This window comes from Delftia sp. CH05 (assembly GCF_009827015.1).
GTDB lineage: Bacteria > Pseudomonadota > Gammaproteobacteria > Burkholderiales > Burkholderiaceae_C > Comamonas > Comamonas tsuruhatensis.
On record NZ_WUMG01000015.1, the window covers coordinates 57,289 to 114,959 of the forward strand.

Annotated in this window: 44 protein-coding genes and 1 riboswitch (2 of these 45 only partly in view); of the genes, 21 read left to right on the forward strand and 23 right to left on the reverse strand. The window is 65.5% G+C overall.

Features of this window, described 5'->3' with window-relative positions:
- The 18 genes from GRX31_RS14255 to GRX31_RS14340 all read right to left on the reverse strand — a co-directional run.
- Positions 1–352: the 5' end (the start) of a TRAP transporter large permease gene (locus GRX31_RS14255; RefSeq protein ID WP_034363235.1), read on the reverse strand. The gene continues 935 nt to the left of window position 1, outside the view; 352 of the gene's 1,287 nt are visible here — the first part of the coding sequence; the start codon lies at positions 350–352; its stop codon lies off the left edge, out of view.
- Between the two features lie 149 nt (positions 353–501).
- A complete protein-coding gene (locus GRX31_RS14260; RefSeq protein ID WP_013800419.1) occupies positions 502–1,017 on the reverse strand; it encodes a TRAP transporter small permease in 516 nt (171 codons plus the stop codon).
- Between the two features lie 147 nt (positions 1,018–1,164).
- Positions 1,165–2,151 (reverse strand): TRAP transporter substrate-binding protein, encoded by a 987-nt coding sequence (locus GRX31_RS14265; RefSeq protein WP_016450058.1) that lies wholly within the window; start codon positions 2,149–2,151, stop codon positions 1,165–1,167.
- 296 nt (positions 2,152–2,447) lie between these two features.
- Complete coding sequence (putP, locus tag GRX31_RS14270) at positions 2,448–3,950, reverse strand: sodium/proline symporter PutP (RefSeq protein WP_046984091.1); 1,503 nt, start codon at positions 3,948–3,950, stop codon at positions 2,448–2,450.
- A 79-nt stretch (positions 3,951–4,029) separates the two neighbouring features.
- The gene (putA, locus tag GRX31_RS14275; protein ID WP_160853247.1) at positions 4,030–8,067 is read right to left on the reverse strand and encodes a trifunctional transcriptional regulator/proline dehydrogenase/L-glutamate gamma-semialdehyde dehydrogenase; all 4,038 of its coding nucleotides are present in this window, start codon (positions 8,065–8,067) and stop codon (positions 4,030–4,032) included.
- Between the two features lie 200 nt (positions 8,068–8,267).
- Entirely contained in the window at positions 8,268–9,290 is a 1,023-nt protein-coding gene (locus tag GRX31_RS14280; RefSeq protein ID WP_337193918.1) for a fimbrial protein, read from the reverse strand.
- 86 nt (positions 9,291–9,376) lie between these two features.
- The gene (locus GRX31_RS30800) at positions 9,377–9,976 is read right to left on the reverse strand and encodes a fimbrial protein (RefSeq protein ID WP_237426682.1); all 600 of its coding nucleotides are present in this window, start codon (positions 9,974–9,976) and stop codon (positions 9,377–9,379) included.
- A gap of 7 nt (positions 9,977–9,983) precedes the next feature.
- Complete coding sequence (locus tag GRX31_RS14290) at positions 9,984–13,076, reverse strand: fimbria/pilus outer membrane usher protein (RefSeq protein ID WP_160853249.1); 3,093 nt, start codon at positions 13,074–13,076, stop codon at positions 9,984–9,986.
- A gap of 274 nt (positions 13,077–13,350) precedes the next feature.
- Positions 13,351–14,112, reverse strand: a complete 762-nt coding sequence (locus GRX31_RS14295) for a fimbrial biogenesis chaperone (RefSeq protein WP_047218450.1) — start codon at positions 14,110–14,112, stop codon at positions 13,351–13,353.
- A 113-nt stretch (positions 14,113–14,225) separates the two neighbouring features.
- Positions 14,226–14,813 (reverse strand): fimbrial protein, encoded by a 588-nt coding sequence (locus tag GRX31_RS14300; protein ID WP_043790452.1) that lies wholly within the window; start codon positions 14,811–14,813, stop codon positions 14,226–14,228.
- 623 nt (positions 14,814–15,436) lie between these two features.
- Complete coding sequence (locus tag GRX31_RS14305) at positions 15,437–16,234, reverse strand: HAD-IIB family hydrolase (protein ID WP_034349002.1); 798 nt, start codon at positions 16,232–16,234, stop codon at positions 15,437–15,439.
- Between the two features lie 86 nt (positions 16,235–16,320).
- Positions 16,321–18,156: a hypothetical protein gene (locus tag GRX31_RS14310; RefSeq protein WP_160853251.1), complete on the reverse strand. Its 1,836-nt coding sequence runs from the start codon at positions 18,154–18,156 to the stop codon at positions 16,321–16,323.
- A 47-nt stretch (positions 18,157–18,203) separates the two neighbouring features.
- Complete coding sequence (locus GRX31_RS14315; RefSeq protein ID WP_202396586.1) at positions 18,204–19,160, reverse strand: glycosyltransferase family 2 protein; 957 nt, start codon at positions 19,158–19,160, stop codon at positions 18,204–18,206.
- Between the two features lie 133 nt (positions 19,161–19,293).
- Entirely contained in the window at positions 19,294–20,382 is a 1,089-nt protein-coding gene (locus GRX31_RS14320; RefSeq protein ID WP_160853255.1) for an acyltransferase family protein, read from the reverse strand.
- 150 nt (positions 20,383–20,532) lie between these two features.
- Positions 20,533–20,877, reverse strand: a complete 345-nt coding sequence (locus GRX31_RS14325; RefSeq protein WP_074922492.1) for an EamA family transporter — start codon at positions 20,875–20,877, stop codon at positions 20,533–20,535.
- Positions 20,870–22,228 (reverse strand): hypothetical protein, encoded by a 1,359-nt coding sequence (locus GRX31_RS14330; protein WP_143044602.1) that lies wholly within the window; start codon positions 22,226–22,228, stop codon positions 20,870–20,872. Before GRX31_RS14330 ends, GRX31_RS14325 begins: the two co-directional genes overlap by 8 nt.
- Entirely contained in the window at positions 22,225–23,238 is a 1,014-nt protein-coding gene (locus GRX31_RS14335; RefSeq protein ID WP_160853257.1) for an acyltransferase family protein, read from the reverse strand. The genes GRX31_RS14330 and GRX31_RS14335 overlap by 4 nt, the downstream gene beginning before the upstream one ends.
- A gap of 10 nt (positions 23,239–23,248) precedes the next feature.
- Positions 23,249–24,877 (reverse strand): peptide chain release factor 3, encoded by a 1,629-nt coding sequence (locus tag GRX31_RS14340; protein WP_074922487.1) that lies wholly within the window; start codon positions 24,875–24,877, stop codon positions 23,249–23,251.
- A 289-nt stretch (positions 24,878–25,166) separates the two neighbouring features.
- Between GRX31_RS14340 and GRX31_RS14345 the strand changes: the two genes are divergently transcribed.
- The 11 genes from GRX31_RS14345 (at position 25,167) to GRX31_RS14395 (ending at position 39,219) form a co-directional block, all read left to right on the forward strand.
- The gene (locus tag GRX31_RS14345; RefSeq protein WP_013800438.1) at positions 25,167–25,265 is read left to right on the forward strand and encodes a potassium-transporting ATPase subunit F; all 99 of its coding nucleotides are present in this window, start codon (positions 25,167–25,169) and stop codon (positions 25,263–25,265) included.
- Between the two features lie 114 nt (positions 25,266–25,379).
- A complete protein-coding gene (kdpA, locus tag GRX31_RS14350) occupies positions 25,380–27,086 on the forward strand; it encodes a potassium-transporting ATPase subunit KdpA (RefSeq protein WP_160853259.1) in 1,707 nt (568 codons plus the stop codon).
- A gap of 71 nt (positions 27,087–27,157) precedes the next feature.
- Positions 27,158–27,892, forward strand: coding sequence for a potassium-transporting ATPase subunit KdpC (kdpC, locus tag GRX31_RS14355; protein WP_016448468.1), 735 nt, complete (start codon positions 27,158–27,160; stop codon positions 27,890–27,892).
- A gap of 3 nt (positions 27,893–27,895) precedes the next feature.
- Positions 27,896–29,980 (forward strand): potassium-transporting ATPase subunit KdpB, encoded by a 2,085-nt coding sequence (gene kdpB, locus GRX31_RS14360; RefSeq protein ID WP_016452759.1) that lies wholly within the window; start codon positions 27,896–27,898, stop codon positions 29,978–29,980.
- Positions 29,981–30,062: 82 nt separating this feature from the next.
- Positions 30,063–30,938 carry a TorF family putative porin gene (locus GRX31_RS14365; protein WP_160853283.1) on the forward strand — a complete coding sequence of 292 codons (876 nt, stop codon included), beginning with the start codon at positions 30,063–30,065 and terminating at the stop codon, positions 30,936–30,938.
- 34 nt (positions 30,939–30,972) lie between these two features.
- Positions 30,973–33,678, forward strand: coding sequence for a sensor histidine kinase (locus GRX31_RS14370; RefSeq protein ID WP_160853261.1), 2,706 nt, complete (start codon positions 30,973–30,975; stop codon positions 33,676–33,678).
- Positions 33,679–33,689: 11 nt separating this feature from the next.
- Positions 33,690–34,424 carry a response regulator gene (locus GRX31_RS14375; protein ID WP_016448464.1) on the forward strand — a complete coding sequence of 245 codons (735 nt, stop codon included), beginning with the start codon at positions 33,690–33,692 and terminating at the stop codon, positions 34,422–34,424.
- Between the two features lie 7 nt (positions 34,425–34,431).
- Positions 34,432–34,516: riboswitch (S-adenosyl-L-homocysteine riboswitch) on the forward strand.
- 70 nt (positions 34,517–34,586) lie between these two features.
- Positions 34,587–36,017, forward strand: a complete 1,431-nt coding sequence (gene ahcY, locus GRX31_RS14380; protein ID WP_016448463.1) for an adenosylhomocysteinase — start codon at positions 34,587–34,589, stop codon at positions 36,015–36,017.
- A 174-nt stretch (positions 36,018–36,191) separates the two neighbouring features.
- A complete protein-coding gene (locus GRX31_RS14385) occupies positions 36,192–37,394 on the forward strand; it encodes a TlyA family RNA methyltransferase (protein WP_160853263.1) in 1,203 nt (400 codons plus the stop codon).
- 22 nt (positions 37,395–37,416) lie between these two features.
- Positions 37,417–38,244 carry a methylenetetrahydrofolate reductase [NAD(P)H] gene (metF, locus tag GRX31_RS14390; protein ID WP_016448461.1) on the forward strand — a complete coding sequence of 276 codons (828 nt, stop codon included), beginning with the start codon at positions 37,417–37,419 and terminating at the stop codon, positions 38,242–38,244.
- Positions 38,245–38,322: 78 nt separating this feature from the next.
- Positions 38,323–39,219, forward strand: a complete 897-nt coding sequence (locus GRX31_RS14395) for a septal ring lytic transglycosylase RlpA family protein (RefSeq protein ID WP_160853265.1) — start codon at positions 38,323–38,325, stop codon at positions 39,217–39,219.
- Positions 39,220–39,225: 6 nt separating this feature from the next.
- Here the strand turns inward: GRX31_RS14395 and GRX31_RS14400 are convergent, their stop codons facing one another.
- Entirely contained in the window at positions 39,226–40,098 is an 873-nt protein-coding gene (locus GRX31_RS14400) for a 23S rRNA (adenine(2030)-N(6))-methyltransferase RlmJ (RefSeq protein ID WP_017406717.1), read from the reverse strand.
- 267 nt (positions 40,099–40,365) lie between these two features.
- Here GRX31_RS14400 and rplM point away from each other — a divergent pair, with 267 nt between their 5' ends.
- The 7 genes from rplM (at position 40,366) to GRX31_RS14435 (ending at position 49,130) form a co-directional block, all read left to right on the forward strand.
- Positions 40,366–40,794: a 50S ribosomal protein L13 gene (rplM, locus tag GRX31_RS14405; protein ID WP_012207711.1), complete on the forward strand. Its 429-nt coding sequence runs from the start codon at positions 40,366–40,368 to the stop codon at positions 40,792–40,794.
- Positions 40,795–40,804: 10 nt separating this feature from the next.
- A complete protein-coding gene (rpsI, locus tag GRX31_RS14410; RefSeq protein ID WP_012207710.1) occupies positions 40,805–41,197 on the forward strand; it encodes a 30S ribosomal protein S9 in 393 nt (130 codons plus the stop codon).
- Between the two features lie 203 nt (positions 41,198–41,400).
- Complete coding sequence (gene erpA / locus GRX31_RS14415; protein WP_016448458.1) at positions 41,401–41,775, forward strand: iron-sulfur cluster insertion protein ErpA; 375 nt, start codon at positions 41,401–41,403, stop codon at positions 41,773–41,775.
- A gap of 116 nt (positions 41,776–41,891) precedes the next feature.
- Positions 41,892–43,334 carry a multidrug transporter subunit MdtD gene (gene mdtD / locus GRX31_RS14420; protein ID WP_016448457.1) on the forward strand — a complete coding sequence of 481 codons (1,443 nt, stop codon included), beginning with the start codon at positions 41,892–41,894 and terminating at the stop codon, positions 43,332–43,334.
- 279 nt (positions 43,335–43,613) lie between these two features.
- On the forward strand, positions 43,614–45,227 hold the full coding sequence (xdhA, locus tag GRX31_RS14425) for a xanthine dehydrogenase small subunit (RefSeq protein WP_017406715.1): 1,614 nt from the start codon (positions 43,614–43,616) through the stop codon (positions 45,225–45,227).
- Position 45,228: 1 nt separating this feature from the next.
- Complete coding sequence (xdhB, locus tag GRX31_RS14430; RefSeq protein WP_160853267.1) at positions 45,229–47,655, forward strand: xanthine dehydrogenase molybdopterin binding subunit; 2,427 nt, start codon at positions 45,229–45,231, stop codon at positions 47,653–47,655.
- A 176-nt stretch (positions 47,656–47,831) separates the two neighbouring features.
- A complete protein-coding gene (locus GRX31_RS14435; RefSeq protein WP_160853269.1) occupies positions 47,832–49,130 on the forward strand; it encodes an NCS2 family permease in 1,299 nt (432 codons plus the stop codon).
- A gap of 197 nt (positions 49,131–49,327) precedes the next feature.
- Here the strand turns inward: GRX31_RS14435 and GRX31_RS14440 are convergent, their stop codons facing one another.
- Positions 49,328–50,485, reverse strand: a complete 1,158-nt coding sequence (locus GRX31_RS14440; RefSeq protein ID WP_160853271.1) for an anhydro-N-acetylmuramic acid kinase — start codon at positions 50,483–50,485, stop codon at positions 49,328–49,330.
- A gap of 103 nt (positions 50,486–50,588) precedes the next feature.
- A complete protein-coding gene (locus GRX31_RS14445) occupies positions 50,589–51,983 on the reverse strand; it encodes a peptidoglycan DD-metalloendopeptidase family protein (protein ID WP_046241655.1) in 1,395 nt (464 codons plus the stop codon).
- A gap of 164 nt (positions 51,984–52,147) precedes the next feature.
- On the opposite strand from GRX31_RS14445, the gene tyrS reads away from it, so the two are divergent.
- Positions 52,148–53,380, forward strand: coding sequence for a tyrosine--tRNA ligase (gene tyrS, locus GRX31_RS14450; protein ID WP_160853273.1), 1,233 nt, complete (start codon positions 52,148–52,150; stop codon positions 53,378–53,380).
- A gap of 152 nt (positions 53,381–53,532) precedes the next feature.
- Here tyrS and GRX31_RS14455 read toward each other — a convergent pair whose 3' ends face one another.
- On the reverse strand, positions 53,533–54,507 hold the full coding sequence (locus GRX31_RS14455) for a LysR substrate-binding domain-containing protein (RefSeq protein WP_012207701.1): 975 nt from the start codon (positions 54,505–54,507) through the stop codon (positions 53,533–53,535).
- 104 nt (positions 54,508–54,611) lie between these two features.
- On the opposite strand from GRX31_RS14455, the gene glmU reads away from it, so the two are divergent.
- On the forward strand, positions 54,612–56,042 hold the full coding sequence (gene glmU, locus GRX31_RS14460) for a bifunctional UDP-N-acetylglucosamine diphosphorylase/glucosamine-1-phosphate N-acetyltransferase GlmU (protein WP_088165629.1): 1,431 nt from the start codon (positions 54,612–54,614) through the stop codon (positions 56,040–56,042).
- A gap of 93 nt (positions 56,043–56,135) precedes the next feature.
- Positions 56,136–56,993 (forward strand): sensor histidine kinase, encoded by an 858-nt coding sequence (locus tag GRX31_RS14465; protein WP_016448447.1) that lies wholly within the window; start codon positions 56,136–56,138, stop codon positions 56,991–56,993.
- A gap of 25 nt (positions 56,994–57,018) precedes the next feature.
- Here GRX31_RS14465 and GRX31_RS14470 read toward each other — a convergent pair whose 3' ends face one another.
- On the reverse strand, positions 57,019–57,671 hold the 3' portion of the coding sequence (locus GRX31_RS14470) for a GGDEF domain-containing protein (protein ID WP_016448446.1). Its footprint extends 472 nt past the window's final position; only the last 653 of its 1,125 coding nucleotides appear in the window; the start codon falls outside the window, past its right edge — the gene reads right to left on this strand; the stop codon is at positions 57,019–57,021.

The window sequence follows — 57,671 nt, forward strand, 5'->3', positions numbered from 1 at the left end:
CGGGGCCGGCCGCATCGGCCAGGGCCGAGCCCGAAATGCCCGAGAACAGCGTCAGCGACAGCACATTGGCATAGCCCAGGCCGCCGCGCAGATGGCCCACGAACTGCGCTGCAAAGCGCAGCAGCACATGCGTGAGCGCCCCGCCCGACATCAGCTCGGCCGCCAGGATGAAGAAGGGCACGGCCATCAGCGGAAAGCTGTCTATGCCCGTGAACATCTCCTTGAACACGATGAGCTGCGGATAGCGGCCCCCCACGAAGACGGCCAGTGCGGCGGAGATCGCCAGCGCGAAGGCCACCGGAAAGCCCAGCGTGAGCAGGACGATGATGGCGATGAAAAGCGTGATACCCATGATGTGCGTTCGAATCAGTTATTCATGGCAGAGCGATGGAACTGACACGCTCCAAGGCAGGAGACACCAAGCAAGGGCCTGGGCCGGCCGCGCCGCCCCGCAGCGAGGGTGTCGTCCCCTGGGGGAAGGCGCGCAGCGACTCAGGGGGGTCATATGGATGCGGCCGCGTCGGCATCCATCTCGTCCGACTCCGCGAACGAGCCGTCTGCGATATAGCCGCGCGCAATGAACAGCAGATGCACCAGCATCAGCACGAAGCCCACGGGCATGGCCGCGTAGACGAAGGAGATGGGAATGTCCGTGGCCGCCGTGGTCTGGAAGCGCGTGGCCCAGACGTACTGCGACGAGGCCACCGCCATCACCGCGCAGAACAGGCCCACGCCCAGCACCACGAGGCGGCGCAGCCACTGCGCCTTGCGCGTGCCCACCGAGCGGTGCAGGTTGTCGATGGCCACATGGCCACCGAAGCGCAGCACCAGGCCCGCGCCCAGGAAGGTGACCCAGATCATCATGTGCCGGGCCACTTCCTCGGCCCAGACAATGGAGTCGCCCGTGGTGTAGCGCAGCACCACATTGGCAAACACGATGCAGGCCATGGCCAGCAGCAGCACGATCAGCAGCCAGCGGTTGCAGGCCACAAGGGCGCGTTCGATTCGGTTGAGCATAGGAGTGGGCGAGGGCAGGAGGGGAGTGGCGCAAGGGCCGGGCTGCCGCCGGAGGTCAGATCATCGACGTGGGCGCCGTGCGGGGCCATGGGGCTTGCCCGCAGCGGCGGCCCGGTGCCACGGGCAGGCCGCCCATGGCAGGAAGGTTTACTTGGCGTTGGCGATGGTGTCCAGCGTCTTCTGGCCGAACTTCTTCGCGTATTCCTTGTAGGCCGGCTCCAGCGCGGTCCGGAAGGCGGCCTGGTCCACCTTCTCCACCACCTGCATGCCGTGGCTCTTGGCCTCTTCCACGCCCTTCTTCTCCACCGTGTCCACGAACACGCGCGAAGCGATGGCACCTGACTTGGCGCCCTGCGTGAAGGCCGCCTTCTGGCTGTCGTTCAGCGTGCCCCAGAACGAGGGCGACACCAGCAGGGCCATGGGCGCGTACACATGGGCGGTCAGCGTCAGGTGCTTTTGCACCTGCCACAGCTTGGCCGAGGCCAGCACCGAGATCGGGTTCTCCTGGCCGTCGATCGTGCCCTGCTGCAGCGCACCGATCACCTCGGGCCAGGACATGGGCGTGGGCGATGCGCCCAGCGTGCGGAAGGCCGTGATGTGCACGGGGTTCTCGGTCACGCGGATCTTCAGGCCCTTGAGATCGGCCACGCCGTTGACGGCGTGCTTGTTGTTGGACAGGTGGCGAAAGCCCTGCTCGCCCCAGGCCAGCGCAACCAGGCCGCGCTTGCTGAACTTGGCCAGCAGCTCCTGGCCGAAGGCGCCGTCCAGCACGGCGCGCGCATGCTGCGTGTCGCGGAACAGGAAGGGAATGTCCACCACGCCCACATCGGGCACGAAGTTGCTGATGGCGCCCGTGGAGACGATGGCCGCCTCCACCGTGCCCAGCTGCAGGCCCTCGATCAGCTCGCGCTCGCCGCCCAGGGCGGACGCGGGGAACTGCTTGAACTTGTAGGCGCCGTTCGTGCCCTTTTCCACCGCATCGGCCCAGGCCTGGGCGGCCGCGCCGTAGTGCGAATTCACGGCCAGTGCGTAGCCCACCTTGACCTCCTTGGTCTGGGCCAGTACGGCGCCAGCCGAGGCAGCCGCCATGGCGGCCACGCAGGTCGAAAGAAGGGTGCGGCGGATCATTTGCATAGCGGCAGTCTCACTTGTTGTGTGTTGAAAAATGGCCCCCACGCTCTCCTTGCAGTGCAAGGTCTGCGGTCCCCCGCAGGGGGCCGCTTTTCATCCTGGGGCGGCCCGGCGATGAAAAAAGAGCCCATGGATTGTAGTGACCACTCCCCTTGTGGCGACCACGTACAAAGCGCTCGTCATGTGCGTTGAGGTACATCTGATTTGGCGATGTCATAGGTGCTGAAATGACAAACGCCCGATGCGCGCAAGCGTCATCGGGCGTCGGGTTCAGGCGGAGCGGGTCAGCTCATTGCCACTCAGCGTGCCCCGATCCGCTCGAACTCGCTCTCCACCGCCGCATGCGCCTTCAGGATGCTTTGCGAAGGCGCAGGGCCCATGCGGCTGACGACCACCGTGGCCAGCCAGGCCAGGATGAAGCCGGGGATGATCTCGTACAGGCCCAGCCAGCCGAACTGCTTCCACACCAGCACCGTCACGGCGCCGGTGATGATGCCGGCCAGCGCGCCGCCGCGCGTCATGCGGCTCCAGAACAGCGACAGGATGATCACCGGGCCGAAGGCGGCGCCGAAGCCGGCCCAGGCGTAGCTGACCATGCCCAGCACCTTGGAGTCGGGGTTGCTGGCGATGGCGATGGCGATCAAGGCCACCAGCAGCACCATGGCACGGCCGATCCAGACCAGTTCGATCTGGCTGGCGTTCTTGCGCAGGAAGGTGCGGTAGATGTCTTCGGTCAGCGCGCTGGAGCACACCAGCAGCTGGCACGACAGCGTGCTCATCACGGCCGCCAGGATGGCCGCCAGCAGCGCGCCCGAGATCCAGGGGTTGAACAGCTGCTTGGTGATTTCCATGAACACCGTCTCGGCATTGGCGTTCACGGCGGCAGCGCCAGCGGGGTTGGCCGCGAAGTAGGGGATGCCGATGAAGCCCACGGCCACGGCGCCGGCCAGGCACAGGATCATCCAGGTCATGCTGATGCGGCGGGCCGAGGGAATGGTCTGCACCGACGATGCCGCCATGAAGCGCACCAGGATGTGCGGCTGGCCGAAGTAGCCCAGGCCCCAGGCCAGCAGCGAGACCACGCCCACGAAGCTGGCGCCACGGAACAGGTCGAACTTCTCTGCCGCCACGATGGCGTGCAGGTCCTGGCCCGGCTGCAGATGGCCCTGCACGGCCAGCCAGGCGATCACGGGCGCCAGGATCAGGGCCGTGATCATCAACGATGCCTGGATGGTGTCCGTCCAGCTCACAGCGAGGAAGCCGCCGATGAACACATAGGCGATGGTGCACAGCGCGCCCACCCACAGGGCCGTGCTGTAGGGCATGCCGAACATGTTCTCGAACAGGCGCGCGCCCGCCACCACGCCCGAGGCGCAGTACAGCGTGAAGAACACCAGGATCACCACGGCCGTCACGATGCGCAGCACGCTGGAGTGGTCCTCGAAACGGTTGGCCAGGTAGTCGGGCAGCGTCAGCGCATTGCCGGCACGCTCGGTGTACAGGCGCAGCCGCGCCGCCACCAGGCGCCAGTTCAGGTAGGCGCCCAGGATCAGGCCGATGGCGATCCAGGCTTCCGACAGGCCGGACAGGTAGATGGCGCCGGGCAGGCCCATCAGCAGCCAGCCGCTCATGTCCGAGGCACCGGCCGACAGCGCCGTCACGAAGCTGCCCAGGCTGCGGCCGCCCAGGATGTAGTCGGAAAGATTCTTGGTGCTGAAGTAGCCGATGGCGCCGATGCCGAGCATGGCGACCAGGTAGATGGCGAACATGATCGCCGTCGGGTCGTTCCAGTTGAATTGCATTGAAGTGTCCTGCGTTGGTCGTGTTTTTTCGGGTGGTGCGGGGCGCTTGCCAGGGGCCGGTTGTGCCGGCCCCGGCGGTTCAAGCCATGGTCATCAGTTGAGCGTTTCCGCCTGCGGCAGCGGTATTGGTGCTGATGGATTGCTCGTGGAACAGCGCGGCCAGGTCATAGCCGCGGCCGGCATGCAGCTCGTCGCTGTTGCGGCTTTCCACGCGCACCAGGGCACCGTCGCGCGCGGCGACCTGGGCGCAGACCTGCAGCAGGGCGTCGCCATCGCCCTCGAACAGCAAGGCCGCCATGGGCGCTGCCGAATCGCCCAGAGAGTCGGCGCTGGCGCTGTGCAGCCATGGCACACCGGCATCGCCCGCAGCGGCGCGCAGCGCCTGCCAGGTGGCGGCGCAGCCTCTGTCGGCGCCTGTTCCGTTGTCGGGCAGCACCGCATGGCAGGCATTGCCGCTGGCCAGGGCCGCTGCCACCTGGGCCACCAGGCCCAGCGGCGTGCGCGGCAGTGCCCAGACGGGTCCGCGCGGCAGCAGGCGGTAGCGGTTGGATTCGCCCGTGGGGCCGGGCAGCGGCATGGCCGCGTCCAGGCGCGATGCGGAGGCTGCCGCATCGCAGGCGGCCAGGGCCTGCACCTGCTCGTCGGCGGACATGGCATCCGGCGGCGCCTTGGACAGTGTCTCGCGCAGCAGGCCCAGCAGCTGCAGCGGCGCCTGGACGGGCGACTCCGCCCGTGCGAAGACCGACAGCGCCGCGCTGGCAGGCCCCTGCACCAAGCGGTGCAGATACAGCGGGCCGCCGGCCTTGGGGCCCGTGCCCGACAGGCCCATGCCGCCAAAGGGCTGCACGCCCACCATGGCGCCGATCACATTGCGGTTCACATAGATGTTGCCCGCATGCACGCGCTGGGTGAGGTGGGCAATGGTCTCGTCGATGCGGCTGTGCACGCCGAAGGTCAGGCCGTAGCCGGTGGCGTTGATGCCATCGACCAGCGCGTCCAGCTGCTCACGCCTGAAGCGGATCACGTGCAGCACGGGGCCGAAGACCTCGCGCTGCAGGCGCTCCGTGCTGTCGATCTCGATGAGGGCAGGTGCCACATAGTGGCCGTTGAGCACGCCGTCCTTGCGCTCCACGCGGGTGACCTTCTGGCCCGCTGCGGCCATCTGCTCTATGTGCTCCTCGATCTGGCGGCGTGCCGCGTCGTCGATCACGGGGCCCACATCGGTGCTCAGGCGGTCGGGGTTGCCCAGCGTCCACTCCTGCAGCGCATCGCGCAGCATGGTCAGCGTGCGGTCGGCCACCTCTTCCTGCAGGCACAGCAGACGCAGGGCAGAGCAGCGCTGGCCGGCCGAGTCGAAGGCCGAGGCCAGCACATCGGCCACCACCTGCTCGGCCAGGGCCGAGGAGTCCACCACCATGGCGTTCTGGCCGCCGGTCTCGGCAACCAGCGCAATGGGGCGGCCTGCGGGCGACAGGCGGCGCGACAGCTGGCGCGCAATCAGGCGTGACACCTCGGTGGAGCCCGTGAACATCACGCCGGCCACCAGCGGATGCGCCACCAGGGCGGCGCCCACGGTCTCGCCCGCACCGGGCACCAGCTGCAGTGCATCGCGCGGCACGCCGGCCTCGTGCAGCAGGGCCACCATGGCGGCGGCCGTCAGCGGGGTCTGCTCGGCGGGCTTGGCCAGCACGGTATTGCCGGCAGCCAGGGCTGCGGCCACCTGTCCGCAGAAGATGGCCAGCGGAAAATTCCAGGGGCTGATGGCCAGCACCACGCCCAGCGGGCGCTGCGTGGCGTTGTCGAAATGCGCAGCCACCTGGGCGCCGTAGTAGCGCAGGAAGTCCACCGCCTCGCGGATCTCGGCCACCGCGTTGGGCAGGGTCTTGCCGGCCTCTCGCATGATCAGGCCCATCAGCGGCTGGCTGCGCTGCTCCAGCAGGTCTGCGGCGCGGGCCAGCGCATCGGCGCGGGCGGCGGCAGGCGTGCCGGCCCAGATCGGCGCGGCCTGGGCGGCGCGGGTGGCGCAGGCCTCGGCCTCCGCAGCGGTGGCCTCGCGCACCCAGCCCACGATGTCGGACAGCTCGGCCGGATTGCGCATGGCCTGCCAGCCTTCGGCACGCGCCGGGTCGGCAGGCAGGTCGGCCTCTGCGGGCGCGGCCAGATAAGTCTGGCGCGTGCTGTGCAGCAGTGCGGCGGCCAATGAGGCCAGCTGCTGCTCGTGCGCCAGATTCAGCCCCTGGGAATTGGCGCGGGCCTGCGCGTCTTCCTCGCCCTGCCGTGCAAACAGGTCGGCCGGCAGTGCAATGCGCGGGTGCGGCGCACCCAGCCGGCCTTCAACACGGGCGATCTTCATCACCTCGTCCACCGGGTCGGCCACCAGCTCGGAGACCGGCACGGAGGCGTCGCCGATGCGGTTCACGAACGAGGTGTTGGCACCGTTTTCCAGCAGGCGGCGCACCAGATAGGCCAGCAGCGTCTCATGGCTGCCCACGGGCGCATAGATGCGGCAGGGGCGGGCCAGCTTGCCTTCGGAGGCCGGGCCCGTCACCTGTGCGTACAGCGGCTCGCCCATGCCGTGCAGGCACTGGAACTCGTACTGGCCGCTGTAGTAGCTGCCGCCCACAGCCTGGGCCATGTGGTAGATGCTGGCCAGCGTCTGCGCGTTGTGCGTGGCGAACTGGGGGTAGACGGCGTCGGGTGCGTCCAGCAGCTTGCGCGCGCAGGCCAGGTAGCTCACGTCCGTATAGACCTTGCGCGTATAGACGGGGTAACCGGCCTGGCCGCCTTCCTGGGCGCGCTTGATCTCGCTGTCCCAATAGGCGCCCTTGACCAGCCGCACCATCAGGCGGCGGCGGCTGCGGCGGGCCAGGTCCACCAGGTGGTCCAGCACCTGCGGGCAGCGCTTTTGATAGGCCTGCACCACGAAGCCTATGCCGTTCCAGCCCTTGAGCGAGGGCGCCGCGCACAGCGACTCCAGCAGGTCCAGCGACAGCTCCAGCCGGTCGGCCTCTTCGGCGTCGATGTTCATGCCGATGTCGTACTGCTTGGCCATCTCGGCCAGCCGCAGCACGCGCGGCAGCAGCTCGGCCATCACACGCTCGTACTGCGCTCGGCTGTAGCGCGGGTGCAGGGCCGACAGCTTGATGGAGATGCCCGGCCCCTCGAAGATGCCGCGCCCGTTGGACGCCGCGCCGATCGCGTGGATGGCCTGCTCGTAGGCCTGCAGGTAGCGCTGCGCATCCGCCGCGGTGGCGGCCGCCTCGCCCAGCATGTCGTAGCTGTAGCGAAAGCCCTGCTTTTCATAGGCGCGGCTGTTGGYCAGCGCCTCGGCAATGTCCTGGCCCGTCACGAACTGCTCGCCCATCAGCTTCATGGCGCGGTGCACGCCCTGGCGGATCAGGGGCTCGCCGCCCTTGCCGATCACGCGCGTCAGCGCCGAAGACAGGTTCTTCTCGCTGCTGGTGGATGTGAGCTTGCCCGTCAGCACCAGGCCCCAGGCCGCCGCGTTCACGAACAGCGAGGGCGAGCGGCCCACATGGGCACGCCAGTCGCCCTTGCTGATCTTGTCGCGGATCAGCGCATCGCGCGTGGCACGGTCGGGAATGCGCAGCAGCGCCTCGGCCAGGCACATCAGCGCCACGCCTTCCTGGCTGGACAGGGAAAACTCCTGCACCAGCGCCGCCACGCCGCTGCCGGCCGGCGCATCGCGCAGGCCCTGTACCAGCCGGGTCGCCAGCTCGCGCACCCTGTCGGCCTGCTGGGCATCCTGGGCGCGTGCCAGCGGCAGCAGCACGGGCAGGCACTCGGGCTCGGGCCGGTGCCAGGCGGCCGTGATCGCGGCGCGCAGCGGCGTCTGCGGCAGGATGGATTGGGCGAATTCCAGAAAGGGTTGCACCTCTTGGCTGGCGTTGGGTTGCGCCTCTTCGATCGCGACATCGCCAGGGCTGTCGCCTGCGCCTGCAAGCCGGATGGTGGTTGCGCCGCGCTCCAGCGCATCGACGTACTGGACGACGGCCTGTTTGATCAGCCAGTGCGGTGTGCGACCCATCTGCTGGGYTGCGACGCGGATGCGCTCGCGCAAGGCGTCGTCGACTTTGATGCCTACGGTGGTGGACATAATGGATTGGAAAGGGAAAGTGGTTTTTCGATGACTGGGGTGCAACCGGATTCGGCGTGATTTCACATGGGTTGCACCTTTTTTGATAGGGGGTAAACCCTTTGTGTTTGCCCAGGTAGGCTGGGTCCCATGGAACCCGTCCAGGCGGGCCGCTCTCACGGCCTCTCGGGTCTTCCCCCGGATGGCTCCAGCGCCTGCGCTTACTGATAGTGGATGGTGAACTCTGCGGAAGCATTGGCGCTGCCGGGTACAACCCGTTCTTCCGTTTGAACGTAGCGCCCCTGCAGCGGAATCGAGAACGCCGTCTGCCCTTGCGGAACGTCGCCAGCCAACCATCGGCTGGTGTCGTCCGCCTCTGAGCCGAACCGCACCGGCTTGCCGTTGCTGAGGATTTGCGCGGCAATGCCGCGTGCCGTGGAGGTCCTGTTCAGCGTGAGGTTGGAGGACGTGTTGTTGCGGTCGGTCACATCGGTCAGCGTCACGTACACCTGCGTTGCGGTCCCTGTATCGCCGCCCGAGCAGTCCAGCTGAATGTTCTGTTCCTCGCTGCTGGCGCTGGTGGCTCCCACGCCACCGGACGACCTCATGAGCACGGCGCCCATGTCGAACCTTATTTCTTTCATCCTGACCTTGCAGGTAGGAACGTGGGGACGAATGACGACCGGGGCCGCGAAACGAAAATCGACCAGCAATTGTCCGGCCGCATCATTGGCGCGGGATTGAGCGAATGAGCCAGATAATATGCCCCCACTGGAGATGGGGCCCGTTTTGATTAATTCGATATCATAATAAAAGCTAGCTTCATTCCAATTGCCGCTTGTCTTTGGAGCTGTTGAGTAGACCAAAAAAGGGAACGGAATTGTGAAGGCGCTTAATTTTAACTTGATGTTCTTGATGGTTCCAGGGGCTGCATAGAGACCATTTTCATGAGGGCCGATGCCTGTGAGGTAGTCTTCTATTCCAGGAACACATTCAAACTGTGGTTTCTTGGATTCTGGGATTTTATTGGTAAGTTTCAACGGACCGCTGTATTTGTAGATGGTGCTTCCAATGTTGTAGTCACCAGGCGCGAATTCGGGAACTGTCATGCCGGAGAGCTCGGCCGTAAAGTACGGCAAGCCGTCGCTGGTGTTCAATTTGCACAAGGCCCATGTTGAAGGGGTAGTCAAGGCCCAAGTCAATGGAATAAATGAACTTTTGAGGATGCGAAGTGCATTTTTCACGGAGTTTCCTTTCGAGCATCAGGTAAGGGCTGCCCAATGCACCCATGAACGTTGGTTCCCCAAAAGCTCAGAAGTACCAGACCGTGCTACTGATAGCTCATCGTGAATGTGGCAGCGCCATTGGCCTTGCCCGGCGTCACCTGGGCGGCGGTCTTCAGATAGCGAGCCTTCAAGGGAATATCCAGTTTGCCTTGCCCAAATACGGCGCTGCCTGCAAACCACTGGTTGGTATTGCCCGCGGCTGCGGAGTTCTGGCCGAATTTCAATGGAGTATCGAGCCTGGTGATCTGGATGGCTACGCCTGTTGCGTTGCATGCCTGGGACGCCGTTGCGCTGTTGCCCCCAGCGCGATTCAGCGAAATATTGAAGGCTTGTTCGTTGGCTGTGGTGCCCACGGGCGTGGAAGACGGAAAGAACACATTCCCCAAAGGAAGATTTATGGTGGAGGCGGATACGCGGCAGGCGGGCACCTGAGGGATGATTTGTACTGGTGTGATTGTTTGAAAATCGATCAAGAGTTGGCCAGAATTGCTGCCGGCACGGTATTGCAATATTGAACCGCTCAATTTTTCAATCTGCTGCGTGCCGCTGGCGCGTAAATGGGCGCTATCGAAAAGCTTGTCGGTTGCCGCACCATGTGGTGTTTCCTGGGCGAGCGCGAACCCTCTTTTGGGAAGAGGGCTCACCTCAGGTTCAGGTCTTGTCCGCCGCCTTCAAGGCGCTGATCTTCAGGCTGGGCTGCAGGATGGCCAGCGGACGGTCAGCCCGCAAGGTTTGCTGCGGCGGCTTGTGCTTGCCGGTGCCTGCGTCGTGCCCTGCCGCTACGGGAGTTCTGCCCGCGTTGCCGATGACTGGTGCAGTGGTGGGCAAGGCGCTGATCTTGACGCTCATGCGCAGGCCGTCCAGGTCGCGCTCCAGCTTCAGTGCCTGCTGGCTGCCGCTCGGCTGTGTGGCACGAGCGGGCAGCACTGCCGCCGCAGTGACTGCCGGGGCGCTGGCGACTGCCGTGGCCGGTGCCGTTGCTGCCATGCGTTCCTGGGTGATGCCGGCCAGAGCCACAGCCGACGCAGCGTTGGAGGCCGGGGCGCCTGCCACGGCTGTCTTGGCATTGGTGGTTGCGGTTGAGGTTGCCGCGGTCTTGCCCGGCTTGGCAGATGCCACGTCGGTGGCCGCAGGCAGCAGCTTGTTGCTGGCCACGCAGGGCAGTTCCAGGCTTTGCGGCGGCTGGTGGGTGGTGCTGCGCTTTCTTTCAGGCAGGGTATAGGAGAGGTTGCAGCCCACCATGCCGGTGTCGGTCTTCCACTGCACCTGCAGCTCGCCCTGGTCTGATAGCCCGCGCGCCAGCAGCTTGCCGGCCTGGCCGATCACGCCCAACTCCTTGCCGTCCATGTCCAGCACGCTGGCGCCAAAGGGCACAGGCATGTTGCCGGCCTGCCGCGCGCGGATCACGGCCGAGCGGCCGTAGGCCGTCTTGAAGACCAGCAGCGGCACGGCACCGGCCAGCGGCGCGACGTGCTGGCTGGTTTCCTTGAGCTCAACGTCGGTGGAAAGGCCCTTGGGATCAATGGAGACCTCGTTCATCGAGAACGGTGTGAGGTAGGGCACGACGGCATAGCCTCGGCTGTCCACCTTCACTCCGGGCGCGTTGTTGATGCGCGCGCCTTCCGCGTTCTTGGCCTCCACGATGGCAAAGGTGTCAGACACCGATTGCGACAGCGTCACGCCGCCCGGGTGGGCCACGATGGCGCCACGCGCGCCTACCGAGAGCTGCTGGTAGCCGCTGCTGGCGCTGACGCTGCCGCTGAGTTCGGTCTGCGATGCGCGGTAGGTGGCATTGGCGCTGGCACTGGTGCTGCTGCCATTCATTCCACCGGTGTTGTGGTTGGCGCTGAGGCCGTAGGAGATGGCGTTGTCGTCGCCCAGCAGACCGGACAGGTTGGCCTGGGCCTGCACGCGGCCGCGCGAGTCGCGGTTGGTATTGGTGGAGAGCATCATGCCGCGCTCCATGCTGAGCGGAATCGACAGGCCCACGTGCAGGAACGTGTTGGACTGTCCCCAGGCATCACGCTGGCGCGCCGCAGAGAGGTTGTAGGAGATGTTGCGGAACGAGTTGCTGTAGCCAATGGCGTAGTCGACGTTGGAGCCCTGTCGGTTCCAGTACTTGGCAGTGGACGCCGTGAGGCTGAGGTTGCCTCCCCCAGGCCCGAACTGCTGGCCCATGACCAGGGAGGCACGGTTGCGCGGCCGGTACAGGTCCGTGGAGGGCCGTAGCAGATTGGCCTGATCCCGTGCGCGCATGGCGTCGTTGAGGCCGAAGAATCCGTTGGTGGAGTAGCGATAGGCGGCAATGGCCACGTGGGTGCCGGTCTGGGCAAAGGATTTTGCGTAGCTGGCCCGCAGGCTCTGCCCGGAAAAGGAACCGTCGTGGGGGATGCTGGTGGAGGCGTGCGTGATGTCTGCACCGAAGGCGCCCCAGGGCGTGGTGAGCGCTGCGCCAATCATGGGCGAGATATGGCCCTTGGCCAGGGACACGCCGCCGTAGCCTGTCAGCATATTGGTGAAGCCGTGCTGCCACGTGGCCTGGGAGAACATGGGCGAGGTGTTGGGCAGGTGGCGCACCACGCCCGCAGTGAGGCTGTATCGGTTCTGCCCTTCACGCAGCGACAGCGGCACGGCCGCGTAGGGAACGGAGAAGCTGCGCACGGCGCCATTGGCCTCGGTAATGCTGACTTGCAGGTCGCCACCGTAGCCCGTGGGATAGAGGTCGTTGATGACGAAGGCGCCGGGCGCCACCGTGGTTTCGTAGAGCTTGATGCCGTTCTGCGTGATGGTGACTCGGGCATTGGTGTTGGCCACGCCGCGCACCACGGGCGCGTAGCCGCGCTGGGAGTCGGGCAGCATGCGGTCATCACTGTTCAAGCGTATGCCGCGAAACGAGGTGGAGTCCATCAGGTCGCCACCCGTGTAGGTGTCGCCCAGTATGAGCTGGGAAGACCAGTCGGCAATGTCGCGCTGTGCGTAGGTGGAGATGTTCTGGTAGTTGCCCCGTCCAGTGTCCGCCCAGCTGAAGGAGCCGTTGTGCCGGAAATGCCAGCGGTCGATGTTGACGCCGCCGTTCAGGCCCAGGTAGCTCTGCGTGGTGTTTTCTGCGTTGCTGGAGCGCCCGTGGTAGGTGTTGAACTGGTAGCCGAGCAGGCCGACAGGCACGCCGGCGCTCCATTGGTCGGGACTGACATAGCCGCGCACCGAACGGCGTAGCGAGGCCTGGGGCACGCTCAGGTCCAGTCGCTGCTTGCCGAAGTCGAAACTGGTCAAGGCGCCCGCAACGATCTGGTCCAGACGGTTGCAGCCACCGTCGGCCGCCAGCTTCAAGGCGGCCTCGGGCGGCAGGCGTGAGAGGTCGATGCCCACCTTCTCCAGCAGGGCCTTGTCCAGGCAGGGCAGCGCGTCCTGTGAGCCGGACTGGGCCTTGAACTGCACTTCGCGGCGGCCAACCCAGTTGCCGTTGATGTAGATGTCGGGGCTGTAGTTGCCGGGCGCGACCACGTTGGCGCGCGAGTAGCGCGAGACGTCAATGGTCTGCTTGCCGGTGTTCAGAAAGCTGGGGTCGAAGTCGACGGCAGCCGGCGTGGGCTGCCACTGGCCGGTGGACGTGGAGGTCGTGACTTCCTTGACCTGCTGCCCCTGCTGGGCCTCGGACTGCCAGCACACCAGCACGGAGAGCAGCAGCGCATGGCCGGGCTTCAGTTGGAAATATCCGGCAGGGCCTTGGCCTGGCCCCGGCATTGTTCCTTTTCCTTGCCTTGTATGCCGGCTTTTGATTCCCTTTTCTGAATCTGGAAAGACTGGCCTGATCATTTGCTTATCTCCTAATGCTGTGCGCCCGATGCAAAGCGAACGGCCAAGGCCGATGTGCCAGTCCCGGTAAAGAGACCGATGCCGTTTCGCCGGGTATTAACGCTGGGTATCGGTGTGCTGACCGGGCTGAAAATGCAGTGGCATTAGATAATCAGGCCGGAAAGGACGGGGGATTCGCGTGGCTTTGCTCGCATTGCCCTGTTTATTGGGCGGAATTTCCGATTCTGGCTTCGTGGTTGAGACTGGCGCCCCAATCATTGATGCTGCTGAACATCACCGTGGCACCTGCCGCGCCAGCCATATTGGCACCCGCAGGTTCCTTGATTGGGAAGGTGGCCACCTGGCCGGGAAGAACGGGCCCGACGCCTGCCTCGAAGGATTTGCCGCCGAGTTGCACTTCAACGCCAGCCACATTGACCACAAAGGCGCTGGGATTGCGTGCTTTCAACACAGGCTGGTTTTTGGCGTCAACGTCTACCGACCATTGAAGCTGGGCAGGAGCTTCCTGGGCATTGCCGGGCAGGTTGCTGGGCCGGTACATGAGCTTGACACGAGTTCGAAAGGCGAACTGGAGATTGTTGGAGTCGCCTTCCATTTCCGCCTTGGGCGGGACGTCCAGCACGTTGAGCCAGAACAGGGATTCCTTGTCGGCAGGCAGTGCTTCGCCCGAATAGATGATGCGCAACGTCTGGCTCTTGCCCGCCTCGATGCGCATGATGGTGGGCGTGATGACGAAGGGAACGTCGATGTTCTCAGGCGATTCCTGGTTGTTGCCCTTGTCCAGCCAGGTCTGCACCAGGGCAGGTTTGCTGCCTTCGTTGGTGAGCTGGATGGTGGCTTCCTTCTCGCCACTGGGGAAGATGATGCGCGTGCCCGTCAATGTCACGCTGGCCTGTGCCGCCGCTCCAAGAAGAAGGGACAACAGGATGGCAGCAAGCCCATATGAACGTTTGATCGTCAGCATCGGAGAACTCTCTGGGTTTTGAGCGAAAGAATGGGGTCGGGCCCATGTCACGAAAGCAGAAGACACGGCATATCGACCACCGCAAGGCGGCCGATATGCCTGAAAGTCAGTGATTACTGATAGACCAGCGAGTAGGTCACCGAGGTGTCGGTACGGCCTGCGGTCACGGGGCCGGTGGCCACGTATTCGGAGGCGAAACGCATGATGGCCCGGCCATTGCCACCGACCTTGTTGTCGATGTCCACAAAGCGCGATTGGGCGGAACCGATCTTCAGGCGCTCGTTGTTGCTGGGATCCACGATGGCGATCTGGACACCGGAGGCCACGGCGGGCGCACCAGTACCGCTGGCCGCTGCGGGCTTGAGCATGCCGGTGACCAGGTCCACGTTGGGGCCGGCTTCGAAGAACACGGCGACCTTGGAGACGGGCGCTGTGGAGGTGGCGGTGGCCAGCTCACAGCCGCTGAGTTCCAGCGAGAACGCCTGGCGGCCGACCGTGGCGCCCACGGTGGCCAGCTGGTTGTTCGCCACGTTGGGCAGCTTCACGCCGTCCTTGGCTGCGCCGGCGACCGTGGTGTCCACCTTGCAGGTGGTGGTGACCACCTCGCCCGTGAAGTTGATGGTGCCGTCTGCTGCTTGAGCGGTGTTCATGGCCATCATGACCAGGCTGGCGACCGATGTCAGCAATGCGATCTTTTTCATGGGTATTCCCTCGAGTTGAAGAGATAAATGAAATTCCAGCAGCGATGAATGCGCTGATGGAATAAGAGATTGTGTGAATGGTTGAGTGGTTAATAAATCATCAGTGTTCCATGTTCACCTCATCAATCCAATGGTTGGTAACTGTCAGCATGGTCAATGATTTGCAGGGGTTGCGCTCATGCTGGAATAGGTGGTGGCGCTGACATGGAGAAATTGTTCGGATGAGGGAGCGTTGGCGAGGGATGGGCGAGGTTTGTTTCTCTGGCATGTTTGAAATTGAATTGCTCAAAGACACCAGTGCCCAATGGCGCGGACGGGGTTCAGGAGAGAATATGTCAAAGAAAAAGGCGAAAAAACCTGTTCTTTGGGTATGTGATGGATTCTAGGTGTGCGCCGCCGTTATATGAAATAGGGCGCATTCTGATTATTTGAGCCTGAATCTAGGAATAGTCCTAGATTTGCTCTGTCGAATGGGGGAAAGAGGGTGCGCAGCCCGCCTGCGCCGGGCGGTTGCCTGTGCTGAGGGTGATGGTGTCTGCGGAGGGGGCGCGGGTCCCGCAGATCAGGAGGGGTGGTCGAGGGCGAAGGCCTGCAAGGGCAGCACCGGCCCTCGGCCCTGTGGATCAGGGGCGCTGGGACAGCAAATACTGCGCCATTTCGGCAAAGCCGTCGCCGCGCTCGGCCTGCGTGACATGGCGAGGCAGGTGCTTGAGCTGGGGCACGAAGCGCGCGATGTTGGCCACGCCCAGGCTGTGGGGCATGTGCTCGAACATCAGCTGGTCGTTGGTGGAGTCGCCGATGTAGATCCAGCGGTCCAGCGTGGCGTCGAGGTCGATGTCGAACAGGGTGCGCAGGATCCATCGCGCGCCTTCGAGCTTGTTGTGCGCGCCAAACCAGCCGTTGATGTGGATGGAGCTGACGGTGGCGTTCATGCCCGCCGCCTTCATGATGGCCACGCACCGGTCAATGTCCTGCTGGGGCATCTGCGCGAATTCGCTGTGGTCCACGGCAATGTCGCATTCGCGGCCCGCCGAGTCGGTGGCGCGCAGCGCGCCGGGCACGGTGGCCTCGATCTCGGCCAGCACCTGCTGCATGCGCGCGTAGTTGGCAGTGCGTGTGGCCTCGTCCTGCTGGTAGAGCTTGTCCAGCCCGCCCTGCGCATTGCGCCGCAGTGCCACGGCGCCGTTCTCGGCCACGATGGCATCCACGGGCCAGGCCTGGGCAAACGGCTCGCTCCAGCCTACGGGGCGGCCGGTGATCGGTACCACGCGCAGCCCGGACTGCTTGAGCTGGGCAATGGCATCAACGACATGGGCCGGCACCACGCCTTCCGTGGTCAGGGTGTCGTCGATGTCGGTGAGGATGCCGAGCGGCGATGCGGGAGGTGTCCAGAGGGACAGCGGCTGGAGGGTTGTAGGCACGGTCGTCAAAATGCAAAAAGCCGCCCGGGGCGGCTTGTAGAAGGGCAGCGTTTGCACGCACGGACCGTGCGCGCAAGGGCTCCATCCTACTGCCTGGCGAACTCGACGATGGCCTTGTAGAACTTGTCGGAGCCGTCCTTGGGGTTGTCTGGGGACAGCTCCATGCGGTTGACGCCGTGTTCGGCCGCGCCCAGGCGGGCGGGAATCAGCGAGAAGTAGTAGGGACTGATGAAGGTTGCGCCGTTGTCATAGTGCGACTGCATGGCTTTCAGGTGCGCTCCTTCGCGCTTCCACTGCTGCGGGTTGAACTCTGGGACGCCGTAACTGGTGATGCCAATTTGCCTCATGTAGTTGCGCATCCACTCGCTGTTGGTGGTGCCGCCATACATGTTCACGCCGGTTCGCCAGGGTGTATCGCCACCGATCGTCTTGTCGGAGGCAAGCAATTGCGGGTTCCAGGACGAGTTCACATTCGCCACGATCTGATGCGAGTAGATTTTTTCAGCCGGCAGCCCTGCATCTACGGCCTTTTGGTGGAAGGCTTTCAGAAGACCGTACACCTGCGATTCGCGGTATGTGTTCCAGTCGTGCGCCAACGGGTTGTAGTAGAGGTCTTGCGGTCCGGCCGGCATGTCCAGCCAGGTGCGCACTCCGCGCAGCGTTGAGATCCGCTGCATCCATCCCAGTCGCTTGGGCGGCTGTGCCGATACCTTGCTCTGGTCGCGCGGAACGACCATAAACTCCACATTGGCCAGCAGGTACCGTCGTTCATGGGTTGCGGCAACGACCTGTGCGATGTGCTTTCCTGGCGGCAGGTCTCGATAGTCCAAGTCATGCCGAAAGCCAGTGTTGGGATCGGTGATCGCATCCAAGGCACGGTAGACATCCAGCCTGCCCAGGCCGCGGGCAACAGGCGCGACGAATTTGCCATCCACGTACAGATCCAGCTTTTTCACGGCCTGCTCAGGGTCCCACAGCCAGCCTGCAATCGGCAGCGTGCCACCTGCGAAGGCGTCATAGTGCTCGCCAAAGGAGCTCAGGCGCTCCTTGCGAATGTCCTTGGATGGGGCTGGGACGGCATCAAACGAAGGATAGTCCAGTCCGGTCTGCTTTTTCAGCTGTCCCACATCCTTGTACTTGGACTGCAACCAGCGCCGAAAGCCTGCAACGGAATCCGGACTGTAGTCTGTGACCTGGATGGATTGGTAGGCGCCCATGCCGTTCTCGAAGTCAGGGAACATGTGGTGCAGTTCGCCCGGCAGCGTATAGGCGACGATGCGCTTTTGCACCGCCTCGGGCAGTTCCAGGATTTTCCTAGCAACGTACTCCAATGCCTTGAACCGGTACTGGTTGACAGGAATCGCGGGATCGTCCGACAGCGTGTACGGCATGATCCGGTAGCCGAAGTAGCCAAGCTCCAGCGGTTTGTCGTCGCGCAACCGCATGAGGTTGCGGGGATCTTGGGCAAGGTCGACGACGATGGGGCCCGTGGAGTCGAAGTGATCTGCCATGAGGTAGACCACAACCGGGCGCTCCACCTTGCGGATGACATTCAAAAAGCTTTCCACACGGGATGCGTCGATCTCCCAGCCTTGAGCGGTGTGCCGATACAGCGGCAGCAGGGGCAGGGTGATGGTATAGCCCACTTGGACGGAGCCTTGGGGCCCGCCCGGCTCCAGCTTGTCCAGCAATTGCTCGATGGCTGAAGCGCCATCAAGGCCTCTCGTGCGGCAGAAATTGAACAATTCCTCGAGCGTTCTCAACTTCGCATTGCCAGCAGCCTCATCGCAGATGAACCATCCTTCGATGCTGGGAGCGAGGATAAGCGGCGACCGAGAAGGTGAGGCCGCTTGCGATCCGCTGGCAGAGGCGGTACATGCAAGTGCAAGCACCGCCAAGGAAAGACGAAGATGTTTTTGCATTGGACTGTGCGACGGGGTGGCGTACTGGATACGTTGATCGTTACGTATCAATTGGCCGAGTCTTCCAGAGAAAGGCTGACAGGCTCGGAGGGAACACTGTCGACGTCATAGTGCAGAAAGGCGATCAGGCACTGGATACCGATGATGATGGGCAGGGCCGCAAGCATGACGGTGCCACTGGTCGCGGGATGGCTGCCGCTCCCAATCCAATGCCAGAGACCGAAGAGTGTGCCCAACAAGACAAGCAGCGTACCGCTCAGGCTGTATATCGTGCCTATATTGAAGTCGCGCACCAGATAGTTGTAGACGTAGCGCCGCCATAGGCGCGAAGCATGCTTGCGCAGGAACTCAGGCAGCACCTTGCCGATCTTGAGGTTGGATTCTTCATCCGCGTAGACAGAATCCATGGGCACATCCTTGACTACGGCGCGCACCGTGTTCAAGCGAAACAGCATGTCGGTCTCGAAGAAGTAGCGGTTCTCCAGCTTGTCCAGTGGCAACTCGGCCAGCACGCAGGTGCGCACGGCGGTGTAGCCGTTGGTGGGGTCCATCACGTTCCAGTAGCCGCAGCTGAGCTTGGTCATGAAGGACAGAACCGCATTGCCGAACAGGCGCACAGGCGGCATATCCTGCACGGACTCCGGCCGGTAGAAACGGTTGCCCTTGGTGTAGTCGGCCTGTTTGCGCAGCAGTGGCCGCACGAACAGCGGCAGCAATGAAGGGTCCATCTGGCCGTCGCCGTCAATCTTGACCACGATCTCCATGCCGTCGGCAATGGCTGCCTTGTAGGCTGTGACGATGGCTCCGCCGACGCCCCGGTTCTCTGGATTGTAGAGCACACGTACGCGCGGGTCGGTGTTGTGTTCCTCAATGAAGCGTCCGCTGCCGACGGGGCAGGCATCGTCCACGGCATAGATGGCCTCGACCTCGGGGCCGATGGCATGGATGACACCGAGCACATGCTGGGTGACCTTGTAGCAGGGGATGGCGACGGCTATGCGCATTGTCATTGGTAGTTGCTCTCTGTTGTCTCAGGGGGAAGGCTGCCGCTCCAGTCCGCGTGCTTCGGCAAGCTGAATATCTTTGAGTTGCCAAGCGGTATGTGTCGTTTGAGGGCCTCAAGGCCGGGCACTCATCTTATGTGTGGAGCCCGACAGGGCTGCTTGGTGCCCGGGTCTTATTTCCCGCCGGCAAAGCCCTTGCCATGATGGGTTTCTCCACCCAGCGGTACCAGCACATGCTGATCAGAACGATTACCACGGGCAGAGCAAGCATGAAAGTAAGCAACTCGGCGGGCGAGTTGATCTGGTATTTGAGGCGTAGCCTGCCGCTGACATCCAGCAAAAATGTATGTAGCAGATAAAGGCTGTAGGAGGCATCTCCCACGCGGACGAGCCACGAGGGCGGAGTCAAGCGTGTCTGCTCCAGCGACAGCGCCAGCACCACCACTGAGATGCCCATGACTCCGAAGCTGGTCGCGCGCATGATTTCCACGCGGTCGAAATAGGGCGAGGTCATGCCCAGTGCGAGGCTGGCACAGGCCAGGCTCACGCACATGGGAATCCATAGATGGCTGCGGCTGAAGCGCTGGCCTTGGCTGTAAATATGGGAGATCAGTGCACCGGCGAAAAATTCCAGGCCCAGTCCCGTCAGCAGATAACGCAGGGGCTGCTGGCCGACGAAAACGCTGGGGCGATCTGCAATCAGCCAACCGGCATTCCAAATAGTCAGCATCACCAAGGCGCAAACAATGCCCTTGAGCTGATGGTGCTGCGGCAGCAGCGCTATGAGTGCGATCCACAGATAAAAGTAGATCTCCATCGTCAGCGACCATGCGGGAAGAAGCCAGTTGTCCCAGATATTGGGATAAAGAAGCAGGATGCTGAACACCATCTTCTTCACATTGGGAAGACTCTCGTTATAGATGAAAATGGTTGTCAATGCGATTAGTATCAGGACTGGCCAATAACCAAGATAGATACGGAGAAGACGTTTTTTGACAAAAACCCAGAGCCCCTCTGATGCGGCTGTCCGACGTGATGATCGATAGACAACAAATCCACTGAGGGCAAAAAATATGTCTACGCCTGAGAATCCCCATTTCATGACTCCTGTCGCGGATGTAAGAGCGGGGGCAAGTTCCCAATGTGGACTCATGTGAAAAAATAGCACCATGAGTGCTGCAATTCCCCGTAATGCTTGTATCCAACTCAAGTCTTTTGTCATTTATCTTGCTGGTTCTTTGAGGTCAAAAGTCATTCAAATTTATGGAGAGCTTTTGGCGTAAGTATCAATAAATTTTTGGAAAGTAGTCGGATGTTTTTGTGGTGTGGATGCTGCTGTGGAATGGTTTTTGTATTTCGAATAGCTAGCAACTTAAAGAGAGGCAAGGGCAACGCCAGCTAGGATCAGCAGGCCGCCGGCAAACGTCTTCCAGTGCAAAGGCTCGCCTAATATGAGCCAGGCAAGCAAGGGAACAATCAGGAATGCCAATCCCATAAATGGATAGGCTAGGTGAAGTGGGACATTCTTGAGTATCCATACCCACCCTATGGTGGTCAGGCCGTAAAGAATCAGTGAAGCAATGAGCCAGCTGTTTAGCACCAAAGCTTGCCACGTCATGGGATCGGTAAAGGCTGCTGCAGCCTTCTTGAAGAGAATCTGGCCCAAGCTGATACACAGTACGCATAGCAAGGTGAGTGCAATGGTGAACTTAGACATTGTCCTGTGATGAGGTCTGTAGGAGAGGAAGCAGCACCAAGGGAGCTGTGAAGAAGGCTAAGAGATATCGATACTCTCCCGCAATGGAGAATATGAATACAGCTGCCAACTGTATTGTATAGGTGGCCGCAACTACGCCATCCCCCAGATTTCTGTTCTTGATGAAGCGATAGCTTGCCATGAAAATCAAGATTAACCCAACCCAGGGCGCCCAGAATATTCCACGGTGATTCATGGAGAATTCAAAATAATCGAGCAGAGGTTTGTCTGTGACCCATTGATGGATGTTGGGCTTGGAAATGGACTTTGTTTGTGGAAGTATGATCTTGTTGTAGGTGGGCCCAGGAAACCCGCCATTGGCAAGAGCCGAATAAAGGAAGATATTGACCCGACTTGCTGCAAAAGCAGGGAAGTTATGCCAGAGGTTGTATTTGAAGAACTCGCGAACAATGGTTCGCCGATCCTTTTTGGAGAGCGAGAGCAGGGCAGGGCCTTGTGGGAAAAATACCAGAGGATCCCAATAGTAGTGATCGTAGAATTCTTGAATGTGCTCGATGGAGCTGCCCAGCGAGGTCAGCGCCTCAAGGGTCTTGGGCGTGATGCGTGGTTGATTGTGTTCCCAGAGGCCCATAGGGCGGTGCTCAAGAAACCCAACGGTTTCGTAAAGTGCCACAGGAAAAATGGTTCCTATGCTGTAGTTGCTCTTGAAGCTGATATGCCCGTAAAGCATGACGGTGCACCATGGTATGACGATTGCTAAGAGCCGCAGACGCTGGGGGCGTGCTAGCACCCAGCCGAGCACGAGCAGAGGGATGAAGTTGATAATTCCATTGGGCCTGGAGAAGATGGCAAATGGAATCGTAAGAAGGAAAATGAAGGCCGACCAAGAATCGATCTGACGTCGTCGTATGCACCTCCAGGCTTCGAACAGCATGCCACTCAATGTGACCGCATAGACTCCATCTGAGTACATGCTACTGGCATAGAAGACGACGCTCGGGGCCAGAGCGACGAAGAAAAGGCAGTAGGCGAAGCTTTTGTACAGCTGCCGTTCCAGCATCCAGAAGAGGATGCGCGCGCAGATAATCGCGCATATGAGAAGCTGGACGCCTATGGGTACCTCAGTTCGTCCAGTGGTGCCATAGAAAAGAAGATTGTACATGTACCAGAAAACAGGTTTTCCGGATTCAAATTTCCGCTGTGTATCCACCTGCAGCATGATAGCCAGGCTATCTTGGCCAAGAATGCCTGGCCAACAGGCTACTAGCCACGCCAGATAAATGATTGCAATTAGCAGAAATATGCCTGAGAATCGCAAAAAAGAATGGCGTTGGGTAATCATTGTGTTCATGACTTGCGAGGCTTGAATTTTAGCGCTTGTTTCTCAATGATATGCCAACTGGCATATGCCATCGCGACTGTTATCGCCATGGATAAAGCCATTGTGCCCAGAAATCCCGAGGCAGGCCAGGTGTAAAGAATTACGGTCTGCTGTATGGGGAATGCGAAAAGGTATATGCCGTAGGATGGATCACCCCAGCGACCGGCTTGAGAGATGACGGGCGAGGCAAGATTGCCAATGAAGATGACGAGAAAAGGAAGGCCGAGAAGCATTGCCGTGTGCTTCCAGTCCACGTACCAAAAGGCGATGAATCCAGTTCCAATTATGGAAAACCAGAGCAGGGGATTCCGTTGCCAGTACGGCTGCAGCGCGCACAGTGCTACGCCGGCTAGAAAGAAAGCGCTGAGCTCCCTGCCATAGTTCAGGGCCCCAGTGATATCAGGGTTACTTTTTTTGAAATACCAGGCCATGAAGATAGCAATGGCCGCCAAGAGAATAGTTTTTCGCTTGAGCAAGCCCAGGGCTCCTGCGGTGCCTAGAACGATATAGCAGCGCACTTCATACGGAATAGTCCATAGGGATCCATTCACGCCCAGAGCATAGGGGTTGCGTTCGAAGACCCCCGGCAGCACGTAGTGAATTTTCATCCACAGGGTAGCAAGGTAGGCTGACGTGGCACCATGCTGCAGATACTCCCGGGCGGGAAGCGTCGTCACCCATGTACCAAGCCCATAGGCCACGAAAATTACCACGAAAGTCAGTGCTGGCCATATACGCAAGAAACGCCGCAGTCCAAAGCGGAACACATTGGGGTCTCTTTGCCAACTGGTCATGACCAGATAGCCGCTGATGATGAAAAAGATGGTGACCGCCAACCCGCCAAGGCTGTACAGGCCAAAAAACGACGGCTCCATCTGCCCGGTCAGCGCATAGTGGTGGCTGACCAGGACCATGGAGGCTGCAACGATACGGATGAAGTCGAAGTTGTTGCCCGGGGGCGTGGCGGATGTGGATGCCATGGTGTTGTCGTTATGTGTTGGCCTGCAGCGCCAACCCCGCATGCTCGCGCAGCGGATGGAAATGGATCTTCGGAAACCGCTCCTGCGCCAATCGCACGTCATAGGGTGACGTGCACAGATAGGCCAGCGTGTCGGCCGCATCGCGCGCCATGCGCAGCGGGTAGGCGTTCTCGAATTCGCGCAGTTCGCCCGGCGTGTCGGCCGTGATCCAGCGGGCGGCCGTGTACTGGCAGCCTTCCAGACGGATGTCGCAGTCGTATTCGGTGTTCAGGCGGTGCTGCACCACTTCGAACTGCAGCTGGCCCACGGCGCCCAGCAGCATGTTGCCGCCGGCTTCGGGTTTGAAGACCTGGATGGCGCCTTCCTCGCCCAGCTGCATCAGGCCCTGCTGCAGCTGTTTGGTGCGCAGCGGGTTCTTGAGCACCACGGTCATGAACATTTCAGGGGCGAAGAAGGGCAGGCCCGTGAATTGCAGGCTCGCGCCGTCGGTGATGGTGTCGCCCAACTGCACGCCACCATGCGTGGTGAAGCCGATGATGTCGCCCGCATAGGCTTCTTCGACGGCTTCGCGGCGCTGGCTCATGAAGGTCACGACCGAGGTGGGACGCAGTTCCTTGGCGGTGCGCTGCACCTTCATCTTCATGCCGGGCGTGTACTTGCCCGAGGCCACGCGCACGAAGGCGATGCGGTCACGGTGGTTGGCATCCATGTTGGCCTGGACCTTGAAGACCACGCCGGAGAAGCCTTCGTCCTCGGGGTGGATGATCTTTTCCACAGGCTGCTTGTTGACCAGCAGCGAGCTTTTGCGGGGGCCGGGCGGGGGCGACATGTCGACCACGGCATCCAGCACTTCCATGACACCGAAGTTGTTCACGCCCGAGCCGAAGAAGACCGGCGTGAGCTTGCCGGCCAGGAAGGCCTCATGGTCCCAGGGGGCCGAGGCGCCCTGGGCCAGTTCCATGCTGTCGAGCGCGTCGTCAAAGGCCTGCCCGAAGCGCGCGCGCAGCTTGTCGGCCTCGGCCAGGGGGATGGCCTCGAAGTCCTGGGGGCGGCGTTCGCTGCCGGGCTGGAACACCGTCATGGTCTGGGTGAGCAGGTTGATGATGCCGCCGAACTGCTTGCCCTGGCCCACGGGCCAGGTGACGGGGCAGCAGGGCATGCCCAGCTCGCGCTCCACTTCGTCAAGAATGTCCAGCGGATCGCGCACTTCGCGGTCCATCTTGTTGACGAAGGTGATGATGGGCGTGTCACGCTGGCGGCAGACCTCGATCAGGCGGCGGGTCTGCGATTCCACGCCGTTGGCGGCGTCGATCACCATCAGCGCCGAGTCCACGGCCGTGAGCACGCGGTAGGTGTCTTCCGAGAAGTCCTTGTGGCCCGGGGTGTCGAGCAGATTGACCACATGGTCGCGGTAGCTCATCTGCATGACCGAGCTGGCCACCGAGATGCCGCGCTGCTTTTCGATTTCCATCCAGTCGGAGGTGGCATGGCGGCTGGCCTTGCGGCCCTTGACGGCGCCCGCGATCTGGATCGCGCCCGAGAACAGCAGCAGCTTCTCGGTCAGCGTGGTCTTGCCCGCGTCGGGGTGGGAAATGATGGCAAAAGTCCGGCGGCGCCGGGTTTCAGAGGCGTATGACACAGTATTGAGAGCGCAGAGGCAGGGCGGTGCCTGCCAGGAAAGGGAGACGTAATGTCTGTCGCGGGCGGCCATTGGGGCATGGAGCCAAGCGAGGCCGCAAATGGCCGCCATTCTACTTTCGCACCGGGAATATCGGCGAACAGGGATGTAAGTCGTGTCCCTGGTTTCTTGATGCCGTCTTGATACGGCACGTCGCAATCTCAATCCGCTTTTGACAGCCCCGGCCCTAGAGTTTTCCCCATCGCAACAACAGGTGCCGCCATGCGGCGCCGATGCGGGAGAAATCCCTATGACCCTGACCGAAATCACCGGATGGCTGGGCGCCCTGGGCGCCCTGGCTGTGTTTGTCTACCTCGGATACGCATTGCTGCGGCCCGAACAGTTCTGAGGTGGCGCAGATGCAAGACCTGATCTTTATCGCCCTGAGCCTGGGCTGCTTCGGGGGCCTGCTGGCCTTCGTGGCGGCGCTGGGCCGGATTTGACTGCCTGAAAGGAGACCTCCATGTGGTTGACCTGGATGGAATATGCACTGGTGCTGCTGCTGATGACGGCGCTGGCCGTGCCCATGGGGCAGTGGCTGGCACGCTGCTTCACGAGTGAGCACCATGCCTGGATCGAGCGGCTGAGCTTTCGCGCCCTGGGCGTGAACCCGGCCGAGCGCATGGGCTGGCAGCGCTACGGGCTGGCGCTGCTGCTGTCCAACGGCGCCATGCTGCTGCTGGGCTATGCGCTGCTGCGTCTGCAGGGCTGGATGCCGCTCAATGCGCTGAGCAATGCGGCGCAGACACCGGACCTGGCCTTCAACACGGCCGTGTCCTTTGTGACCAATACCAACTGGCAGGCGTATTCGGGCGAGAGCAGCCTGTCCAACGCCACGCAGATGGTGGCCATCACCTTCATGATGTTCGCTGGCGCGACCACGGGCGTGGTCGCCGCGGCGGGTGTCATCCGCGGCCTGGCGCGCTCCAGTGCCTCGGACCTGGGCAACTACTGGGTGGACTATGTGCGCATGCTCTGGCGTGTGATGCTGCCGCTGAGCTTTGTGGTGGCCCTGGTCTATGTGTGGCAGGGTGTGCCTCAGACGCTGGATGGCCAGGTCTGGGCGACGACGCTGGAAGGCGCTCGCCAGCAGATTCTTCTCGGCCCCGTGGCCAGCCTGGAGAGCATCAAGCACATCGGCACCAACGGTGGCGGCTTCTTCGGCATGAATGCGGCCCATCCGTTCGAGAACCCCACGCCGCTGACCAACGCATTCCACATCCTGGGCATGCTGCTGATCCCGTCGGCGCTGACCTATGCGCTCGGCTCCATGCTGCTGCGCCGTCGCCAGGGCTGGGTGCTGTTCGGCGCCTGCCTGGTGATGTTCGTGGGCTTTCTGGCGCTGGTGTTCACGGCCGAGCAGGCCGGCAATCCGCTGCTCACGGCCGCAGGTGCCGACCAGCAGATCAGCGCCACCCAGCCGGGCGGCAACATGGAGGGCAAGGAGCTGCGCTTCGGCATCGCCGATACGGCGCTGTTCGTGACCACGACCACGGCCGCGACCTCGGGCTCGGTCAATGCCATGCATGACTCGCTGACGCCCCTGGGCGGGCTGGTGCCGCTGGCGCAGATGATGCTCAACTGTGTGTTCGGCGGCGACGGCGTGGGCCTGATCAACCTGCTGCAGTACGCCATCCTCACGGTTTTCCTGGCCGGCATGATGATCGGCCGCACGCCCGAGTTCCTGGGCAAGAAGATCGAGGCGCGCGAGATCAAGCTGGTGATGCTGGCCGTGATGGCGCACCCGATCTCCATCCTGGGCTTCACGGCGTTGGCTGCGGTCTGGCCCGACACCATGGCCAGTCTGACCAACCGGGGGCCGCACGGCTTCTCGGAGGTGCTCTATGCCTATGCCTCGGGCACGGCCAACAACGGTTCGGCCTTTGCGGGCCTGAATGCGAACACGCCGTTCTTCAACACCACCATCGGCCTGGCCATGCTGGCTGGCCGCTATCTGACACTGCTGCCCATGCTGGCCCTGGCCGGCAGCCTGGCGGCCAAGCCCACCGTGCCTGCGGGGCCGGGCACCTTCCCGACGGCCACGCCGCTGTTCATGGGCTTGCTGGTCTTCGTGGTGGTAGTGGTCGGTGGACTGACCTTCCTGCCTTCGCTGGCCCTGGGCCCTGTGGTCGAGCAACTGCAGATGCTGTCAGGACAGGTCTATCCCTGAACACCCCTGAGCCCGTTTTTTTCCTGGCCGCCTGCTGTGCCTGACACAGCAGCGCGGCGGAGGTTTCCGAAATGCAAGTTCAAACACACACTTCCGGCCCGTTGCCGGTGCTGCGCACCGATGCGCAGGTTCCATCCCAGACCGATGCCGGCGGGCTGCGCTCGCTGTTCGGCCCCAGCCTGCGGTCGGCGCTGTTCGTCGCCGTGGTCACGGGCCTGGCGTATCCGCTGGTCACCACGCTCGTGGCCCAGGCCGCGTTTCCCAAGGCCGCCAATGGCAGCCTGATCACGCGCCAGGGCTCGGTCGTGGGCTCGGCCCTGATCGGGCAGGAGTTCGCTTCGCCCCGTTATTTCCAGGGTCGGCCCAGCGCCACCACGGCGCCGGATCCCGACAAGGCCGATGCCACGGTGGCCGCGCCCTACAACGCCGCGCTGTCGGCTGCCACCAACCAGGGGTCGACCCACGCGGCGCTCAAGGAGTCCGTGGCGGCGCGCGTGGCGGCCTACCGCGAACTCAATGGTCTGGCGGCAGATGCCGCTGTGCCTGTGGATGCCGTGACGGCCTCGGCCTCCGGCCTGGATCCGCACATCTCTGTGGCCAATGCCGAGCTGCAGCTGCCGCGCGTGGCACGCGAGCGCCAGCTGCCTGTGGCCAAGGTCCAGGAACTGCTGCGCCAGCAGATGCAGCCGCGCGTTCTGGGCCTGCTGGGTGAGCCGCGCGTGAACGTGCTGCAGTTGAATCTGGCGCTGGACGATCTCTCGGCCGCGACGCTGCAGCCTGCGGCAGCCAATGCCGCCAAGGAGTAAGCCATGTCGCGCAAAACTGCTTTGTCCCTGTTCGATCCTTCGCTGGTGCGCCAGGCGCTGGGTGACTCCATCCGCAAGCTGGCACCGAGCGCGCAATGGCGCAACCCGGTGATGTTCGTGGTCTATCTGGGCGCCATCTTCACCAGCCTGCTCTGGGCCCAGGCCCTGGCGGGCGAGGGCGAGGCGCCTGCGGGCTTCATCCTGGCCATTGCGCTGTGGCTGTGGTTCACCGTGCTGTTCGCCAATTTTGCGGAGGCGCTGGCCGAGGGGCGCAGCCGCGCCCAGGCCGCGAGCCTGCGCAGCATGAAGCGCAGCACGGTCGCCAAGAAGCTGGAGCAGGCCAGCTACCAAAGCCGCTGGCATCCCGTGGGTGCGGAAGAACTGCGCTCGGGCATGTGGGTGCTGGTCGAGGCCGGCGACACCATACCGCTGGACGGCACGGTGATCGAGGGCGTGGCCTCGGTGGACGAGAGCGCCATCACCGGCGAATCGGCCCCCGTGATCCGCGAGGCCGGCGGCGACTTCTCTTCGGTCACCGGCGGCACGCGCGTGCTGTCGGACTGGCTGGTGGTGCAGATCACCGTGAACCCCGGCGAGTCCTTCCTGGACCGCATGATCTCCATGGTGGAGTCGGCCCGCCGCCACAAGACGCCCAACGAACTGGCGCTGACCATCTTGCTGGTCGGACTGACGCTGCTGTTCCTGCTGGTCATCGTCACGCTGCGGCCCTATTCGGCCTTTGCGGTGGAGCTGACGGGCAGCGGGCAGGTCGTGGGACTGACGGTGCTGGTCGCCCTGCTGGTGTGCCTGATCCCGACCACCATCGGCGGCCTGCTGTCGGCCATTGGCGTGGCAGGCATGAGCCGCATGATGCAGGCCAACGTGATCGCCACTTCGGGCCGCGCCGTGGAGGCGGCCGGCGACGTGGACGTGCTGCTGCTGGACAAGACCGGCACCATCACGCTGGGCAACCGCCAGGCCAGCGAATTCCTGCCCGCGCCCGGCGTGACGGCCGCGCAGCTGGTCGATGCGGCGCAGCTGGCATCACTGGCCGACGAGACACCCGAGGGCCGCAGCGTGGTCGTGCTGGCCAAGGAAATGCATGGCCTGCGCGAGCGTGACCTGGCAACCCTGCATGCCGTCTTCGTGCCCTTCACGGCCCAGACGCGCATGAGCGGCGTGGACATGCCGCAGCCCGACGGCGGCACGCGCAGCCTGCGCAAGGGCGCGGCCGACGCCGTGCGTCGCCACGTCGAAGCCATGGGCGGCAAGTTCCCGCCCGCCATGCTCAAGGTGGTGGAGGATGTCTCGCGGCGCGGCAGCACGCCGCTGGTGGTGGCCGATGGCGCCCGCGTGCTGGGCGTGATCGAGCTCAAGGACGTGGTCAAGCACGGCATACGCGAACGCTTTGCCGAGCTGCGCCGCATGGGCATCAAGACCGTGATGATCACGGGCGACAATCCGCTCACGGCCGCCGCCATTGCGGCCGAGGCCGGCGTGGACGACTACCTTGCCGAAGCCACGCCCGAGGACAAGCTGCGCCTGATCCGCGAACACCAGGCCGCCGGCCGGCTGGTGGCCATGACCGGCGACGGCACCAATGACGCACCCGCACTGGCCCAGGCCGACGTGGCCGTGGCCATGAACAGCGGCACCCAGGCGGCCAAGGAAGCCGGCAACATGGTGGACCTGGACAGCAACCCGACCAAGCTCATCGAGGTCGTGGAGACCGGCAAGCAGATGCTGATGACGCGCGGTGCGCTGACGACCTTCAGCGTGGCCAACGACGTGGCCAAGTACTTCGCCATCATCCCGGCCGCCTTCGTGGGCACGTATCCGCAGCTGTCGGCGCTCAATGTCATGGGACTGGCCAGCCCGGGCTCGGCCATCCTGAGCGCCGTGATCTTCAACGCGCTGATCATCATCGTCCTGATACCGCTGGCCTTGCGTGGCGTGCCCTACCACGCCATCGGCGCCTCGGCCCTGCTGCGGCGCAACCTGCTGGTCTACGGGCTGGGGGGGCTGGTCGTCCCCTTCATCGGCATCAAGCTGATCGACATGCTGCTGGTGGCTTTCGGCCTGGCCTGATCTTTGGCGGCAAGCCTGCCCGTCCGGGCAGGCACCGCCTTGCTTTCTCTGTACAAAAACCAAGATGAAATCCGTTTCTTCCATGACGGCCGCTTGTGCCGTCCCCCGCTTCTTCCCCCGTGCCTCACTGGCTGCACTGCTGTCGCTGGCGGCTGCGTCCTGCCATGCCCAGGCCGAAACCTCCCCAGTCAACGCTGCCAGTGCCGATGCCCAGCCATCGCCCACACCCGCCTACGCGCTCACCGGCAGCGTGGCGCTGCTCAGCGACTACCGTTTCCGTGGCATCTCGCAAAGCTGGATGGGGCCGGCGCTGCAGGGCGGGCTGGAGCTGTCGCTGCCGCGCGGCGCCTACCTGGGCGTGTCCGGCTCCAGCGTGTCGCGCCACAGCTATCTGGACGGCCGCGCGCTGGAGCTGGACCTGTACGGCGGCTGGCGCACCGAGCTGCTGCCGGGCTGGACGGGCGACATCGGCCTGCTGCACTACAACTACCCCGGCGCGCGCGTGCCCCGCGGGGATGGCAGCGGCGGCGTGCGCTACGACACCACCGAGGCCTATCTGGGCGTCACCCACGGCGGCTTCAGCGCCAAATGGTCGCTGGCGCTGACGCCTTACTTCGGCCTGCGCGACAGCACGGCGGCCACGGCCTTTGCCGAGGCACTTCCCGGCAGCGGCAGCTCACGCGGCAGCAGCTATCTGGACCTGAACTACCAGCATCCGCTGGGTGACTGGGCGGTGCTGGGCCTGCATGCCGGCCACACGCAGGTGCGCAACTACAGCGAACTGTCGTACGCCGACTGGCGCGTCTCGCTGGCCCGCAGCTGGGGGCCATGGACGGCCACGCTGGCCTGGGCCGGCACCTCGGCCGACACGCGCTACTACCGCGCGGCCAATGCGGCAGGCCAGATGCAAAGCCTGGGCCGCAGCGGCTGGGTGCTGTCGCTGTCGGCGGCGTTCTAGTGTGGGGGCACGCTCTGGTGCTAGGCTGAGAACCATGCCCATTTCGTCCTCTGCCGAGCCGGCGCCGCCCGGTCTGCCGCGCCCCGATCCCGACGCCCTGGTCGCGCGCCTGCGCCATGAGCGGGCGCAGGAGGGGCGGGGCAAGCTGCGCATCTACTTCGGATCGAATGCAGGCGTGGGCAAGACCTACGCCATGCTGGCCGCCGCCCAGCGCGAACGCCAGGGGGGCCGCGAGGTTCTGGTGGGACTCGTGGAAACCCATGGCCGCAAGGAAACGGCGCAGCAGCTGCATGGCCTGGAGCAACTGCCGCTGCGCGAGCTGCCGCACCAGGGACGGACGCTGCGCGAGTTCGACCTGGATGCGGCGCTCGCGCGGCGTCCGCGCGTGCTGCTGCTCGATGAACTGGCGCACAGCAATGCGCCAGGCTCACGCCATCCCAAGCGCTGGCAGGACGTGCAGGAGCTGCTGGACGCAGGCATCGATGTCTGGACCACGATCAACGTGCAGCACCTGGAAAGCCTGAACGACGTGGTGGGCGGCATCGTCGGCATCACGGTGCGCGAGACCGTGCCCGACCAGATCTTCGACGATGCCGACGAGGTCATCGTCGTCGACATCTCGCCCGACGAGCTGCTGCGCCGCTTGAAGGACGGCAAGGTCTACATGATGGAGCAGGCCGAGCGGGCCTCGCGCAACTTCTTCAGGCGCGGCAACCTGCTGGCGCTGCGCGAGCTGGCACTGCGCCGCACGGCCGACCGCGTGGACGAGGACATGCGCGACTACCGGCGCGAGCGCTCCATAGGCACGGTCTGGCCTGCGCGTGAGCGCCTGCTGGTGGCCGTGGCAGGTCATGCGGGCGACGACGCCCTGGTGCGCCAGGTGGCGCGCATGGCACGCCGGCTGGATGCTGGCTGGATGGTGGTGTATGTGGACGCGCCCCAGCGCCAGCACCGCCCACGCAGCGTGCAGGCCGCCGTGCTCAAGACCCTGGCCCTGGCCGCACGCCTGGGGGCCGAGACGGCCACGCTGCCGGGCGCCGATGTGGCCGAGGCCCTGGTTGCCTTCGCGCGCGAGCGCAACGCCAGCCGCCTGGTGCTGGCCCAGCCGCCGCGCCCGGCATGGTCGCCCTGGCGCTGGTGGGGCCGCAGCCTGCCCGACCGCATCGTCCAGCTGCATCCCGACATCGACGTGCTGGTGCTCTCCGGGGGCTCCAGCGCGGCCCGGACCGAGGCCGCGCCTGCCGTACCGCTGCGGCGCAGGCCGCTGCCCTGGAAGGGCTATGCCGGCGTGACCCTGGCCTGCTTGACCGCCACGGTGCTGGCCGAGCAGCTGCTGCGCATCTTCGACCCGGCCAACGTGGTGATGCTGTTCCTGCTCATCGTCGTGCTGTCTTCGTTGCGCTGGGGGCGTGGCCCGGGCGCCTGGGCGGCGCTGCTGTCGGTACTGTGCTTCGACTTTTTCTTCGTGCCCCCGCGCGGTTCCTTCCATGTCAACGACACGCAGTACCTGTTCACCTTCGTGCTGATGCTGGGCGTGGCCCTGGTCTGCGGCCAGCTCATGGCGCGGCTGCGCCACGAGGCGCGCGTGGCGGCCGAGCGCGAGCGGCGCGCGGGCGCCCTGGCGCGGCTGGCGCGCGACCTTTCGGGCGCGCTCACGCAGGAGCAGGTGGTGGAGATTGCGCTGAGCACGGTCTCGGGCGTGTTCGACGCCCAGGCCGGGCTGCTGTTGCCCGATGCCGACGAGCGCCTGCGCCCCGCCGGCGGCGGCTCCTGCCCCATGGACGACAGCATTGCGCGCTGGGCCATGGACCACGGCCAGCAGGCCGGCCAGGGCACGGACACGCTGCCGGCCGCGCCGGCCCGCTACGTGCCGCTGGCGGCGCCCGTGCGCATGCGGGGCGTACTGGTGCTGCAGCTGCGTGCGCCCCAGCGCCTGGAGGTGCCCGAGGAGCAGCGCCTGCTGGAGGCCTGTGCCAGCCAGGTGGCGCTGGCGCTGGAGCGTCAGCACTTCGTGGCCGTGGCCCAGCAGACCCAGATCGCCATGGAGGGCGAGCGCATGCGCAACACCTTGCTGTCGGCCGTCTCGCACGACCTGCGCACGCCGCTGACCACCATCCTGGGCGCGGCCGAGGCCGCGCAGCGCCATGTGCCGCCGGGCGGCGCAGCCGACATGCTGGAGCAGGTCCGCATCCAGGCCCAGGCCATGCAGCGACTGGTGGAGAACCTGCTGGACATGGCGCGCCTGCAGCAAGGCGGCGTGCACCTGCAGCGCGAATGGCTGCCGCTGGATGAAGTGGTCGGCAGCGCGCTGCGCCAGATGCGCGCGCGCCTGCACGAGCATCCCGTGAGCACCGACGTGCCCGCCAGCCTGCCGCTGCTGCAGCTCGATCCCGTGCTCATGGAACGCGTGCTGGTCAACCTGCTGGACAACGCCGCCAAGTACACGCCGGCCGGCACGCCGCTGACCATCCACGCACGCGAACAGGACGGCGAGGTGCTTGTGGCCGTGCAGGATGGCGGGCCCGGCCTGCCGCCACACCTGCCCGTGGAGACGCTGTTCGAGCCCTTCACGCGCGGCACGGCCGAGTCCACCGTCTCGGGCATAGGCCTGGGGCTGGCGCTGGTGCGCAGCATTGTCGAGGCCCATGGCGGGCGCATCGAGGCCGCTGCCGCGCGCCCAGGCCCCGGCACCGTGTTCACGCTGCGCTTTCCGGTGCCGGAGCAGCCATTGCTCGATTAGAGTCTTGCGCCATGAGCACGCCCACCAACCGCATCCTGATGATCGAGGACGACCCCGGCATCCGCCGCTTCGTGCGCCTGGTGCTGGAGGACGAGGGCTGGCAGGTCTTCGAGGCCGACAGCGCGCGCCGGGGCCTGATCGAGGCGGCGAGCCGCCAGCCCGATCTGGTCATCCTCGACCTGGGCCTGCCGGATGCCGACGGCAAGCAGGTTCTCACCGAGCTGCGCGGATGGTCCTCCGTGCCCGTGCTCGTGCTTTCCGCGCGCGAGCGCGAGGACGAGAAGGTGGCCGCCCTGGACGCCGGCGCAGACGATTACCTGGTCAAGCCTTTCGGTGTGCCCGAGCTGCTGGCCCGGCTGCGCGTGATGCTGCGCCGCCGCCAGCAACTGGGGGCCGCAGGCGGCGCAGTTGCATCCAGCCAGGTGCACTTCGGCCAGGTGCAGGTGGACCTGGCCACGCATGAGGTGCGGCGTGCGGGCCAGCCGGTGCACCTCACGCCCATCGAATTCCGCCTGCTGGCGGCGCTGATCGCCGCCCAGGGCCGTGTGATGACCCACCGCCAGCTGCTGCTGCAGGTCTGGGGACCCGAATACCTGGGCCGTGCCCATTACCTGCGCGTGCACATGGCCAATCTGCGCCAGAAGATCGAGGACGAGCCGGCCCAGCCGCGCCACCTGGTGACCGAGCTGCAGGTGGGCTACCGGCTTGTGGGGCTGGGCGGTGAGGCATCCCCGGGATCGGTATAATCAGCGCCTCTCCGAGGAGCGTTGCAGCAGGCCCATTCACCAGATGCGGTCTGCGAGGCTCGGAGTCATACCTGCAACGACGCTCGCCCACGCTTTCTGTGCGGTGAGCTTTTTTTCGTCTCCCGCAGAACGTGGTTTTTCATTCATCTTTTGGAGAAAACCATGAACGCTGCTGTTCGTCCCGTTTCCGCCGACACGGCCATCGCTGACATTTCCCTCGCCGCCTGGGGCCGCAAGGAAATCCTGATCGCCGAAACCGAAATGCCCGGCCTGATGGCCACGCGCGAGGAATTCGCCGCGGCACAGCCGCTCAAGGGCGCGCGCATCGCCGGCTCGCTGCACATGACCATCCAGACGGCCGTGCTGATCGAGACGCTCAAGGCCCTGGGCGCCGACGTGCGCTGGGCCTCGTGCAACATCTTCTCGACGCAGGACCATGCCGCCGCCGCCATCGCCGCCACGGGCACGCCCGTGTTCGCCATCAAGGGTGAATCGCTGGCCGACTATTGGGACTACACCCACCGCATCTTTGAGTTCGGCGCCGCCGGTACCGAAGGCGAAGGCCCCAACATGATCCTGGACGACGGCGGCGATGCCACCATGCTGCTGCACCTGGGCATGCGCGCCGAAAAGGACCTGTCCGTGCTGGACAACCCCGCCTCCGAGGAAGAGAAGATCGCCTTCGCCGCCATCCGCGCCAAGCTGGCCCAGGACCCCACCTGGTATACGCGCAAGAGCGCCCACATCATCGGCGTGACCGAAGAGACCACCACCGGCGTGCACCGCCTCAACGAGATGTCGGCCAAGGGCACGCTGAAGTTCCGCGCCATCAACGTCAACGACTCCGTCACCAAGAGCAAGTTCGACAACCTCTACGGCTGCCGCGAATCGCTGGTGGACGGCATCAAGCGCGCCACCGACGTGATGATCGCCGGCAAGGTCGCCGTGGTGGCCGGCTACGGCGACGTGGGCAAGGGCTGCGCCCAGGCGCTGCGCGCGCTGTCGGCCCAGGTCTGGGTCACCGAGATCGATCCCATCAACGCCCTGCAGGCCGCCATGGAAGGCTACAAGGTCGTGACCATGGAGTGGGCGGCAGACAAGGCCGACATCTTCGTGACCACCACCGGCAACCGCGACATCATCCGCCACGAGCACATGGTGGCCATGAAGAACGAAGCCATCGTCTGCAACATCGGCCACTTCGACAACGAGATCGACGTCGCCTCCATCGAGCAGTACCAGTGGGAAGAGATCAAGCCCCAGGTGGACCACATCACCTTCCCTGACGGCAAGAAGATCATCCTGCTGGCCAAGGGCCGCCTGGTGAACCTGGGCTGCGCCACCGGCCACCCCAGCTTCGTGATGAGCGCCTCGTTCGCCAACCAGACCATCGCCCAGATCGAGCTGTTCACCAAGCCCGATGCCTACGAGGTCGGCAAGGTCTACGTGCTGCCCAAGATCCTGGACGAGAAGGTTGCCCGCCTGCACCTGAAGAAGGTCGGCGCCATGCTGACCGAGCTGACGGACGGCCAGGCTGCCTATATCGGCGTGAGCAAGCAGGGTCCCTACAAGCCCGAAACCTACCGCTACTAAGCACCCCCTGAGCGGCTTGCACCGCTTCCCCCTCTCTACTTGCTTCGCAAGGGAGGGGGACGACACCCTCGCGGCGGGGCGGCCCTTGCTCGGTGTCCCTGAGTTGGGCCCTGCCAGTGTGGGGTGCGGCGCCGCTTGGCGTCATTGGTTTAGAGATTTCCTGGGAACGACGCTATGCGCGCAGATGTATTTTTGGTGGAAGCCGGCCATGCGGCCACGCGCTCGCAGGCGCAGCGGCTGATTGCGGGTGGCGTGCAGTGGCGCATGACGCCGTTGACGCCGTGGAAGAAGGTCGCCAAGAACGGTGACGAGATTCCCGCAGGTGCCGAGCTGCAGTTGCTGGACGGGGCCGAGGCCCGGTTCATCTCGCGCGGCGGGCTGAAGCTGGAAGGCGCGCTGGCGGCCACCAAGCTGTCGGTGGACGGCCTGCGCTGCCTGGACGTGGGCCAGAGCACGGGCGGTTTCACCGACTGCCTGCTGCAGGCAGGCGCCGCCCAGGTCATCGGCGTGGACGTGGGCCATGGCCAGCTGCATGACCGGCTGCGCTCGGATGCGCGCGTGATCTGCGTCGAAGGCGTCAATGCCCGCGCGGTGACGGCCGAGGGCCTGCAGGAGGCCTGCGAGGAAGTGCTGTCCGAACGCTGGGAAGAAGATCCCGACGACAACGACACCCAGCCCGTGGCGCCCTATGCCTGGATGCGCAACGGCGGCGTGGTCGACGAGGACTACGACGACAGCGACGACGCCAAGGAAAACGAGATCGAGGCCTTCAAGGCCGAGCGCGCGGCCAAGGGCAAGGCGCGCGATGAGGGCACGGTGGCCACGCAGCGCCGCCGCCGCGCCGAGTTTGCCGACGTGGACATCACGCCGCAGTTCGACTTCGTCACGGGCGATCTGTCCTTCATCTCTCTGACCCTGGTGCTGCCGGCCGTCACGCGCCTGCTCAAGCCGCATGGCCAGCTGCTGATGCTGGTCAAACCGCAGTTCGAGCTGCAGCCGGGCCAGGTCGGCAAGGGCGGCATCGTGCGCGATGCGGCCCTGTTCACCGAGGTGGAGCAGCGCATTCGCACCTGCCTGGGCGAGCTGGGCCTGGAGGTCAAGGGCTGGATGGAGTCGGCCATCGAAGGCGGCGACGGCAACCGCGAATTCTTCGTGCATGCCCAGCAGGCGGCCGTGGTGAAGGAGCCAGAGCAGCCTGAAACGCAGGACGACGACCAGCCCCGCTCGGCCGTGAAGGCCGCTCCTAAGCCGGCCGCGCCTAAGCGCGTGTCCCGCACCGTGCTGCGCGAGCAGCGCAACGAGCGTGTGATCGACACCAGTACCGAGTTCGGCGTGCCCGGTCCGGGCCGCGCCAAGCTGCGCAAACGCAACGAATGAAACACTGAGCAGCGAGTCTTACATGAGCTTTCCGATCAGCTTCGAGTTCTTCCCGACCAAGACGCCCGAGGGCGCGACCAAGCATGTGCAGGTGCGCAAGAATCTCTATGCGCGCAAGCCCCAGTTCTGCTCCGTCACCTATGGCGCGGGCGGCTCCACGCAGACGGGCACCTTCGCCATGGTGCGTGACATCCAGAACGAAGGCGTCAGCGCGGCATCGCATTTCTCCTGCGTGGGCGCCACGCACGACAAGGTGCGCGCCGAACTGCAGGAGCTGAAGGCCATGGGCGTGCGCCGCATCGTCGCGCTGCGCGGCGACCTGCCCAGCGGCTATGGCCTGGGTGGCGAATTCCAGTACGCCAGCGATCTCGTGGAATTCATCCGCCGCGAGTTCGGCGACTGGTTCCACATCGAGGTGGCGGCCTACCCGGAGGTCCATCCGCAGGCGAAATCCCCACAGTCCGATCTGGATGCGTTTGCGGCTAAAGTGCGCGCTGGCGCGGATTCCGCGATCACCCAATATTTCTACAATGCCGACGCCTACTGCCGTTTCGTTGATGCGGCGCGCGGCATGGGGCTTGATGCACCGGTTGTTCCCGGCATCATGCCCATCACCAGCTCTACGCAGCTGATGCGCTTCTCGGACGCCTGCGGCGCCGAGATCCCGCGCTGGATCCGCCTGCGTCTGCAGGCTTACGGAGATGACACGGCGTCCATTCGCGCCTTCGGCCTTGATGTCGTGTCCCGTCTATGCGAGCAGTTGCGCAGCCAGGGCGCTCCCGGGCTGCACTTCTATACGATGAACCAGAGCGTCGCCACGCTGGAAATCTGCGATCGATTGGGCCTTTGAGCGCGCAGCCACTGCGCCGGCCCCGGGCGACCCTCTAGAACTTGGGAACGGTCAGGCGTTCCCTGGAGGTTTTTGCCCATGGATCGTGGTTTTCGACGCCTGCACTGGCGCTGGCTGGCCATGTGCGCCATCACCGCCACCCTGGCTGGCTGCGCGCCGGCTCCCGTGGCACAAAGCGATGCCGAGTCCGGCGCCCTGACCGCAGGTGCGGCGGCAATGGATGAAGGCCAGACGCCAGCGGCCGTGCCCTCGGCCGGCAAGCGCGGTGGCCGCACATCGCGGGCCGCGCAGCCGGCCGGCAAATCCCCGGATGCCAAGCCCTCCGAGTCGGCCTCGCCCGAAGACAGTGCCGAGGCTCCCTCCAATCCCGACTTCGCCCTCGTGCCCTCGCGCGACAGCGACCAGCAAGGCCTGGCCTCCTGGTATGGCCCGGGCCTGCATGGCCGGCTGACCGCCAGCGGCGAGCGTTTCGACAAGGAAGAATTGACGGCCGCGCACCGCAGCTTTGCCTTCGGCAGCCGCGTCTGCGTGCGCAGCGCCGCCACGGGCAAGACAGTGGTGGTGCGCATCAACGACCGCGGGCCGTTTGCGCCTGGCCGCGTGATCGATCTGAGCCAGGCCGCAGCGCAGGAGCTGGGCATGGTCGGCCTGGGCATCAAGCCCGTGGAGCTGTGGCAGCTCGACGATGGTGAGCAGGAGTGCCCCGAAACCCTGGTCACGGCCAGGAAGGCCAAGTCCATCGAGAAGACGCAGCAGGCCAAGGCACAGGCACAGACAACACAGGCACGGACCCGGGTTCAGGCCAAGGCGCCGGTGCGTCCGCGTGTCCAGGCCAAGGCGCCTGCCCCCAGGCCCAATGCACGCACGGCCGTGGCCAGCCGTGCCGTCCCTGCCGCCAAGCCGGTGGCGAAGGCTGCGGCGCCCGCCGCTGCCTCGTCCACCGCAGTGGCCTCTGCGGCCTCGAACGCGCGCTGAACGGGCTCAGCCGCCGGATTCGAGCGTGAAGGCCGCGTTCTCGTCCTGACCGAGCAGCTTGACCAGCTGCGGCATGGCCGGCTTGAGCTGTTCCTTGAGATTGAACGGCGGATTGATCAGGAACATGCCGCTGGCCGGCAGGCCGCCGCGCTCCGAGGTCTTGTTGCTCTTGACCGTGAGCTCCACATGCAGCCAGCTCCTGCCGGCCTTGGTGGTCATGGTCTTCAGGCGGCGCGGCAGATCGTGCGCCTCGGGGCGCGGGATGATCGGATACCAGAACGCATACGTGCCTGTGGCAAAGCGCTTGAGGCTGTCGGCCGCCATGTCCAGCACCTTGGCGTAGTCGCTCTTGAGCTCGTAGCTGGGGTCGCACAGCACCAGGGCTCGGCGCGACGGCGGCGGCAGGAATTTCTTGATGCCCTCGAAGCCGTCCTCGTGCAGCACGGCCACCTGGCGGCCGGCTTCGAGCTGGGCAATGTTGCCGGCCAGCGAGCGCATGTCGGTGGGATGCAGCTCGAAGACCTTGAGCTTGTCGCGCTCCTGCACGCGCAGCAGGGACTGGATGATGAACGGCGAGCCTGGGTAGTTGCGCAGCTGCGCGCCCTGGTTGAAGGAGCGCACCGAGGCGATGTAGGCCTGCAGCACCGGGGCCAGCTCGGACTCCTTGGCCTGGGCCAGGCGCAGGATGCCGTCTGCGGCCTCGCCGCTCTTGTTGGCATAGTCGCCATCCAGACGGTACAGGCCGGCGCCGGCGTGCGTGTCCAGCACCGTAAGGGCGGCCTCCTTCTGGAGGAGGTATTGCAGGGTGGCGATCAGCACGGTGTGCTTGAGCACATCGGCATGGTTGCCTGCATGGAAGGCGTGGCGGTAACTGAACATAGGCGTGATGGTAACCAGCCGCGCTGGCGGGTGGACACCCATGGCGGCTGCAAGGTTGCCCGGCGCTGGCGCCTCGCGGCGAGGGCTGCCGGGGACTTGCGGATCGGGGGGATGGTGCGGTTGCGCCAGTTTTGTATAATGGCGGGCTTCGCAGCGATTTTATGGGTCCCGCGGCGAAGTTTACATCCCCGCCTAAGAGGCTTCCTTTTTGAAGAAGCACCGACCGCGGAAAAGGGCCCGCCAAACCTTTCTTGAAAGAGAAAACTCATGTCTACATTCAGCGCAAAGCCCGCTGAGGTGCAACACGAGTGGTTTGTGATTGACGCCACCGATAAGGTGCTCGGACGTGTCGCCAGCGAAGTGGCACTCCGTCTGCGCGGCAAGCACAAGGCCATTTACACACCTCACGTTGACACCGGCGACTTCATCGTCATCATCAACGCCTCCAAGCTCAAGGTCACCGGCACCAAGAACCTGGACAAGGTGTACTACCGCCACTCTGGTTTCCCCGGCGGCATCACTGCCACCAACTTCCGCGACATGCAGGCCAAGTTCCCCGGCCGCGCTCTGGAAAAGGCCGTCAAGGGCATGCTGCCCAAGGGTCCCCTGGGCTACGCAATGATCAAGAAGCTCAAGGTGTACGGCGGTGCTGAGCATCCCCACACCGCCCAGCAGCCCAAGGCTCTGGAAATCTAAGGAGACCTAGATGATTGGTGATTGGAACAATGGCACCGGCCGTCGCAAATCCAGCGTCGCACGCGTGTTCCTGAAGAAGGGCTCCGGCAAGATTACCGTGAATGGCAAGGACATTCAGGAATACTTCGGCCGCGAAACCTCGATCATGATCGCAAAGCAGCCCCTGGCTCTGACGAGCAACCTGGAAGCTTTCGACATTCAAGTGAACGTCCACGGTGGTGGTGAATCCGGCCAGGCCGGCGCTACCCGCCACGGCATCACCCGCGCCCTGATCGACTATGACGCAGCGCTCAAGCCCGTCCTGAGCCAAGCCGGCTTCGTGACGCGTGACGCTCGTGAAGTCGAACGTAAGAAGGTCGGCCTGCGCTCCGCACGCCGCGCCAAGCAGTTCTCCAAGCGTTAATCCGCTGGCACTGCAGGAAAGTCCCCCGGGGCTTTCCCCAGAAAAAAACCGCCTTTGCCGGCGGTTTTTTTCTGGGCGATGCAAACCTTTCTCATTCAGTGGGCAATGCCCCCACTTGCACTGTCGTCAAGCCGGCAGCCCCGGGAATTCCCGAGCCCTTTGCTGTACCATTCGGGCCAATTGAGAACTTCGGAGTATCCCCCATGAGCGCCGTCGCAGAAATCACCGAAACCACCACCGCCGAAATGCCCACCCCGATCGTCTTCACCGACAGCGCAGCTGCCAAGGTGGCCGATCTGATCGCCGAGGAAGGCAACCCTGACCTGAAGCTGCGCGTGTTCGTGCAAGGTGGCGGCTGCTCGGGCTTCCAGTACGGCTTCACCTTCGACGAGATCACCAACGAAGACGACACGACCATGACCAAGAATGGCGTGTCGCTGCTGATCGACGCCATGAGCTACCAGTACCTGGTGGGTGCCGAGATCGACTACAAGGAAGACCTGCAGGGCGCGCAGTTCGTGATCAAGAATCCCAACGCGTCCACCACCTGCGGCTGCGGATCGAGCTTCTCGGTGTAAGCCTTGTCGGCCGCGCTGCAGTGAAGCCCGCAGCAGCCCGCCGCACAACACGCCACCAACCGCCGCGCAGCAATGCGCAGGCGGTTTTTTAACGCCTGCGCCCTCCCTGCCTTGCCATGATTCCTGAAGACAAAAGCGCTTCCGCCTCCACCACATCCTCCTCGCGTTCGGTGCTCCTATGGCTCGTGGCCATCGGCTTTTTCATGCAGACGCTGGACGGCACCATCGTCAATACCGCGCTGCCCACCATGGCCGAGGCCCTGGGCGAGAGCCCGCTGCGCATGCAGTCCGTCATCGTCGCCTATTCGCTGACCATGGCCATGCTGATCCCGGCATCGGGCTGGATGGCCGACCGCTTCGGCACGCGGCGCGTCTACCTGTGGGCGATTGCGCTGTTCGTGCTGGGATCGGTGCTGTGCGCGATTGCGCCCAACCTGCAGCTGATGGTGGCCGCACGCGTGCTGCAGGGCATGGGCGGTGCGCTGCTCATGCCCGTGGGCCGGCTGGCCGTGCTGCGCGCCTTTCCGCGCGAGCAGTTCCTCAAGGCCATGAGCTTCGTGGCCATTCCCGGCCTGGTCGGGCCGCTGATCGGCCCCACGCTGGGCGGCTGGATGGTCGAGTACGTGAGCTGGCACTGGATCTTCCTGGTCAACGTGCCCGTGGGCCTGATCGGCCTGGCCGCTACGCTGCGCTTTATGCCCGTGGGCGACCGCTTTGCCGTCAAGCGCTTCGACGGCGTGGGCTATGCGCTGCTGGCCTTCGGCATGGTGGCCGTGTCGCTGGCGCTGGACAGCATGTCGGGCAAGGGCATCCATGGCGCCATGGTCTTCGTGCTGCTGATCTTCGGCCTGGCCAGCCTGGCTGCCTACTGGCTGCATGCGCTGCGCCGGCCAGACCCGCTGTTCGCCCCCGAGCTGTTTGCCGTGCGCAGCCTGCGCGTGGGCCTGCTGGGCAACCTGTTCTCGCGCCTGGGCAGCTCCTGCATGCCCTTCCTGATCCCGCTGGTGCTGCAGGTCTGCCTGGGCTTTTCGCCGCTGCAGGCCGGCATGATGATGCTGCCCACGGTGCTGGCCAGCATGGCCATGAAGCGCCAGACCACCACGCTGATCCAGCGCATCGGCTACCGCCGCGTGCTCATGGGCAACACCCTGGTGCTGTCGCTGATGATCGCCAGCTTCGGCACGGTCTCCACGGCGCTGCCGCTGTGGGTGGTCATCGTCCAGCTGCTGATCTTCGGCGCCACCAACTCCATGCAGTTCACGGCCATGAACACCGTCACGCTCAAGGACCTGGATGCCGGCAACGCCAGCAGCGGCAACAGCCTGCTGTCCATGGTGCAGATGCTGGCCATGGGCATGGGCGTGGCCGCCGCAGGTGCGGTGCTGGCCGGTTTCAGCGAATGGTTCGGCGGCGATACGCCGCAGCACACCCTCAATGCCTTCCGCGCCACCTTCGTCTGCATGGGCGCGGTGACGCTGGCCTCGACCATGATCTTCTCGCAGCTGGGCGACGATGAGGATGTGCGGCCCAAGCCTTTGGAGCCGGCCGAGCACGAGTGAGGGCTGTGCATAGCTTTTGAACCCTGAACCGCTGCAATCCACACTTTTGTTGCGGGTTTACCCTTGTTTTTGGCAAGGATATATGGCAGCCCGCATAGGAAATATCGAGGCCGTCTTATGCGTTTGGGCGGGGCTGGACTTAATCTCGGGTACATCCGCAGGACTTACGCAAGCAAGAACGCAAACACGCCATCGCCACAGGGCCAGCGGCTTTCTTCCTCGGAATTTGCGTAAGTCGTGATCCGAACAGTCCACGCACCAGCAGTTGCCCCCACGAGCATGAGCCAGAGCCCCAGTTCCCAACCCATCCGCTTCTATCACCGCGGCCAGATCGTCGAGGTACAGGGGCCGCATCCCACGCGCTCGGTGCTCGACTGGCTGCGCGGCGACGCGCGCTGCACCGGCACCAAGGAGGGCTGCAACGAAGGTGACTGCGGCGCCTGCACCGTGGTCATCGCCGAGCTGGCCGAAGACGGCGCGCCCGACGCCGTGGGCGGCCTGCAGCTGCAGACGGTCAATGCCTGCATCCAGTTCCTGCCCACGCTGCACGGCAAGGCGCTGTTCACGGTGGAGGACGTCAAGGGCCAGTGCGCCGGCAAGCAGGGCTGTGCCACGGGCGAGCCCGCAGGCGGTGCCGAGCTGCACCCCGTGCAGCAGGCGCTGGTGGACTGTCACGGCTCCCAATGCGGCTTTTGCACGCCGGGCTTCGTGATGTCGCTGTGGTCGGCCTACGAGCACCACCAGCAGGCCGGCACGCGTCCCTCGCGCCAGCAGCTGGCCGACGAGCTGTCGGGCAATCTGTGCCGCTGCACGGGCTACCGTCCCATCCTGGACGCAGGCCAGCGCATGTTCGACCTGCCCGCCACGCGCATGGCCACCGAACCCGTGGTGCAGGCGCTGCAGGGCCTGCGCGCGCAGGATGCCGGCTTGGACTACGCTGCGCCCAACGCCGCCCAGGGCGGCCGTGTGGACAGCTTCCACGCTCCGCGCACGCTGGACGAGCTGGCCGCCGTGTGCGAGGCCAAGCCCCGCGCTCGCCTGCTGGCAGGCTCCACCGATGTGGGGCTGTGGGTGACCAAGCAGTTCCGCGACCTGGGCGACATCGTCTATGTGGGCGACGTGGCCGAGATGAAGCGTGTCGAGGAACGCCACGGCGAAGGCAGCCTGGACGGCGGCGAGCTGTACATCGGCGCCGGTGCCTCGCTGGAATCGGCCTGGTCGGCGCTGTCGCAGCGCTTCGAGGGGCTGACCGATGTGTGGCTGCGCTTTGCCTCCGTGCCCATCCGCCATGCGGGCACCATGGGCGGCAACGTGGCCAATGGCTCGCCCATTGGCGACTCCCCGCCCGTGCTGATGGCGCTGGACGCGCAGATCGAGCTGCGCAAGGGCGCACGCGTGCGCCGCATGCCGCTGCATGACTTCTACCTGGACTACATGAAGAACCAGCTGGAACCGGGCGAGTTCGTGCAGGCACTGGCCGTGCCGCTGGACGCTGCACGGCGCCAGACCCGTGCCTATAAGATCAGCAAGCGCTTTGACTGCGATATCTCGGCGCTGTGCGCGGGGCTGGCCATCGAGCTCGATGGCGAGGTGGTGAAGTCCGCCCGCCTGGCCTTTGGCGGCATGGCCGCCGTGGTCAAGCGTGCGGCCCTGGCGGAGGCGGCCATCGTGGGCCAGCCCTGGGACCAGGCCGCAGTGAAGGCCGCCCAGGCCGCGCTGGCCCAGGACTTCAAGCCCATGTCCGACATGCGCGCCAGCGCCGACTACCGGCTCAAGGTGGCGCAGAACCTGCTGCAGCGCCTGTGGCTGGAGACACGTCTGCAGCAGCCGCTGCCGCTGCAGGCCACCAGCGTCTGGAGCGTGATGCCCCACGCAGTGCACCAAGGAGCCTGAAATGAACCGCCCCATCGACCCTTCCCTGCTGCACTCGTCCGAGGCCTTTGCGCATTACCTGAAGAACGCCGCCTTCCGCGTGGACGAGCGTGCCGAGGCCGGCGCCCACACCCAGGGCCAGCGCGTGGGCATCAGCCGCCCGCATGAGTCGGCCCATCTGCATGTGGCCGGCGAGGCCGCCTACATCGACGACCTGCCCGAGCTGGACGGCACGCTGCACTGCGCGCTGGGCCTGTCTCCCGTGGCCAATGGCCGGCTCAATGCGCTCAGGCTGGATGCCATCCGCGCCATGCCCGGCGTGGTGGCCGTGCTCACGGGCGAGGACATTCCCGGCGTCAACGACTGCGGCTCCATCATCCACGACGACCCCATCCTGTGCAGCGGCGAGATCCGCTACCTGGGCCAGCCGCTGTTCGCCGTGATCGCCGAAAGCCGCGAGGCGGCGCGTCTGGCTGCGGCCCAGGCCAAGGCGGCGGCCGACATCACGGCCGAGCCGCCCGTGCTCACGCCCCAGCAGGCGCATGAGCTGGGCCAGTACGTGCTGCCGCCCATGCACCTGGCGCGCAGCACGAATGAAGGCGGCGCGCGCCGCGCCATGGACGAGGCGCCGCACCGCCTGAAGTCCTCGTTCTACGTGGGCGGCCAGGAGCAGTTCTACCTGGAAGGCCAGATCAGCTACGCCATTCCCAAGGAGGACGGCGCCGTCCACCTGTACTGCTCCACCCAGCACCCCAGCGAGATGCAGCACCTGGTGGCCCATGCGCTGGGCGTGGCCTCGCACGCCGTGCATGTGGAGTGCCGCCGCATGGGCGGCGGCTTCGGCGGCAAGGAGTCGCAGTCGGCCCTGTTCGCCTGCGTGGCCTCGGTGGCCGCGACGCGGCTGCGCCGCCCCGTCAAGCTGCGCCTGGACCGCGATGACGACTTCATGATCACGGGCCGCCGCCACTGCTTCTGGTACGAGTACGAGGTGGGCTACGACGACGAGGGCCGCATCCTCGGCGCCGAGATCTCCATGGTCTCGCGCGCCGGCCACTCGGCCGACCTGTCCGGCCCCGTGATGACGCGCGCGCTGTGCCACTTCGACAACACGTACTGGCTGCCCGATGTGTCCATGCACGGCTACTCCGGCAAGACCAATACGCAGAGCAATACGGCGTTCCGCGGCTTCGGCGGCCCGCAGGGCGCGATCGCCATCGAGAACATCATGGAGACGGTGGCGCGCGAGCTGGGGCGCGACGCGCTCGACGTGCGCCGCGTCAACTTCTACGGCAAGACCGAGCGCAACGTCACGCCCTATAGCCAGGTCGTGACCGACAACATCATCCACGAGCTGGTGGCCGAGCTGGAAACCTGCAGCGACTACCGCGCGCGCCGCGATGCCATCGCCGAGTTCAACGCGGCCAGCCCCGTGCTCAAGCGCGGCCTGTCGCTGACGCCGCTCAAGTTCGGCATCTCCTTCAACGTCAAGCACTTCAACCAGGCCGGCGCCCTGGTCCATGTCTACAACGACGGCTCCATCCTCGTGAACCACGGCGGCACCGAGATGGGCCAGGGCCTGAACACCAAGGTGGCCCAGGTCGTGGCGCACGAGCTGGGCGTGGGCTTCGGGCGCGTGCGCGTCACGGCCACCGACACCACCAAGGTGGCCAACACCTCGGCCACGGCGGCATCGACGGGGGCCGACCTCAACGGCAAGGCCGCGCAGGACGCGGCGCGCCAGATCCGCGAGCGCCTGGCCGCCTGCGCCGCAGAGCGCCATGGCGGTCGCGCGGAGGACGTGCGCTTTGCCAACGACCAGGTCCACGTCAACGGCAAGGTGCTGGACTTCAAGGCCGTGGTGGGCGAGGCCTACATCGAGCGCGTGCAGCTGTGGTCCGACGGCTTCTATGCCACGCCCGGCCTGTCGTGGAACAAGGACACCATGCAGGGCCGGCCCTTCTTCTACTACGCCTACGGTGCCGCCGTGAGCGAGGTGGTGGTGGACACGCTGACCGGCGAGTTCAAGCTGCTGCGCGCCGACGTGCTGCACGATGTGGGCCGCTCGCTGAACCCCGCCGTGGACGTGGGCCAGGTCGAGGGCGCCTTCATCCAGGGCATGGGCTGGCTGACCACGGAAGAGCTGGTCTGGCACCCGCTAAGCGGCAAGCTCACCACGCACGCCCCGAGCACCTACAAGATCCCGACGGCCAACGACTGCCCGCCCGTGTTCAACGTGCGGCTGTTCGAGGGCGACAACTTCGAGGACTCCATCCACCGCAGCAAGGCCGTGGGCGAGCCGCCGCTGCTGCTGCCGTTCTCGGTGTTCTTCGCCATCCGCGATGCCATCTCGGCCGCGGGCGGGCACCGCAGCAACCCGCCGCTGCAATCGCCGGCCACGCCGGAATCCATCCTGCGCGCCATCGAGGCCGTGCAGGCCGCCGGGAGCTGAGCGGACCGGCGCCGCCCCCTCATTCCTTGAATCCGCGCGCAGCGATGCGCGCAACCAGGTCCATGGCCGCCCGGCAGGGTGCCATGCCTTGTGCCGGCCTGGACAGCCGGTGCTCAACCCTGGGCGCTTTCACAACCGTTGCGCCCCGCATGCGAAAACAACACGGAGACAATGCGATGAACTGGATGGAACGGGTGTTCAAGCTCAGTGAGCACGGCACCAATGTAAGAACCGAGCTGGTCGCGGGCCTGACGACCTTTCTGACGATGGCCTACATCATCTTCGTCAATCCCTCGATCCTGGGGGATGCGGGGATGCCCAAGGGGGCCGTCTTCGTGGCCACCTGCCTGATCGCGGCGCTGGGCACGACCATCATGGCGCTGTACGCCAACTATCCCATTGCGCTGGCGCCGGGCATGGGCCTGAACGCCTATTTCGCCTACGTGGTGGTGCTGCACATGGGCTTCACCTGGCAGGCCGCGCTGGGCGCGGTCTTCGTCTCGGGCTGCCTGTTCCTGCTGGTGACGCTGTTCGGCCTGCGGGAGCTGATCATCAAGGGCATACCGCAGTCCATACGCATAGCGATCACCGTGGGCATCGGCCTGTTCCTGGCGCTGATCGCGCTCAAGAGCGCGGGCATCGTCGCCGCATCGCCGGCCACCTTCGTGACCCTGGGCGACCTGCACAAGCCCGAAGTCATCCTGGCTTCGCTGGGCTTTCTGATCATCGTGGTGCTGGACCGCCTGAAGGTGCCGGGCGCCATCCTGATCGGTATCGTCGTGGTCACCGTGGCCTCGTTCTTCTTCGCGGGCAACGAGTTCCACGGCGTGTTCTCGGCGCCGCCCTCCATCGCGCCCACCTTCCTGCAGCTGGACATCAAGTCCGCGCTGACGGGCGGCATCCTCAACGTGGTGCTGGTGTTCTTCCTGGTCGAGCTGTTCGATGCCACGGGCACGCTGATGGGTGTGGCCAAGCGCGCGGGCCTGCTGGTGCCCAGCCGCATGGGCCGCTTCAACCGCTCGCTGCTGGCCGACAGCGGCGCCATCTTCGCGGGCTCGCTGCTGGGCACCTCCAGCACCACGGCCTACGTGGAAAGCGCGGCCGGCGTGCAGGCCGGCGGCCGCACGGGCCTGACGGCGCTGACCGTGGCCGCGCTCTTCCTGTGCTGCCTGTTCCTGTCGCCGTTGGCCGGCGTGGTGCCCGGCTACGCCACGGCGCCCGCGCTGTTCTTCGTGGCCTGCCTGATGCTCAAGGAGCTGACCGAGATCGAATGGGGCGAGACCACCGAGGCCATCCCCGCCGCCGTCACGGCCCTGCTCATGCCCTTCACCTACTCGGTGGCCAATGGCCTGGCCTTCGGCTTCATCACCTATGCCGCGCTCAAGCTGTTCACGGGCCGTTCCAAGGAAGTGCACTGGATGGTGTGGCTGATCGGCGGCGTCTTCCTCTTCAAGTTCGTATATATAGGCGGATAGCACCCCCTGAGGCGCTTACGCGCCTTCCCCCGTATGCACGGTGCCCTCTCTCGCTTCGCGGGAGGGGGACGACGCCCTCGCCGCGAGGCGGCTCTTGCTCGGCGTCCCTGCTTTTGGGCCGCGCCAGTTTCATAGGCTTTGGGCTCAGGCAAGATGTTTGGTGGGCCCATGCTTGGCGGATGCCTTGCATGGTTTTTTTATGCGGGGTGGATGGCGCCCAGGATGCGCGGGCCGCGTGCGCCTGTGACGGCCGGCAGGTTGCCGGGCAGGCCCAGCAGGGCCTGGCGCGCCAGCCAGGCGAAGGCGGCGGCCTCCACCTGCTGCGGCGGCAGGCCGCGCGCGGCCGTGGTGTCCACGGCCACGCCGGGCAGCAGGGCGGCGATGCGCTGCATCAGCTGCGTGTTGAAGGCGCCGCCGCCGCATACCAGCAGCTCGCCGCCGCCACGCCCGAAGCGCTGCACGGCACCGGCGCAGGCGCGGGCCGTGAATTCGGTGAGCGTGGCCTGCACGTCGGCGGGGCGGGCATCGGCGGCGCTGGTTGCACTGGCTGCACTGGCGGAAAGATGGCCGGCCAGCCAGTCCGCGTGGAACAGGTCGCGCCCCGTGCTCTTGGGTGGCGGCTGCTGAAGGAAAGGCTCGGCCAGCAGGCGGTCGAGCAGGGCGGGCAGCACCTGGCCCGTGGCCGCCCACTGGCCGCCGTCGTCATAGGGCTGGCCAGTGTGGGTCTGGCACCAGCCGTCCATCAGCGCATTGCCGGGGCCGCAGTCGAAGCCCAGCACCGTGCCATCGCCGGCCAGCACGCTGAGATTGGCAATGCCGCCGATGTTGAGCACCAGCACCGTCTCGCCGGGCCGGCCGAACACGCCCTGGTGGAAGGCGGGCACCAGTGGCGCACCCTGGCCGCCAGCGGCCACGTCGCGGCTGCGCAGGTCGGCCACCACGGCAACGCCGCTGAGCTCGGCCAGCAGGGCCGGGCTGTTGAGCTGCAGCGTGTAGCCCGTGCCGTCGAACATCTGCGGCCGGTGGCGCACGGTCTGGCCGTGGGCGCCGATGGCCGCGATCTGGCCGGGCGCCAGGCCCGTGGCCTGCAGCAGCTCCCGCACCACCTCGGCATAGCTGCGCGCCAGCGCATTGGCCGCCAGCGCCGCGCGGTGCAGCTCGTCGCGGCCCTCGGGGGTGTTCAGGACCAGCAGCTCGGCGCGCAGCGCGGCATCAAAGCCCCGGCTGGCATGCCACAGCACCTGCGTGCCTTCGGCAAAGTCCACGAGAACGCCGTCCACCCCGTCGAGCGAGGTGCCGGACATCAGGCCGATGCAGTAGCGGTGGGCGATGGGGGAGGGGGCTGGCTGGTTCATGCCGGCAATGGTAGCCCTGCGGGACCCCGGGGCTGGCGATCACAAAAGGATGCGTCTGAAACAACAAAGGCTGCCAGGGCAGCCTTTGGAGGGGGGGCAGTGCTCAGCGCTCGGTGGCCAAGGCCAGCGCCTCGTTCGATGCCTGCAGCTCGATGCGCATCTGCGCGGCCATCTTGTCGAAGGCGGCGCGGCCGGCCTTGGAGACGGGGCGGGCGGCATCGGTGGCCTGGACGATGGTCATGGGGTCGCGGTGCTCGCCATTGACGCGGAACTCGAAGTGCAGGTGCGGGCCCGTGGCCCAGCCCGTGGAGCCCACGTTGCCGATGATGTCGCCCTGTTCCACGCGCTGGCCGCGCGTGACGCCGATGTGGCTCAGGTGGGCATAGACCGTGGTGTGGTTGTTGGCGTGGTCCACGAAGATCACGTTGCCGTAGCCGTTCTGCACTCCCGCGAAGGAGACGGTGCCGTCGCCCACGGTGCGTACCTTGGTGCCCGTGGGCGCCGCGAAGTCCGTTCCCAGGTGGGCTCGCCAGGTCTTGTGGATGGGGTGCATGCGCATGGCAAAGCCGCTGCTGATGCGCGAGAACTCCACGGGCGAGGTCAGATAGGCCTGGCGGCGGCTCTTGCCGTCCATGGTGTAGTAGTCGCCCTTGGCCTTGCCTTCGTCCTGGAACCACAGGGCCTGCACGACCTTGCCGTTGTTGTGGAACTCGGCGCTGAGCACGCGGCCCGCGCGCAGCGGCTCGCCATCGGCTTCCAGCGATTCGTAGACCACCGAGAAGCGGTCACCCTTGCGCAGGCCGCGGCGGAAGTCCACGTCGCCCTGGAAGATGTCGGCCATCTGCATGGCCACGGCATCGGGAATGGAGGCCGCGTCGGTGGCGGCGAACAGCGAGCTGCGGATGATGCCGCCGGCCAGGCGCGGCGAGGCGGTCAGCTTGCCCGTCTCGATGCGTGTGCTCAGTTCATTGTTCTTGCGCTCGACCACGAGGCGGCGGAAGCTGCCGTCCTCGTCGGGTGCCCAGCGCACGGTCAGCAGGGACAGCTGGTGGTCGGGCGTGGTCTCGGCCGTCACCAGGCGGCCGGCGCGGCCCAGCACATGCTGGCGCACCTGGTCGTTGCCGCGCATGAAGGCGGCGGCGGCCGGATCGGCCACGCCCAGGCGCTGCAGCAGGGTTTCGGCCGTGTCGCTGCCGCGCGTGTATTCGGAACGGTACAGGGACATGCCCTGCACGCTGTCGGTCAGCTCGGCCAGGGTCTGGCCTTCGGCCAGCGATTCCACGGGCGTGGAGAGCATGCGCACCGGCAGGTCGGCCGGATCGGGTCCCAGGTTGGCCACGGCGAAGGCACCGCCGCCGCCCGTGAGCAAGATGGCTGCCAGTGCCGCGGTGACACGCTTGGGGTGTTGCTGGATCACGGAGGTCAGCCGCGCAACAAGAGCACCGCTGGCATGGTTCAAGCCATATTTCACAACATCAGATCCTTGGGTTGCGCGCATCCGGCCTGGGGGCCGGACAGCATCGCAGCGGCGGGATACGCTCTCCAGACGGGCAACAAGTCCGCGCTCTGTGGTGCGGAAAGGCGGGCGTCTAGAATTCGCCGCAGCGGGAAAATCCCCGGAGTATACCGACGCGGTCCTACGCGGCCTGGCGAAAAACCCTTATGAATCAATCTGCTGTTACAACATACCCGGTCACTGAAGGTGTAGGCCAAGCGCTTGAAACCACCCTGCGCGGCGTGGATGAGCTGCTGCCCCAGGCGGACTGGGTGCAAAAGCTGGCCCGTTCCGAGGCCACCGGCGTGCCGCTGCGCATCAAGCTGGGCCTGGACCCGACGGCGCCCGACATCCATCTGGGCCACACCGTGGTGCTCAACAAGATGCGCCAGTTGCAGGACCTGGGCCACCAGGTGATCTTCCTGATCGGCGACTTCACCACCCTGATCGGCGATCCTTCGGGCCGCAACAGCACGCGCCCGCCGCTGACGGCCGAGCAGATCAAGGTCAACGCCGAGACCTACTACACCCAGGCCGCCAAGGTGCTGGACCCGGCGCGCACCGAGGTGCGCTACAACAGCGAGTGGTGCGACAAGCTGGGCGCGCGCGGCATGATCGAGCTGTCGGCCAAGTACACGGTGGCCCGCATGATGGAGCGCAACGACTTCCACCAGCGCTTCACCGAGGGCAGCTCCATCAGCCTGCATGAATTCCTCTACCCGCTGCTGCAGGGCTATGACTCGGTGGCGCTGCGAGCCGACCTGGAAATGGGCGGCACGGACCAGAAGTTCAACCTGCTCATGGGTCGCCACCTGCAGCAGGAATACGGGCAGGACACGCAGTGCGTGCTCACCATGCCGCTGCTGGTGGGCCTAGACGGCGAGCACAAGATGTCCAAGTCCAAGAACAACTACATCGGCATCACCGAGGACGCCAACACCATGTTCGCCAAGGTGCTGAGCATCTCGGACACGCTGATGTGGAACTGGTACACCCTGCTGTCGTTCAAGAGCCTGGCCGAGATCGCCGCGCTCAAGGCCGAGGTGGAAGGCGGGCGCAATCCCAAGGACGCCAAGGTGCTGCTGGCCAAGGAAATCACGGCGCGCTTTCACAGCGCGGCGCTGGCCGATGCGGCCGAGCAGGATTTCAACAACCGCAGCAAGGGCGGCATTCCCGACCAGATCGACGAGGTCAGCCTGTCGGGCGCGCCGCTGGGCATCGGTGCCCTGCTCAAGCAGGCCAACCTGGCGCCTTCGACCAGCGAGGCGAACCGCCTGATCGACGGCGGCGGCGTGCGCGTGGACGGCACGGCCATCAGCGACCGGGGCCTCAAGCTCGAAGCCGGCACCTATGTGGTGCAGGTGGGCAAGCGCAAGTTTGCGCGCGTGACGCTGGGCTGATGACCGCGCCGGGCCATGCGCCCGGCTGCGCAGGAATGAAGGACGCCGGCATGCCCGCGTCCTTTTTTCATCGCCGGGCCGCCCCAAGGTGAAAACGGCCCCTCGGGGGGCAGCGAACCTTGCACAGCAAGGGGCGCGTGAGGGGGCATTTTTCAAGCCGGGGGCGATTCGACGGTTTCGCGCGTGACCTCGGCCTGCTCCTGCAGCCACCGGCAGAAGGCGGCCACCTCGGGGCGTGCGGCGCTGCGCGGGCCCACGATCAGCCAGTAGGCCAGCGGCGATTCCAGCCGGTGCGCGGGCAGCACCTCGACCAGGTCGCCAGCCGCCAGCGCATCGGCCACCAGCGGCAGCCGCGCAATCGCCAGGCCCTGTCCGGCCAGTGCGGCCTGCACGATCTGGTGGGCGTAGTTGAAGTACAGCCAGCGCGGCGGCTGCAACTGGTCGCAGCCCTGCACGCCGAACCAGCGCTGCCAGCCCAGCCACTCCAGCTGGGGCATGCGGTGGGCGTCGCCGGTCTCGATCAGCGTGTAGCGGGCCGCGTCGGCCGGCGTCCTGAGCGGCGGGCCGCCGGCCAGCAGGCGCGGGCTGGCCACCACGGCCAGCTGCTCGCCGAACAGGCGCTGCGCCTGGGGCCAGCCGTCGCCCGCGCGGCCGTAGCGCAGTGCCAGGTCCACGTCGGTGGTGTCCAGGTCCATCACGGTGTCGCTGGTGTCGATGCGGATGTCGATATCGGGCCAGGCGCGCTGGAAGGACTCCAGGCGCGGGATCAGCCACATGGCGGCAAAGCTGGCCCAGGTGGTGATGGCCACGCTCTTGCGGCCCACGGTCTGGCGGATCTGGCGCACCGAGGCGTCGATCTGCTCCAGCGCGGGCGCCACCGAGCGCAGCAGCTGGGCGCCGGCCCCGGTCAGCTCCACGGCGCGCGTGTGACGCAGGAACAGCGGCACGCCGACTTCATCCTCCAGCGACTGGATCTGGCGGCTCACGGCCGACTGCGTCAGCGACAGCTCGTCGGCGGCCGCGCGGAAATTCAGGTGCCGGGCCACGGCCAGGAAGGCACGCAGATGGCCGGCTCCGATGGCGCGTGTGCGCAGCAGGGGAACGGGTGCAGTGGTGGCATGGGGCATGGCGCCGCCAGCATACGTCAATCGTGTGACCGGCCGCAGCCCTTGGCGGACAGATAATCGGCGGCGTTGCCGGCACAGGTTCTGGCGTTTTGGATGAATCACCTATGACAGCACCTCTGGATCTCGTCATCATGGCCGCGGGCAAGGGCACGCGCATGAAAAGCCGCCTGCCCAAAGTCCTTCAGCGCCTGGCGGGGCGCCCGTTGCTGGGCCATGTGCTTTCCACGGCGGCGCAGCTGGATGCGCGCTCGGCCGTGGTGGTCACGGGCCACGGCGCGGACCAGGTGGAGCCCGCCATGGCGGCGGCCTGCCAGGGCGGCTCCATGGCGCTGAAGTTCGTGCGCCAGGAGCCGCAGCTGGGCACGGGCCATGCGGTGCAGCAGGCCGTGCCTGCGCTGGCGGGCGACGGCATGGTCATCGTGCTCTCGGGCGATGTGCCGCTGACGCAGGCCGACACGCTGCGCGCCCTGGTCGATGCGGCCGATGGCCAGCGGCTGGCGCTGCTGACCGTGCGCCTGCCCGATCCCACGGGCTATGGCCGCATCGTGCGCGGCGAAGACGGCACGGTGCAGCGCATCGTCGAGCAAAAGGATGCCAATGACGCCCAGCGCGCCATCCAGGAAATCTACAGCGGCATCATGGCCGTGCCGGCCCGCCACCTGGCCGGCTGGCTGGCCCGCCTGACCAATGACAACGCCCAGGGCGAGTACTACCTGACCGACGTGGTCGCCATGGCCGTGGCCGACGGCGTGCCCGTGGTCGCGCACTGCATTGCCGACCCGGTGCAGGTGGCCGGCGTCAACAGCCCGCTGCAGCTGGCCGAGCTGGAGCGCGCCCACCAGGGCGCCCAGGCCCGCACGCTGATGGAGCAGGGCGTGCGCCTGGCCGACCCCGCGCGCTTTGACCTGCGCGATGACCCGCGCACCGGCCGCGCGGCCCGCCTGGCCTGCGGGCAGGATGTGGAGATCGACGTGGGCTGCATCTTCAGCGGCCATGTGGAGATTGGCGAAGGCGCGCGCATCGGCGCCTATTGCAGCATTGCCAACGCCACGATTGCGGCGGGCGCCGTCATCCATCCGTACACGCATGTCGATGGCGAGAAGGCCGGCGTCAGCGTGGGCGAGGGCGCCCTGGTGGGCCCGTTTGCGCGCCTGCGCCCCGGGGCGCAGCTGGGCCGCGAAGTGCACATCGGCAACTTCGTCGAGGTCAAGAACTCCGTGCTGGCCGATGGCGCCAAGGCCAACCACCTGGCCTACCTGGGCGATGCCACGGTGGGCGAGCGCGTCAACTACGGCGCCGGCTCCATCACGGCCAACTACGACGGCGTGAACAAGCACCGCACGGTGATCGAGGCCGACGTGCACATCGGCAGCAACTGCGTGCTGGTGGCGCCCGTCACCATTGGCGCGGGCGGCACGGTGGGCGGCGGCTCCACGGTCACCAAGAGCACCGAGCCCGGCGTGCTCACGGTATCGCGGGGCAGGCAGGTGAGCATCACCAGCTGGAAGCGCCCGGTCAAACTGCCCAAGTCCTGAGTCTTCCGAGACACGTGGGCTCGAGGGCCCGCATCGCCGGCGGGTCCCGTACGGGGCAAGCCGATTTTCCGAATTCCTGACCCTGTTCATGCCATGACGGAACCTTTCGCCCACCCTCCGCCCGACCCTGCCGCCGACCTGCAAGGCCCGCCCCGCACGCTGCAGGACGCGCTGGAGCGCCTGGCCCAGCGCGAGCAGGAGCTGCAGGCCCTGCGCGCCGCGCAGCAGGAATGGCTGCACGCGGTGTCGCACGACCTGCGCGCGCCGCTGCGCCATGTGCTGTCCTTCGGCCCCCTGGTGGACGAGCTGCTGTCGCAGGCCGCGCCTTCGCCGCAGGAGCTGCAGGAGGCACGCGGCTTCCTGCAGACCATGGACCAGTCCGCCCGACGCATGGGCGGCATGCTCGACGGCCTGCTGGCCCTGGCGCGCGCCGCCCGCACGCCCATGCAGTGGCAGCCCATTGCCTTGCAGGAACTGCTGGAGCAGGCGCGCACGGCGGTGCTGGCGCAGCCGCGCTGGGCGGCCTGCGGCGCGGCGGCGCGGCTGCAATGGAGCCTGCCGCAGCAAAGTCCCGCCGTGCGTGCCGACGCGGCCCTGCTGCGCCAGGTGCTGGAGGCGCTGCTGGACAACGCCGTCAAGTTCACCCAGCCCGTGGCCCAGCCGCGCATTGCCATCGATGTGGAACGCCATGCCGACGGCGGCATCACGCTCAGCGTGACGGACAACGGCGTGGGGTTCGACCCCTCGCGTGCGGGCGCGCTGTTCGGCATCTTCCAGCGCATGCACCGTGAGTCGGAGTTTCCGGGCCTGGGCACGGGCCTGGCCCTGGTGCGCGGCGTCATGCGCCGCCACGGCGGCGAGGCCACCATCCGCGCCACGCCGGCGGGCGGCTGCAGCGTATGCCTGAACTGGCCCGGCGGCGAAGTGCGGCGCACGGATCGCGGGCTCTGAGTCTGCCTGCCGCTGGCGCCAGCCCTCAGATCAGCGTGTCGTCCGGCTCGGGCTGGTGTGCCTGGCGCGAGGCCTCGCTGCCCGCGTCCGTGCCCGACCTGGTGGGCGCGCTGCCGGCCATCAGCGGCGCAGCAGGTATCACCTGGTCGCGCCCGGCGTCCTTGGCGCTGTAGAGCGCGCTGTCGGCCGCATTGATCCAGTCCTTGACCGACAGAAAGCTGGGGTCCGCCGCCGCCACGCCAATGCTGGCGCTGACGCGCAGATGCGGGTGCTCGCGCACGCGCAGCTGGCTCAGCTGGTTGCGTATGCGCAGGGCCACCGCATAGGCATCGTCCAGATGGGTGTGCATGCACAGCACGGCGAATTCATCGCCTCCGTAGCGGCCGGCCGCGTCATGCGATCGCAGGCAGTGCCGGATGGTCAGGCCGATGGCCTGCAGCACCTCGTCACCCACGGTGTGCCCAAAGCTGTCGTTGATGCGCTTGAAGTGGTCTATGTCCACGATCAGCAGGCAGGCCGAGGTCTGCGTCTGCCGGTAGTCGCGCAGCGCGGCGCGCGCCTTCTGCCACCAGTAGTCGCGGCTGTACAGCGTGGTCAGGGGGTCGATGCGGCTGAGCACCTGCAGCTTCACGTTCTGTCGTGCCAGCTTGCGCACCAGCTGGCGCGTGGACCAGCTGG

Coding starts and splice junctions, on each gene's coding strand:
- GRX31_RS14260 (WP_013800419.1), bottom strand. CDS start 1,017: ATGCTCAACCGAATCGAACGCGCCCTTGTGGCCTGCAACCGCTGGCTG.
- GRX31_RS14265 (WP_016450058.1), bottom strand. CDS start 2,151: ATGCAAATGATCCGCCGCACCCTTCTTTCGACCTGCGTGGCCGCCATG.
- putP (WP_046984091.1), bottom strand. CDS start 3,950: ATGCAATTCAACTGGAACGACCCGACGGCGATCATGTTCGCCATCTAC.
- GRX31_RS14290 (WP_160853249.1), bottom strand. CDS start 13,076: ATGCCGGGGCCAGGCCAAGGCCCTGCCGGATATTTCCAACTGAAGCCC.
- GRX31_RS14295 (WP_047218450.1), bottom strand. CDS start 14,112: ATGCTGACGATCAAACGTTCATATGGGCTTGCTGCCATCCTGTTGTCC.
- GRX31_RS14300 (WP_043790452.1), bottom strand. CDS start 14,813: ATGAAAAAGATCGCATTGCTGACATCGGTCGCCAGCCTGGTCATGATG.
- GRX31_RS14310 (WP_160853251.1), bottom strand. CDS start 18,156: ATGCAAAAACATCTTCGTCTTTCCTTGGCGGTGCTTGCACTTGCATGT.
- GRX31_RS14315 (WP_202396586.1), bottom strand. CDS start 19,160: ATGCGCATAGCCGTCGCCATCCCCTGCTACAAGGTCACCCAGCATGTG.
- GRX31_RS14320 (WP_160853255.1), bottom strand. CDS start 20,382: ATGACAAAAGACTTGAGTTGGATACAAGCATTACGGGGAATTGCAGCA.
- GRX31_RS14325 (WP_074922492.1), bottom strand. CDS start 20,877: ATGTCTAAGTTCACCATTGCACTCACCTTGCTATGCGTACTGTGTATC.
- GRX31_RS14330 (WP_143044602.1), bottom strand. CDS start 22,228: ATGAACACAATGATTACCCAACGCCATTCTTTTTTGCGATTCTCAGGC.
- GRX31_RS14335 (WP_160853257.1), bottom strand. CDS start 23,238: ATGGCATCCACATCCGCCACGCCCCCGGGCAACAACTTCGACTTCATC.
- GRX31_RS14345 (WP_013800438.1), top strand. CDS start 25,167: ATGACCCTGACCGAAATCACCGGATGGCTGGGCGCCCTGGGCGCCCTG.
- kdpA (WP_160853259.1), top strand. CDS start 25,380: ATGTGGTTGACCTGGATGGAATATGCACTGGTGCTGCTGCTGATGACG.
- kdpC (WP_016448468.1), top strand. CDS start 27,158: ATGCAAGTTCAAACACACACTTCCGGCCCGTTGCCGGTGCTGCGCACC.
- kdpB (WP_016452759.1), top strand. CDS start 27,896: ATGTCGCGCAAAACTGCTTTGTCCCTGTTCGATCCTTCGCTGGTGCGC.
- GRX31_RS14365 (WP_160853283.1), top strand. CDS start 30,063: ATGACGGCCGCTTGTGCCGTCCCCCGCTTCTTCCCCCGTGCCTCACTG.
- GRX31_RS14370 (WP_160853261.1), top strand. CDS start 30,973: ATGCCCATTTCGTCCTCTGCCGAGCCGGCGCCGCCCGGTCTGCCGCGC.
- GRX31_RS14375 (WP_016448464.1), top strand. CDS start 33,690: ATGAGCACGCCCACCAACCGCATCCTGATGATCGAGGACGACCCCGGC.
- ahcY (WP_016448463.1), top strand. CDS start 34,587: ATGAACGCTGCTGTTCGTCCCGTTTCCGCCGACACGGCCATCGCTGAC.
- GRX31_RS14385 (WP_160853263.1), top strand. CDS start 36,192: ATGCGCGCAGATGTATTTTTGGTGGAAGCCGGCCATGCGGCCACGCGC.
- metF (WP_016448461.1), top strand. CDS start 37,417: ATGAGCTTTCCGATCAGCTTCGAGTTCTTCCCGACCAAGACGCCCGAG.
- GRX31_RS14395 (WP_160853265.1), top strand. CDS start 38,323: ATGGATCGTGGTTTTCGACGCCTGCACTGGCGCTGGCTGGCCATGTGC.
- GRX31_RS14400 (WP_017406717.1), bottom strand. CDS start 40,098: ATGTTCAGTTACCGCCACGCCTTCCATGCAGGCAACCATGCCGATGTG.
- rplM (WP_012207711.1), top strand. CDS start 40,366: ATGTCTACATTCAGCGCAAAGCCCGCTGAGGTGCAACACGAGTGGTTT.
- rpsI (WP_012207710.1), top strand. CDS start 40,805: ATGATTGGTGATTGGAACAATGGCACCGGCCGTCGCAAATCCAGCGTC.
- erpA (WP_016448458.1), top strand. CDS start 41,401: ATGAGCGCCGTCGCAGAAATCACCGAAACCACCACCGCCGAAATGCCC.
- mdtD (WP_016448457.1), top strand. CDS start 41,892: ATGATTCCTGAAGACAAAAGCGCTTCCGCCTCCACCACATCCTCCTCG.
- xdhA (WP_017406715.1), top strand. CDS start 43,614: ATGAGCCAGAGCCCCAGTTCCCAACCCATCCGCTTCTATCACCGCGGC.
- xdhB (WP_160853267.1), top strand. CDS start 45,229: ATGAACCGCCCCATCGACCCTTCCCTGCTGCACTCGTCCGAGGCCTTT.
- GRX31_RS14435 (WP_160853269.1), top strand. CDS start 47,832: ATGAACTGGATGGAACGGGTGTTCAAGCTCAGTGAGCACGGCACCAAT.
- GRX31_RS14440 (WP_160853271.1), bottom strand. CDS start 50,485: ATGAACCAGCCAGCCCCCTCCCCCATCGCCCACCGCTACTGCATCGGC.
- GRX31_RS14445 (WP_046241655.1), bottom strand. CDS start 51,983: ATGCGCGCAACCCAAGGATCTGATGTTGTGAAATATGGCTTGAACCAT.
- tyrS (WP_160853273.1), top strand. CDS start 52,148: ATGAATCAATCTGCTGTTACAACATACCCGGTCACTGAAGGTGTAGGC.
- GRX31_RS14455 (WP_012207701.1), bottom strand. CDS start 54,507: ATGCCCCATGCCACCACTGCACCCGTTCCCCTGCTGCGCACACGCGCC.
- glmU (WP_088165629.1), top strand. CDS start 54,612: ATGACAGCACCTCTGGATCTCGTCATCATGGCCGCGGGCAAGGGCACG.
- GRX31_RS14465 (WP_016448447.1), top strand. CDS start 56,136: ATGACGGAACCTTTCGCCCACCCTCCGCCCGACCCTGCCGCCGACCTG.